The 43,806-nt window shown below is 35.9% G+C and carries 50 protein-coding genes and 4 tRNA genes; 36 read left to right on the forward strand and 18 right to left on the reverse strand.

Annotated elements, in window-relative coordinates; genetic code table 11:
- On the forward strand, positions 1-1,436 hold a 1,436-nt coding region (tes, locus tag WIW89_RS12570), incomplete at its 5' end, for a tetraether lipid synthase Tes (RefSeq protein WP_337721019.1).
- A gap of 36 nt (positions 1,437-1,472) precedes the next feature.
- Here tes and WIW89_RS12575 read toward each other — a convergent pair.
- The 6 genes from WIW89_RS12575 to WIW89_RS12600 all read right to left on the reverse strand — a co-directional run bounded on the left by WIW89_RS12575 (position 1,473) and on the right by WIW89_RS12600 (position 6,026).
- The gene (locus WIW89_RS12575; RefSeq protein ID WP_337721020.1) at positions 1,473-2,135 is read right to left on the reverse strand and encodes a 2,5-diamino-6-(ribosylamino)-4(3H)-pyrimidinone 5'-phosphate reductase; all 663 of its coding nucleotides are present in this window, start codon (positions 2,133-2,135) and stop codon (positions 1,473-1,475) included.
- A 184-nt stretch (positions 2,136-2,319) separates the two neighbouring features.
- The gene (locus WIW89_RS12580; RefSeq protein ID WP_337721021.1) at positions 2,320-2,862 is read right to left on the reverse strand and encodes an MBL fold metallo-hydrolase; all 543 of its coding nucleotides are present in this window, start codon (positions 2,860-2,862) and stop codon (positions 2,320-2,322) included.
- Entirely contained in the window at positions 2,859-3,587 is a 729-nt protein-coding gene (locus WIW89_RS12585; RefSeq protein ID WP_443295080.1) for a phosphoribosyltransferase family protein, read from the reverse strand. The genes WIW89_RS12580 and WIW89_RS12585 overlap by 4 nt, the downstream gene beginning before the upstream one ends.
- Before the next feature lie 66 nt (positions 3,588-3,653).
- Positions 3,654-5,081 (reverse strand): Asp-tRNA(Asn)/Glu-tRNA(Gln) amidotransferase subunit GatB, encoded by a 1,428-nt coding sequence (gene gatB / locus WIW89_RS12590; protein WP_337699542.1) that lies wholly within the window; start codon positions 5,079-5,081, stop codon positions 3,654-3,656.
- 38 nt (positions 5,082-5,119) lie between these two features.
- Positions 5,120-5,770, reverse strand: a complete 651-nt coding sequence (upp, locus tag WIW89_RS12595; protein WP_337721023.1) for a uracil phosphoribosyltransferase — start codon at positions 5,768-5,770, stop codon at positions 5,120-5,122.
- A 4-nt stretch (positions 5,771-5,774) separates the two neighbouring features.
- The gene (locus WIW89_RS12600) at positions 5,775-6,026 is read right to left on the reverse strand and encodes a 30S ribosomal protein S28e (RefSeq protein WP_221287243.1); all 252 of its coding nucleotides are present in this window, start codon (positions 6,024-6,026) and stop codon (positions 5,775-5,777) included.
- Positions 6,027-6,090: 64 nt separating this feature from the next.
- Here WIW89_RS12600 and WIW89_RS12605 point away from each other — a divergent pair, with 64 nt between their 5' ends.
- Both WIW89_RS12605 and ndk read left to right on the forward strand, forming a co-directional pair.
- A complete protein-coding gene (locus WIW89_RS12605) occupies positions 6,091-6,279 on the forward strand; it encodes a 50S ribosomal protein L24e (RefSeq protein ID WP_337699548.1) in 189 nt (62 codons plus the stop codon).
- Positions 6,276-6,701 carry a nucleoside-diphosphate kinase gene (ndk, locus tag WIW89_RS12610; protein WP_337721024.1) on the forward strand — a complete coding sequence of 142 codons (426 nt, stop codon included), beginning with the start codon at positions 6,276-6,278 and terminating at the stop codon, positions 6,699-6,701. The genes WIW89_RS12605 and ndk overlap by 4 nt, the downstream gene beginning before the upstream one ends.
- Here ndk and infB read toward each other — a convergent pair.
- A complete protein-coding gene (gene infB, locus WIW89_RS12615) occupies positions 6,691-8,496 on the reverse strand; it encodes a translation initiation factor IF-2 (protein WP_337721053.1) in 1,806 nt (601 codons plus the stop codon). The two genes, ndk and infB, sit on opposite strands and share 11 nt — an antisense overlap.
- Before the next feature lie 102 nt (positions 8,497-8,598).
- Between infB and WIW89_RS12620 the strand changes: the two genes are divergently transcribed.
- The 8 genes from WIW89_RS12620 (at position 8,599) to WIW89_RS12655 (ending at position 18,616) form a co-directional block, all read left to right on the forward strand.
- Positions 8,599-9,885 carry an NAD(P)-dependent malic enzyme gene (locus tag WIW89_RS12620; RefSeq protein ID WP_337721054.1) on the forward strand — a complete coding sequence of 429 codons (1,287 nt, stop codon included), beginning with the start codon at positions 8,599-8,601 and terminating at the stop codon, positions 9,883-9,885.
- 62 nt (positions 9,886-9,947) lie between these two features.
- Entirely contained in the window at positions 9,948-10,202 is a 255-nt protein-coding gene (locus WIW89_RS12625) for a DNA-directed RNA polymerase subunit H (protein WP_337721025.1), read from the forward strand.
- Between the two features lie 5 nt (positions 10,203-10,207).
- Positions 10,208-13,585, forward strand: coding sequence for a DNA-directed RNA polymerase subunit B (locus WIW89_RS12630; RefSeq protein ID WP_337721026.1), 3,378 nt, complete (start codon positions 10,208-10,210; stop codon positions 13,583-13,585).
- Complete coding sequence (gene rpoA1 / locus WIW89_RS12635; protein WP_337721027.1) at positions 13,578-16,220, forward strand: DNA-directed RNA polymerase subunit A'; 2,643 nt, start codon at positions 13,578-13,580, stop codon at positions 16,218-16,220. Before WIW89_RS12630 ends, rpoA1 begins: the two co-directional genes overlap by 8 nt.
- Positions 16,221-16,226: 6 nt before the next feature.
- The gene (gene rpoA2, locus WIW89_RS12640) at positions 16,227-17,405 is read left to right on the forward strand and encodes a DNA-directed RNA polymerase subunit A'' (protein WP_337721028.1); all 1,179 of its coding nucleotides are present in this window, start codon (positions 16,227-16,229) and stop codon (positions 17,403-17,405) included.
- 5 nt (positions 17,406-17,410) lie between these two features.
- Positions 17,411-17,716: a 50S ribosomal protein L30e gene (locus WIW89_RS12645; protein WP_337699560.1), complete on the forward strand. Its 306-nt coding sequence runs from the start codon at positions 17,411-17,413 to the stop codon at positions 17,714-17,716.
- 13 nt (positions 17,717-17,729) lie between these two features.
- Entirely contained in the window at positions 17,730-18,161 is a 432-nt protein-coding gene (locus WIW89_RS12650) for a NusA-like transcription termination signal-binding factor (protein ID WP_156005046.1), read from the forward strand.
- An 11-nt stretch (positions 18,162-18,172) separates the two neighbouring features.
- Positions 18,173-18,616, forward strand: coding sequence for a 30S ribosomal protein S12 (locus WIW89_RS12655; RefSeq protein ID WP_156005045.1), 444 nt, complete (start codon positions 18,173-18,175; stop codon positions 18,614-18,616).
- Between the two features lie 99 nt (positions 18,617-18,715).
- Here the strand turns inward: WIW89_RS12655 and WIW89_RS12660 are convergent, their stop codons facing one another.
- Positions 18,716-19,210, reverse strand: a complete 495-nt coding sequence (locus WIW89_RS12660; protein WP_156005044.1) for a bifunctional nuclease family protein — start codon at positions 19,208-19,210, stop codon at positions 18,716-18,718.
- A gap of 83 nt (positions 19,211-19,293) precedes the next feature.
- Between WIW89_RS12660 and WIW89_RS12665 the strand changes: the two genes are divergently transcribed.
- From WIW89_RS12665 to WIW89_RS12680, 4 genes are all read left to right on the forward strand, one after another.
- Positions 19,294-19,875 (forward strand): 30S ribosomal protein S7, encoded by a 582-nt coding sequence (locus WIW89_RS12665; protein WP_337721029.1) that lies wholly within the window; start codon positions 19,294-19,296, stop codon positions 19,873-19,875.
- Between the two features lie 57 nt (positions 19,876-19,932).
- Positions 19,933-21,240 (forward strand): translation elongation factor EF-1 subunit alpha, encoded by a 1,308-nt coding sequence (gene tuf / locus WIW89_RS12670; protein WP_337721030.1) that lies wholly within the window; start codon positions 19,933-19,935, stop codon positions 21,238-21,240.
- Between the two features lie 25 nt (positions 21,241-21,265).
- On the forward strand, positions 21,266-21,574 hold the full coding sequence (gene rpsJ, locus WIW89_RS12675; RefSeq protein ID WP_156005041.1) for a 30S ribosomal protein S10: 309 nt from the start codon (positions 21,266-21,268) through the stop codon (positions 21,572-21,574).
- Positions 21,575-21,641: 67 nt separating this feature from the next.
- Positions 21,642-21,725 (forward strand) — tRNA-Ser (locus WIW89_RS12680).
- Positions 21,726-22,021: 296 nt separating this feature from the next.
- On the opposite strand, the gene WIW89_RS12685 is transcribed toward WIW89_RS12680, so the two are convergent.
- Both WIW89_RS12685 and WIW89_RS12690 read right to left on the reverse strand, forming a co-directional pair.
- A tRNA-Val gene (locus WIW89_RS12685) sits at positions 22,022-22,111 on the reverse strand.
- Positions 22,112-22,134: 23 nt separating this feature from the next.
- Positions 22,135-22,362: a hypothetical protein gene (locus WIW89_RS12690; protein ID WP_337721031.1), complete on the reverse strand. Its 228-nt coding sequence runs from the start codon at positions 22,360-22,362 to the stop codon at positions 22,135-22,137.
- Between the two features lie 58 nt (positions 22,363-22,420).
- Here WIW89_RS12690 and WIW89_RS12695 point away from each other — a divergent pair, with 58 nt between their 5' ends.
- Positions 22,421-22,702 (forward strand): hypothetical protein, encoded by a 282-nt coding sequence (locus tag WIW89_RS12695; RefSeq protein ID WP_337721032.1) that lies wholly within the window; start codon positions 22,421-22,423, stop codon positions 22,700-22,702.
- 3 nt (positions 22,703-22,705) lie between these two features.
- Entirely contained in the window at positions 22,706-23,575 is an 870-nt protein-coding gene (locus tag WIW89_RS12700; protein WP_337721033.1) for an NAD(P)/FAD-dependent oxidoreductase, read from the forward strand.
- On the opposite strand, the gene WIW89_RS12705 is transcribed toward WIW89_RS12700, so the two are convergent.
- Both WIW89_RS12705 and WIW89_RS12710 read right to left on the reverse strand, forming a co-directional pair.
- Positions 23,538-24,338, reverse strand: coding sequence for a hypothetical protein (locus tag WIW89_RS12705; RefSeq protein ID WP_337721034.1), 801 nt, complete (start codon positions 24,336-24,338; stop codon positions 23,538-23,540). The genes WIW89_RS12700 and WIW89_RS12705 overlap by 38 nt on opposite strands.
- Positions 24,322-24,630, reverse strand: a complete 309-nt coding sequence (locus tag WIW89_RS12710; protein ID WP_337721035.1) for a hypothetical protein — start codon at positions 24,628-24,630, stop codon at positions 24,322-24,324. The genes WIW89_RS12705 and WIW89_RS12710 overlap by 17 nt, the downstream gene beginning before the upstream one ends.
- A 132-nt stretch (positions 24,631-24,762) precedes the next feature.
- On the opposite strand from WIW89_RS12710, the gene hxlB reads away from it, so the two are divergent.
- Positions 24,763-25,365 (forward strand): 6-phospho-3-hexuloisomerase, encoded by a 603-nt coding sequence (hxlB, locus tag WIW89_RS12715; RefSeq protein ID WP_337699581.1) that lies wholly within the window; start codon positions 24,763-24,765, stop codon positions 25,363-25,365.
- A 54-nt stretch (positions 25,366-25,419) separates the two neighbouring features.
- Positions 25,420-27,207, forward strand: coding sequence for a DNA import protein CedB (gene cedB, locus WIW89_RS12720; protein WP_337721036.1), 1,788 nt, complete (start codon positions 25,420-25,422; stop codon positions 27,205-27,207).
- Between the two features lie 10 nt (positions 27,208-27,217).
- Here cedB and WIW89_RS12725 read toward each other — a convergent pair whose 3' ends face one another.
- On the reverse strand, positions 27,218-27,646 hold the full coding sequence (locus WIW89_RS12725; protein WP_337699585.1) for a hypothetical protein: 429 nt from the start codon (positions 27,644-27,646) through the stop codon (positions 27,218-27,220).
- 55 nt (positions 27,647-27,701) lie between these two features.
- Between WIW89_RS12725 and argC the strand changes: the two genes are divergently transcribed.
- The 12 genes from argC (at position 27,702) to WIW89_RS12785 (ending at position 35,900) form a co-directional block, all read left to right on the forward strand.
- Positions 27,702-28,751: an N-acetyl-gamma-glutamyl-phosphate reductase gene (gene argC / locus WIW89_RS12730; protein WP_337721038.1), complete on the forward strand. Its 1,050-nt coding sequence runs from the start codon at positions 27,702-27,704 to the stop codon at positions 28,749-28,751.
- Position 28,752: 1 nt separating this feature from the next.
- Positions 28,753-29,553, forward strand: coding sequence for a [LysW]-aminoadipate/[LysW]-glutamate kinase (locus WIW89_RS12735; protein ID WP_337721039.1), 801 nt, complete (start codon positions 28,753-28,755; stop codon positions 29,551-29,553).
- Positions 29,553-29,975: an HTH-type transcriptional regulator LysM gene (lysM, locus tag WIW89_RS12740; RefSeq protein WP_337699591.1), complete on the forward strand. Its 423-nt coding sequence runs from the start codon at positions 29,553-29,555 to the stop codon at positions 29,973-29,975. The genes WIW89_RS12735 and lysM overlap by 1 nt, the downstream gene beginning before the upstream one ends.
- 66 nt (positions 29,976-30,041) lie before the next feature.
- Positions 30,042-30,212 carry an alpha-aminoadipate/glutamate carrier protein LysW gene (lysW/argW, locus tag WIW89_RS12745; protein WP_156005030.1) on the forward strand — a complete coding sequence of 57 codons (171 nt, stop codon included), beginning with the start codon at positions 30,042-30,044 and terminating at the stop codon, positions 30,210-30,212.
- Positions 30,209-31,063 (forward strand): lysine biosynthesis protein LysX, encoded by an 855-nt coding sequence (lysX, locus tag WIW89_RS12750; RefSeq protein ID WP_337721040.1) that lies wholly within the window; start codon positions 30,209-30,211, stop codon positions 31,061-31,063. Before lysW/argW ends, lysX begins: the two co-directional genes overlap by 4 nt.
- On the forward strand, positions 31,060-32,223 hold the full coding sequence (gene lysJ / locus WIW89_RS12755; protein ID WP_337721041.1) for a [LysW]-aminoadipate semialdehyde/glutamate semialdehyde transaminase: 1,164 nt from the start codon (positions 31,060-31,062) through the stop codon (positions 32,221-32,223). The genes lysX and lysJ overlap by 4 nt, the downstream gene beginning before the upstream one ends.
- Entirely contained in the window at positions 32,171-33,217 is a 1,047-nt protein-coding gene (locus tag WIW89_RS12760; RefSeq protein WP_337721042.1) for an N-acetyl-lysine deacetylase, read from the forward strand. Before lysJ ends, WIW89_RS12760 begins: the two co-directional genes overlap by 53 nt.
- Positions 33,199-33,987 carry a polyprenyl diphosphate synthase gene (uppS, locus tag WIW89_RS12765; RefSeq protein ID WP_337721043.1) on the forward strand — a complete coding sequence of 263 codons (789 nt, stop codon included), beginning with the start codon at positions 33,199-33,201 and terminating at the stop codon, positions 33,985-33,987. Before WIW89_RS12760 ends, uppS begins: the two co-directional genes overlap by 19 nt.
- Positions 33,988-34,021: 34 nt before the next feature.
- Positions 34,022-34,408, forward strand: a complete 387-nt coding sequence (locus WIW89_RS12770) for a 30S ribosomal protein S8e (protein ID WP_337699602.1) — start codon at positions 34,022-34,024, stop codon at positions 34,406-34,408.
- Positions 34,405-34,686 (forward strand): signal recognition particle subunit SRP19/SEC65 family protein, encoded by a 282-nt coding sequence (locus WIW89_RS12775; RefSeq protein ID WP_337721044.1) that lies wholly within the window; start codon positions 34,405-34,407, stop codon positions 34,684-34,686. The genes WIW89_RS12770 and WIW89_RS12775 overlap by 4 nt, the downstream gene beginning before the upstream one ends.
- Before the next feature lie 122 nt (positions 34,687-34,808).
- Positions 34,809-34,902 (forward strand) — tRNA-Lys (locus tag WIW89_RS12780).
- Between the two features lie 74 nt (positions 34,903-34,976).
- Positions 34,977-35,900: an NAD-dependent epimerase/dehydratase family protein gene (locus tag WIW89_RS12785; protein WP_337721045.1), complete on the forward strand. Its 924-nt coding sequence runs from the start codon at positions 34,977-34,979 to the stop codon at positions 35,898-35,900.
- Positions 35,901-36,120: 220 nt separating this feature from the next.
- On the opposite strand, the gene WIW89_RS12790 is transcribed toward WIW89_RS12785, so the two are convergent.
- From WIW89_RS12790 to WIW89_RS12805, 4 genes are all read right to left on the reverse strand, one after another.
- A tRNA-Lys gene (locus tag WIW89_RS12790) sits at positions 36,121-36,220 on the reverse strand.
- Positions 36,221-36,347: 127 nt separating this feature from the next.
- Positions 36,348-36,842 carry a hypothetical protein gene (locus WIW89_RS12795; protein ID WP_337721046.1) on the reverse strand — a complete coding sequence of 165 codons (495 nt, stop codon included), beginning with the start codon at positions 36,840-36,842 and terminating at the stop codon, positions 36,348-36,350.
- A gap of 12 nt (positions 36,843-36,854) precedes the next feature.
- On the reverse strand, positions 36,855-37,469 hold the full coding sequence (locus WIW89_RS12800) for a hypothetical protein (protein ID WP_337721047.1): 615 nt from the start codon (positions 37,467-37,469) through the stop codon (positions 36,855-36,857).
- Between the two features lie 25 nt (positions 37,470-37,494).
- Positions 37,495-38,499, reverse strand: coding sequence for an acryloyl-coenzyme A reductase (locus WIW89_RS12805; RefSeq protein WP_337721048.1), 1,005 nt, complete (start codon positions 38,497-38,499; stop codon positions 37,495-37,497).
- Between the two features lie 213 nt (positions 38,500-38,712).
- On the opposite strand from WIW89_RS12805, the gene WIW89_RS12810 reads away from it, so the two are divergent.
- Genes WIW89_RS12810 through WIW89_RS12830 form a run of 5 tightly spaced genes read left to right on the forward strand, consistent with a single transcriptional unit; the run spans position 38,713 to position 43,347 of the window.
- Entirely contained in the window at positions 38,713-39,897 is a 1,185-nt protein-coding gene (locus WIW89_RS12810; RefSeq protein WP_337721049.1) for an amidase, read from the forward strand.
- A 49-nt stretch (positions 39,898-39,946) separates the two neighbouring features.
- On the forward strand, positions 39,947-40,564 hold the full coding sequence (gene psmB / locus WIW89_RS12815) for an archaeal proteasome endopeptidase complex subunit beta (protein WP_337721055.1): 618 nt from the start codon (positions 39,947-39,949) through the stop codon (positions 40,562-40,564).
- Positions 40,565-40,594: 30 nt separating this feature from the next.
- Positions 40,595-41,044, forward strand: a complete 450-nt coding sequence (locus WIW89_RS12820) for a YbhB/YbcL family Raf kinase inhibitor-like protein (protein ID WP_337721050.1) — start codon at positions 40,595-40,597, stop codon at positions 41,042-41,044.
- Positions 41,045-41,049: 5 nt separating this feature from the next.
- Complete coding sequence (locus WIW89_RS12825) at positions 41,050-42,027, forward strand: replication factor C small subunit (RefSeq protein ID WP_337721051.1); 978 nt, start codon at positions 41,050-41,052, stop codon at positions 42,025-42,027.
- Entirely contained in the window at positions 42,028-43,347 is a 1,320-nt protein-coding gene (locus tag WIW89_RS12830; RefSeq protein WP_337721052.1) for a replication factor C large subunit, read from the forward strand. It abuts the gene before it with no gap.
- Here the strand turns inward: WIW89_RS12830 and moaC are convergent.
- A complete protein-coding gene (moaC, locus tag WIW89_RS12835) occupies positions 43,319-43,777 on the reverse strand; it encodes a cyclic pyranopterin monophosphate synthase MoaC (RefSeq protein WP_337710492.1) in 459 nt (152 codons plus the stop codon). The genes WIW89_RS12830 and moaC overlap by 29 nt on opposite strands.
- Positions 43,778-43,806: the final 29 nt, after the last annotated feature.

The following is a 43,806-nucleotide window of genomic DNA, read 5'->3' on the forward strand; positions in this document are numbered from 1 at the left end:
ATGAAGGTAAGGGACCTAAGGTTCCATATGTAGATCTTAAATCGCCTTGTCCTTTTAACTGTGGGCTTTGTCCAATGCATCATCAGCACTCAGCTCTTGTAAACATGGTAATTACGAACAGGTGTGATTTATCTTGTTGGTACTGTTTCTTCTTCGCTGAGAAGGCTGGTTACGTATACGAACCCACTAGAGAACAGATAAAGTTCATGGTAGAACAATTGAAAAGGCAAGATATTACTCTCGTCATCCAATTAACCGGTGGAGAACCTACACTACGTGAAGATTTGATTGAAATCGTAAGAATTATGAGAGAGAGCGGTGTAAAACACATACAGCTTAACACTTGGGGCGGAACTTTTGCTAAGATGTACCTCGAAGATCCAGAATACGCAATAAAGTATGCCCGTGAGTTAAGAGAGGCTGGTGTAAACACCATATACATGAGTTTTGATGGTGTAAATAGAAGAACCAATACTAAGAATCACTGGGAAGTCCCATACACTTTAGAGGTTTTCAGAAAAGCCGGAATGACTAGCGTAGTTCTAGTACCTACTGTTATCAGAACCGTAAACGATCAAGATTTAGGGAATATAGTGAAATTCGCAGCATATAACATGGATGTAGTAAGGGCAATTAACTTCCAACCTGTCAGCTTAACCGGAATGATGAAACGCAATATGAGAAATAAGTTCAGAATAACGATTCCTGAGGTTTTAAAGGCAATAGAGGAGCAGACAAATGGAGAGATTACTAGAGATAGTTGGTATCCTATAGGAACTTCTGTTGTATTCTCTAAGCTAGTAGAGGCAATAACTGGAAAAGAGCAATTTGAGATGGCTAATCATCCAAGCTGCGGAGCCGGAACTTACGTATTCGTAGAGTGGAGAAACGGAGAACCTCATTTCATACCGCTTTCTAAGTTTATAGACCTAGAAGGTTTACTGGAGTATCTAAGAGAGAAAACAGACGAGTTAAAAGAAGGAGGAAATAAGGTCTGGATAGGTGTAAAACTATTATATAACTTGAGGAAGTTTATTGATAAGGAGAAAGGACCTAAAGACTTTGACGTTTATGAAATGCTACGTAATATTATCGTCAACCATAATTATGAAGCGTTAGGAGAATGGCACTATAGGACGTTATTCTTAGGGACTATGCACTTCATGGATCTATATAACTATGATGTCGAAAGAGTAATGAGATGCGATATACACTATACTACTCCTGATGGTAGAGTAATACCGTTCTGCACATATAATGTATTAAATGACTTATACAGAGACAAAGTGCTAAAGGAATACCAGATACCTATAGAAGAATGGAAGAAAGTCCATGGAGAAGATAGCATAGGAGATAAAATGAAGTATAGAAGAATAGCGAGTAAGTTAGAAGAAGGAGAAGTATATAAGGCAACCTACAAGCCTTTTATACAATAATTTTTTATTTTAAATTAAAAAAATTATAATGTATTTTTAATTACTAATTTTTCTATATATAATATGGACTTCTTGTCCACATTCACATAGTTTTACATTGACCAATTGTAGCTTGGGTGCGCTAATACCTGTAAAACCTTCTCCTTGAGCGAAAGATATTCCGTTTCCGAAAATTATAGGAGAGATTGTGATTCTAATTTCATCGAAACAATTTTCCTTAATAAAGTTCCAAATTGTAGTTCCGCCGCCCTCTACCATAATTTTTTTAACGTTCTTAGTTATGTAAAGGTCTCTCATAATAGAACAAATTGACATATCATTTATGTATCTAATTTCAACACCTTTTTGAATTAAAGCTTGAATTATCTGTCTCTTTTCAGAACTCTCTTCATTTAGTTTAGATGTGTAAACTGTTGTAGGAGGAGGAGTTGTGAAAATTGTATTATTTACATTAAATCTTAAACTATTTGAAATTATTACTCTAATAGGATTTTTTCCATGTGCATATTTAAGTGTCAGTTTAGGATTATCAATTCTTACTGTTTCAGCTCCCACTAATACTGCATCTACTTCGCTTCTAAGGATATGTTGTCTCCTTTTATCAGATGGGCAACTTAATTGGCTATATCTGTCTTTTGAAGCTAATCTACCATCTATACTCATAGTGCTGAATATTATAATGTAAGGTCTATCTACCATGTTTCATGCTAATTTAACGGTCTGCTTCTTTGGTAATAAGTTAAATGACCAAACTCTTATTTTACAAGTTGCTCTTTGCTTGCATAATAGGCAACAGTCTACACACACATTAATTTTTCTTATACTACAATATCTAACTTGAAGAAATCTTCCACAACTGTCACATTTCTCTTCGAATACCATGTTAAATCACTTTTTCAAAATTGTAAGCATTACATATATAACTAATTTTATTCTTAATGCCGCTGGTTCTACTAGCTCCAGTAAACAGTATAGAATCGAACATTATGAATATTGACCCACTAACTGGGGTATTGCTCTTAATAACGGTAATTTTGTGACGAGGATCTACACCTAAAATCTCGTTCATATATTTCAAGTTTGACTCAGATAATTCGACGGTTACGTTCAAAGGCTCATAATTACTATTTTTATCACCTCCTTTTCTCAGTAGAGAAGCTACTTCTCTACTAGATATAATTAATGCAGAGAATAACCTCGATAGTACACTAGCTCCTCCTGCTACCTCACGTCTATAACTCGTTAATATTATCCATTTCAACTTTTTTGAATTTCTTTCTAAGATCTCATAAATTCCATCTATAATTATAGATGAGTCACTCCCATCACTTGAGTCTATCAGGATAAAACTTTCTCCTATGTCTATTAAATAAACTAGGAAATTTCCTTTTATTGCGTATACGTTATTGACTAGCTTGCTTATCATAGCCTAAAAATAGGGTAGATATTTATAGTGTTAACGTGTTTAATCCATTCTCGGCCAACAGATGCAATAGTTATAGCACCTACGACTTCAGCTCCGCTCTTATTTAGCAATTTATAAGCTGCATAAATAGTAGTTCCAGTTCTTATCACGTCATCGATAAGCAGAATCTTATCTCCTCTATTAATATAATCTTTTCTTAGATATATGGTCGTTACCATTCCCTCTGACTCTTTAAGGTTTTCGTCTATATACTCTAAGTGGATAGAATCCTTGTGTTTTTTCATAACTAGTAATGGTTTAGCTAAAGCCGAAGCTGCAAGTGTTGCAAACGGAATTCCATTTACAGCTATAGTAACTATTTTGTTTACTTCTTTATTTCCAATGTATTTCTGATAATAAATTTCTACCAGCATTTTTAACATGTTAGGATAAAATAGTAGTGAAGAAGTATCTACAAATCCATCTTCATAAAATGAGATTTTGTTGTAAAAGAACTTTAGTAGGAACTCTTCATTCTTAATTTTATCGAGAATTTCCTTTGAATGTATTTCACTAGGTATGGTATTACCATTGACATACCTACATAGTAAACTTTCCTGGATATTAAGTAATTTAGATAACTCCTTGTAGGTATACGCGTTCTTCAGCTCCTTAAGCAAATCAACCACAAGTAGTCTAATTCTCAGTTCCTTGTATTTCGAGTAAGTGGAAATAAATATCACCACCATGTATTCATATTTAGATGAACGCGGTCTTAAGAACTGAATGGTGAAGATAAACCCACGCCGTGATTACTTACTCTCGCCGCTAAGAATTTTTCTTATGAGTTCGTTGGTCAATTGTGGATCGGCTCTTTTACCCGTCTTTTTCATAACTTTCCCTACTAGGTAGTTAATCACTTTAGGATCTTTTCTAGCTTTTTCAGCTGCATCTGGCTCCTCTTTGATTACTTCCCTTATTATCTGGACGAGGAATTCCTCGTCCTTTACTGCCGTAAGTCCCCTTTCTTTAATTATCTGACCTGGCATTTTACCTTCTAAAACTACTTCAGGTAAGATTTCTTTAGCTATCTTTATTGTAATTACACCATCATCGAGAAGTTTAAGTAACTCTACTAGATGTGATGGTGTGGCTTTCGATTGGGACGGCCTCAGGTTCTTATCGTTTAGCCACCTTAGATAGTCGTTAATTAATAAATTAGCGAGTTTCTTGTAGTTAAAGTAGTTCTTAGCCGTCTCCTCAAATAAGTCAGCTAGCACTTTATCCGTTACTAAAACTGTTGCATCATATTCAGTTATTTCGTATTGTTTCACCAACCTTTGTATTCTAATATCTGGTAGTTCAGGGAGACTTTTTCTAATTTCTTCTACTAGTTGTTTGCTTATAGGATAGGGTGGTAAATCTGGGTCAGGAAAGTATCTATAATCTTCTTCTTGTTCTTTAGTTCTAGTTGGTACTGTTACTTTCCTTTGTGCATCCCAATGTCTAGTCTCTCTCTCCACTTTTAGTCCCTGAGCAATTGCGGCTCTTTGCCTAGCTATTTCGTATTTTATTGCTTCTTCAACTTCTTTTGGTGATCCAATATTCTTTACTTCCACTCTTTCTCCTCCCTCAACGGATACATTAGCATCAGCCCTCATAGCCCCTTCTAAGTCACAATTACATACACCTAAATGCTCTAGTATAGATCGTAGTTTTTCTAGAAATTCTCTCGCTTCTCTAGGTTCTGTCATGTCAGGCTCAGTTACTATTTCGAGCAATGCCATACCAGACCTATTGTAATCTAAAAGAGTGTATTTGCTGGTCAACATAGACCCGGTTGGATAAATAATTTTTGCCGGATCCTCTTCTATGTTTATTCTCCTTATCCTTACAGTTTTACCATCTCTCAGTTTTACAAAACCACCTTTACTTATTGCAATACTTCCGGGACCATCATACTGAGAGATCTGATAATTCTTCGCCATATCTGGGTAGAAATAATGTTTTCTTACCATAGATAGCCTATCAGCAACTTCCCCATTAAGTGCCAACGATACCATTATTGCGTATTTTAAGGCATTCTCGTTGATTATTGGTATAGCTCCCGGTAAGCCTAGACAGACAGGGCATACGACAGTATTTGGTTCTTTATCTATGTAGTCCGTTGGACAAGAGCAAAAGAGTTTGGTTTTTAACGCCGTTAAGTGAACGTGAACTTCTAAGCCTATTTTTACCATAGCTAATACGTTATGAAAATCTCCATTTATACTTTATCTTATCCAAACGCTCTGTCTCCAGCATCACCTAAACCTGGTATTATATAACCTCTATTGTCTAATTCTGGATCTATTGAGATAGTAAACAAGTAGATATCTGGGAATTCTGCTAGAAGTTTTCTGACTCCATATTCAGATATAATCACGGAAACTATATAGATTCTTTTTGGACTATAATTTTTAATAATGCTTATTATTTTTTTCATAGTACTTGCAGTAGCTATCATTGGGTCGGCTATTATGACGTTATCTTTAGAAGTTATATTAGGTATCTTTGAATAGAATATTTCAACCTCCATTTCTTCTGGAAATTCTTCCTTGACTTCTTTTTCCTTTCTACTAGCAGCGATTACACCTAGCCTAGCTGTCGGTAAAGCTTTTAAAAGTCCTTCCACAAGCGGCGTAGCTGCCCTTAGAACGTTTATTATTACTATATTCTCTAAATCATAAATTCTAATGCCCCTAGCTTTTGTTCCTAAAGGTGTTTCAACTTCAACTGTTTCGTAATCTAACGTATTTAAAAGCTCATAACCGATAATTCTACCTAATCTAACCATTGTTTTTCTGAAGTTAATTTGATCTGTCGTTTTAGAACGTAGTTGAGTTAAAAAATGAAGAGTAACTGGCTTAGAAAGCAAAAATAAAGGCATAGCTTTACCTCTTACTGCTTAATTTCCTCGCTTCTCTTTCAGTTTCCCTAAGTATGAGGATATCTCCAAGTCTTACTGGTCCTTTAACGTTTCTTGTTAGTATTCTTCCCTTGTCCCTTCCTTCTAGAACTCTTACTCTAACTTGAGTAACTTCCCCTGTAACCCCTGTTCTATCTAAAATCTGTATTACTTCAGCCGGAAAGCCGAATTCTTCTATTATTGGTGATTGAGTTGACTGTTTCGCTTTCTCGCTCACTCTTATTACCCAAAAGATCACAATACCAATTCACTTAAATACTTCACTATGTGTATTATCAATCATGGTTTCAATAAGGCAGTGTAGTTTCTGCGGAAAAGAAATAATGCCTGGTACTGGATTAATGTACGTCAGAAACGACGGTTCAATATTGTGGTTTTGTTCTAACAAGTGCAAAAAATCTATGCTAAAGTTACATAGGGATCCTAAGAAGTTAAAGTGGACCAAGGCTTACATAGGTGGGGCTAAGTGAAACAGAGGACTTTTGTAATGATTAAACCAGACGGTGTAAAGAGAAGACTAGTAGGCGAGATAATTTCCAGATTTGAGAAGAGAGGTTTTAATATAGTAGCAATGAAGATGGTTCATATAGATAGAACTACAGCAGAAAGATTATATGAAGAACATAAGGGGAAGTCTTTCTTTGAAGAATTGATAAATTATATAACATCTGGACCGGTAGTATGCATGGTAGTTGAGGGAGAAGAAGCTGTAACTGTTGTAAGAAAAATGATTGGGAACACTGACCCTAAAGAGGCACCACCAGGTACTATAAGGGGGGATTATGCTTTAACGAAAGCAGAAAATGTAATCCATGCATCGGACAGCGAAGAAAAGGCTAAAAGAGAAATGAGCATATTCTTTGCAGAAAAAGAGATTGTTGCTATAATGTAATACCCAATCCGTATGTTGGATCGGAACTCTTTTTAATATTAATTATCTCTTTTATTACTTCCTTCATATCGTCTGTTATAATATCCTTATATTTAGTTAGCAGAATTTCTAAGTCCTCTTTGGGCACGTCAGTATATAATACGTCTCCCTCTTCAATTTGGCGTCCTACCATAACATTACCTTTTATAGAAACTGCTACTTCCATTCCTTTCGTGGCTTTCTCTACTGTCTTCTTGTTATCTTGGATTTGCTGGATCTCTCCTACTTTTCTACCATCTTTCTTAATTAGAGGAGATTTAGGTTTTATGATCCCTCCTAATACTTCTACTCCGACGATTACAGGGTCACTTCTCCTAAAGACATACCCTGGTAAAATCCTGAACTTTCCAGGCAGAACTAAAGAGTCTAAAGTTTTACGTTTTTCGCTTTCCTTTACATCAATAATATATTTTTCTATATCATCAATTAACTGATAGATAATTTCACCATAAATTAACTTAATTTTAGTAGGTATCTCTATTCCAGGTAGAGGTTTAACTCTAAAGGCAGCAATTAATCCGTATTCTTTTGCTTCTTGGCTCGTTAATTCTGCCTCCGTAATGTCTCTTTTACTAATTGGTCCAATATCTGCTAATCTTATAGGTATCTTCTTCTGCTGGAGCGCCGTAATTATAGCTTCTAAACTACCTAAGCTATCTGCCTTAACTACAACCCCTGCTACGCTTGCATTATAGTACCTTACACTGGATATTTCCTCTTGTATGATTTTCTTGAATTCCTCAATTTTACTTTCATCATCTACTGCGAATAAAGGAGAGCCAGCTAATGCGTTCTCTAAATCAGGAGCATAGATTTTAACGCCAGCCGCAGCGTAGACTTCATCTATAGCAGTTAAGTCAGTTTTAACTACTTTTATATCTTGTAAAGGCTTGGGAACTAAGATAGAACGAACTTTTGTTATTATTGGTCCATTTATACCTCCTAATGCTATTATATCATTCTTTTTGAGTACTCCCTCGTAAATGATTACATCTATAGTATGTCCTAAACCTTGAATTTCTTTAACCTCAAGTATAACACCTTTTGCTGGTCCCTCAGCAAACTTCAGTTTGTTTTTCATGTAGTTTTGAGTAAGCCCAGCAAGTAAAGCTAGAAGTTCAGCTATTCCTTCTCCTGTTTTTCCAGATACTGGGACTATAGCTACAGTCTTTGTGAAATCCTTTATTCTGTCGAATCTTTCCGAACTAAATCCTTGTTCTGCTAGTTGTGAAACTAAGTTGTAAACTAGTCCGTCTAAATAATTTTTTACATCTTCTCTCTGTTTAGAGAAGCTCTCTAAGAACGAATATGTGTTCTGAACTCTCCACCCTGGGATTTTATCTATTTTGTTTGCCGCAACTAAAAACGGAACTTTTCTATTTTTTAATATCTCTATTGATTCAATCGTTTGCTTTTGAAATCCCTCGGTTATGTCTACAACTAATATGGCTATGTCTGCTACGCTCCCTCCTCTTTTTCTTAGATTACTAAAGAGTTCATGTCCTGGTGTATCTATAAATAATAATCCAGGAATTTCTAGTTTTATAGGGAAAATCTTTTTTAGTGGTTCTGCTAGTTTTTCAATTACGCTGGTTGGAACAAAGCTTGCTCCTACTTCCTGCGTCATCTCTCCAGGCTCTTTTTTAACTACGGCTGTACCTCTGATTTTATCTAGTAATGTTGTCTTACCGTGGTCTACGTGGCCAAGTACCACTACTATCGGTTGTCTCAGTTTCTTTTGTAATTGTTGGGTAATTTTTATTCACCTTTAATGGTTTAACCTTCTATTGACTAATTAAAGTAGCGGTAATATAGCTCGAAAAAATTTAATCTTTTTAAAAAGTAGGATAATGGGGCTATTCATTTGAGTGAACTGGATAAGAAAGCTATAGAAATTTCTTCAAAATACAGAGGAAAGATACAAATTCTCCCTAAGGTTCCTATAAAGTCCTTAGATGATTTCTCAGTTTTATATACGCCCGGCGTTGCTGCAGTCTCAAAAGAAATTGCTAAGAATAAGGATCTCTCATTCCAGTATACGTATAGATGGAATTCCATTGCAATTGTAACGGACGGAACGAGAGTATTAGGACTCGGAGATATAGGACCAGAGGCAGCGATGCCAGTAATGGAAGGTAAAGCGCTATTATTCAAGTACTTAGGTGGAGTAGATGCAGTACCTCTGACTGTAGGCACTAAAGACCCAGACAAAATTGTTGAGGTTGTTACCATTTTACAACCGGCTTTCGGAGGGATTAACTTAGAGGATATAGAATCACCAAAATGTTTCTATATACTAGAAAAATTAAGGGAAAAATTAGAGATACCAGTATGGCACGATGATCAGCAAGGGACAGCTGGTGCAACATTAGCTGGTTTAATAATAGCTCTGGAACTTACTGGAAGAGAGACTAAAAATACAAAAGTAATATTATACGGTGCAGGTGCGGCAAACATAGCGACGGCAAGACTCTTATATAAATACGGAATTCCTTATGAAAATATGATAGTAATAGATTCTCGTGGACCCTTGTATAAAGGTAGGGAAGATGAGGATGAAATGAAGTTAGAAAATCCGTGGAAATACGAACTTCTAGAAAAGACAAACAAAGATGGTGTTACGAAACTCGAGGACGCTTTTAAGGGAGCTGACGTTCTAATTGCTGCTTCCAGACCTGACCCTGGCGTAATTAAGCCTGAATGGATAAGACTAATGAGTAAAGATTCAATCGTATTCGCCTTAGCAAATCCCACGCCTGAAATATGGCCTGAGGAGGCCAAAAAGGCTGGAGCTAAAATAGTTGCAACTGGTAGAAGTGACTTGCCTAATCAAGTAAATAACTCGTTAATTTTCCCCGCTGTATTTAGAGGTGCTCTTGACGTAAGGGCTAAGACTATAACTGATGAAATGGTAATTGAAGCTTCAAGAGAATTAGCTTCTTTCGCTAGGCAGAGAGGGACTAATGAGAACTACATAATCCCTAAAATGACCGAATGGGAGGTCTATCCTAAAGTTGCAGCAGCTGTAGGTATGAAAGCAATGCAGCAAGGTGTAGCTAGGTTTAAACTATCTTATGAAGAGTTATATGAGTCAGCAAGAACAATGATAGAACATGCGAGAAAGCTTCTTGCATCACTAACGTAATTTTTTTAAATTGGTAACTTGTATTGTCATATTACACGTAAATTCTAGTGGTGAAAGTTAAAATGCGTTCTTCATCGAAAAAGAAAGTTGATCCCCTTCAGTATAATCTCGTTCCGAAACACGAAGTTCTATCTCTCGAAGAAGCCTATAAGGTTCTAAAAGAGCTTGGAGTAAGACCAGAACAATTACCTTGGATTAGAGCTTCAGATGTCGTTGCAAGGGCTATAGGTGCAAAGCCTGGCGACATAGTTAGAATAACTAGGAAAAGTCCATTCACTGGAGAAAGTGTAAGTTATAGATATGTGATAAGTGGGTGAGCGATTTGTTAACAACAGAACAACGGTGGATGATAACAGAGTCTTTCTTTAAAGTTAGAGGGTTAGTACGACAGCACTTAGATTCGTTCAACGATTTCCTACGTAATAAACTTCAAGAAGTCATAGATGAGCAAGGAGAAATAACTACTGAGATACCTGGGTTAAAGATAAAGCTAGGGAAAATTAGATTCGATAAACCGGGTATAAGAGAGACTGACAGAGGACCTCTAAGAGAAATAACACCTATGGAGGCTAGGTTAAGGAATCTAACTTATTCTGTTCCATTGTACTTGACAATGATCCCAATAGAGAATAATATAGAGGGAGAACCGGTCGAGGTCTACATAGGAGATCTACCCATTATGCTTAAGTCAATTGCAGATCCTACGGCAACATTACCTCCTGAAAAACTTATTGAGATAGGAGAAGATCCAAAAGACCCGGGCGGGTACTTTATCGTAAATGGAACAGAGAAGGTGATTGTAGCTCAGGAAGACTTAGCGACTAATAGAGTTTTAGTTGATTATGGAAAATCTGGTAGTAACATTACACATGTGGCTAAAGTAACCTCTGCAGCTGCTGGATATAGAGTACAGGTGGTAATTGAAAGGCTAAAGGACAGTACGATTCAGGTATCTTTCGCTACAGTACCTGGAAAGATTCCCTTTGTAATTTTAATGAGAGCTCTAGGATTTACTACAGATCGTGATATAGTATATGCTGTGTCATTAGATCCAGAGATTCAAAACGAGTTATTACCTTCATTAGAGCAAGCGAGTTCAATAACTACAGTAGAAGACGCATTAGATTTTATAGGTAACAGAGTCGCTGTAGGTCAAAAGAGAGAAAACAGAATACAAAAGGCTGAGCAGGTAATAGATAAATACTTCTTACCTCACTTAGGAACTTCGCCAGAAGATAGAAAGAAAAAGGGTTACTATTTAGCTAGTGCTGTAAATAAGTTACTCGAACTCTACCTTGGAAGGAGAGAGCCAGACGACAAGGATCATTACGCTAATAAGAGAGTGAGACTTGCTGGAGATCTTTTTACAAGTTTATTCAGGGTTGCATTCAAAGCATTTATGAAAGATTTGGTTTACCAACTTGAAAAATCAAAGGTTAGAGGAAGAAGATTATCTCTGACAGCTCTCGTTAGAGCGGATATTATAACTGAGAGGGTAAGACATGCATTAGCCACTGGAAATTGGGTAGGAGGAAGAACTGGAGTTAGTCAATTGCTAGATAGGACTAACTGGCTCTCTATGTTAAGCCATCTAAGAAGGATAGTTTCATCACTTGCTAGAGGCCAACCTAACTTTGAGGCTAGAGATTTACATGGTACACAATGGGGAAGGATGTGTCCATTTGAAACTCCAGAAGGTCCTAACAGCGGTCTGGTCAAGAATCTTGCTTTATTAGCCCAAATCTCAGTGGGTATAAACGAATCTACCGTAGAGAAATTCGTATACGATCAAGGAGTACTGAAAGTAGAAGATATTATAACAAAAGTTACAGAAGAAGGAGAAGATATAGAGAAATATCTCACGTGGAGTAAAGTTTACATTAACGGGAGACTAGTAGGATATTATCCCGACGGTAAGGAGTTAGCGGAAAAAATACGAGAAGCGAGAAGGAGTAATAAGTTAAGTGATGAAATTAACGTTGCGCATATCGTAACTGAGTATATTAACGAAGTAAGAATAAATTGCGATTCAGGAAGGGTAAGAAGACCTCTAATAGTAGTTAAAGACGGTAAACCTCTGGTGACAGAACAAGATATAGAAAGAGTATCTAAGGGAGAAATAACCTTTGATGATCTAGTAAAGGAAGGGAAAATAGAATTCCTTGACGCTGAAGAAGAAGAAAATGCATATATCGCACTTAATCCTGAAGACCTAACTAAAGAGCATACTCATCTGGAGATATGGCCTCCAGCAATCTTAGGAATAACTGCTTCAATAATACCATACCCTGAACATAACCAATCTCCTAGAAACACTTATCAATCTGCTATGGCTAAGCAAGCCCTAGGACTATACGCAGCAAACTATCAGATAAGAACAGATACTAGGGCTCACTTGCTTCACTATCCGCAAAAGCCTTTAGTGAAAACTAGAATGCTAGATGTGATTGGATATAATGAGAGACCTGCTGGAAATAACGCTATCTTAGCTGTTATGTCATATACTGGATATAACATGGAAGACGCTATAATAATGAACAAGTCGTCAGTTGAAAGAGGAATGTACCGGTCGACGTTCTTCAGATTATATGTTACTGAAGAGGTAAAGTACCCAGGTGGACAAGAAGATAAAGTAATGGTTCCAGAAGCAGGTACTAAGGGATACAAGGGTAAGGACTATTACAGATTATTAGAGGATAACGGTATAGTTCCTCCAGAGGTAGACGTTAAAGGGGGAGATGTGCTTATTGGTAAGGTGAGTCCACCAAGATTCTTACAAGAGTTTAAAGAATTAGCTCCTGAGCAAGCCAAGAGGGATACGTCGATAGTCACAAGGCACGGGGAAATGGGAACAGTTGATCTCGTCTTAGTTACGGAAACAGCAGAGGGTAACAAATTGGTTAAGGTACGTGTAAGAGATTTAAGAATTCCAGAGATCGGAGACAAATTTGCTACAAGGCACGGTCAAAAAGGGGTAATAGGAATGTTGATTAGTCAAGTAGATATGCCTTATACTCCCAAGGGCGTTGTGCCAGATATAATACTTAATCCTCATGCATTACCATCAAGAATGACAATAGGTCAAATCATGGAAGCATTAGCAGGAAAATATGCAGCACTGACGGGCAAGGTTGCTGATGCGACTCCATTCATTGAGACCCCGAAGATAAATGAGATCAAGAAAGGTATATTGGAATCTGGTTTTCTACCAGACGGTACTGAAGTAGTATATGATGGAAGAACTGGGCAAAAAGTAAAGAACAGAGTGTTATTTGGAGTAGTATATTATCAAAAGCTTCATCACATGGTAGCTGATAAAATGCATGCAAGAGCTAGGGGGCCGGTACAGATTCTAACAAGGCAACCTACTGAAGGAAGAGCAAGAGAAGGAGGTCTAAGATTTGGAGAGATGGAGAGGGACTGTCTAATAGGCTTCGGAACAGCTATGCTAATTAAGGATAGACTTTTAGATAATTCAGACAAAGTAACGGTGTATGTATGCGACCAGTGTGGTTATATAGGTTGGTACGATAGGAATAAGAACAAGTATGTTTGTCCTATTCACGGGGATAAAACTACTTTACATCCTGTCACGGTCTCTTACGCCTTTAAACTATTATTACAAGAGTTAATGAGTATGGTTATAGCCCCGAAACTTATATTAGGTGATAAAATAGCTTTAGGTGGTTCAAATGAGTGAAAAAGTTATTAAAGGAATAAAATTCGGTATTCTCTCGCCTAATGAAATTAGGCAGATGTCGGTTACCGCAATTATAACTCCTGAAGTTTATGACGAAGATGGTACGCCTATTGAAGGAGGGGTAATGGATCCTAGACTCGGGGTTATAGAGCCTGGTCAAAAATGCCCAGTATGCGGAAACACACTTTCAGCTTGCCCTGGTCACTTTGGGCATATAGAATTAGTGAAGCCAGTTCTTCATTATGGGTATGTAAAGCACGTTTATGATTTTCTCAGGGCAACATGTAGGCATTGTGGTAGGCTTAAGATAAAAGAAGAAGATTTGGAAAGATATAGGAGAATTTATAATTCAATTAAAGATAGATGGCCTTCAGCAGCTAGAAGGTTAGTAGAGTATGTCAAAAAAGTAGCTATGAAAAACATGGAATGCCCTCATTGTGGAGAGCATCAATTTAAGATCAAGCTTGACAAGCCTTATTATTTTAATGAAGAAAGAAACGGATCCTTAGTGAGATTAACTCCATCGGAAATTAGAGAGCGTTTAGAGAGAATACCAGATTCGGATGTAGAATTAATGGGCTATGACCCTAAAACTGCAAGACCTGAATGGATGATACTTACAGTATTGCCAGTTCCTCCGATTACTATACGTCCCTCAATTACAATAGAAAGTGGTATCAGAGCTGAAGACGACCTTACACATAAGTTAGTTGATATAGTGAGAATAAATGAGAGGTTAAAAGAGAGCTTGGAGGCTGGAGCTCCTCAACTAATAATAGAAGACTTATGGGACTTATTACAATATCATGTATCAACCTATATTGATAATGAAATACCCGGGCTTCCTCCGGCTAAACATAGATCTGGGAGGCCTTTGAGAACTTTAGCTCAGAGGTTAAAAGGTAAGGAAGGAAGATTCAGAGGTAACTTATCTGGTAAAAGAGTAGACTTCTCAGCAAGAACAGTAATTTCGCCTGATCCAAGTATAAGTATTGATGAGGTAGGGGTTCCTCAGACAATAGCTAAGATTTTAACTGTTCCTGAAAGAGTTACTAAATTTAACATTGAAAGAATAAGGCAATATATAATAAATGGACCAGACAAGTGGCCTGGAGCGAATTATGTTATTAGAACCGACGGTAGAAGAATCGATCTAAGGTATGTTAAAGACAGAAAGGAGCTTGCTGCAAGCATAACTCCAGGCTACATAGTAGAGAGACATCTAGTAGACGGTGATACCGTTCTATTTAATAGGCAGCCGTCTCTACATAGGATTTCAATGATGGCTCATAGAGTTAGAGTATTACCCGGTAGAACATTCAGATTAAATGTATTAGTATGTCCACCTTATAACGCTGATTTTGACGGAGATGAGATGAATTTGCATGTGCCTCAGTCCGAAGAAGCAATAGCAGAAGCTAGAGAGATTATGCTGGTTCACAAGAACATCATTACTCCAAGGTATGGAGGACCTATAATGGGAGGAGGTCAAGATTATATAAGCGGTGCTTATTTATTGTCAGTAAAAACTACTTTACTAACTAAAGAGGAAGTAGCCACAATACTAGGTGTTACAGACTTCAATGGCGATCTAGGAGAACCTGCGATTCTGTCACCTAAGCAGTATTATACTGGAAAACAAGTGATAAGCTTATTCCTACCTAAAGACTTTAACTTCCATGGAGTAGCTAATATATCAAAGGGAGTTAGAGCTTGTAAGAATGAGGTATGTCCTCACGATTCATATATTGTAATTAAGAACGGAATTCTACTGGAGGGCGTTTTAGATAAGAAAGCTATAGGTAATCAGCAGCCAGAAAGCGTTCTGCATTGGTTAATTAAAGAATATGGTACAGAATATGGTAAGTGGATAATGGATAACGTCTTCAAGATGTTTATAAGATATATAGAGTTAAGAGGATTTACTATGACCTTGGATGACGTAACAATTCCGCCAGAGGCGTTAAAAGAAATAGATCAGAGTACAGCTGATGCATATAACCAAGTTAACGAATTAATTAAGAAATATAATGAAGGTAAGCTAGAACCAATTCCCGGCAGAACGTTAGAGGAAAGCCTGGAGGATTATATACTAGATACATTAGACAAATTAAGAAAAATATCAGGTGAAATTGCTACTAAGTATCTAGATCCGTTTAATAATGCCTACATTATGGCCATAACTGGAGCTAGGGGTAGCGAGTTAAACATTACACAGATGACTGCCATGTTAGGACAACAGTCGGTTAGAGGAGAAAGATTAAAGAGAGGGTATATGAACAGAACTTTACCTCACTTCAAGCCTGGCGACATTTCGCCAGACTCAAGAGGTTTCGTTCACAACTCATTTACTAGAGGATTAACGCCAATAGAAATGTTCTATCATGCTGCTGGAGGTAGAGAAGGATTAGTAGATACTGCAGTGAAGACTTCGCAAAGCGGATACATGCAAAGAAGACTTATAAACGCACTATCAGACTTAAGAGTTGAATACGACGGAACAGTAAGATCTTTATATGGTGAAGTAATGGAAGTATCTTATGGTGATGATGAAGTCCATCCAATGTATAGTGCTCATGGTAAGTCGGTAGATATAAATAGAATAGTTGAAAGGGTCATAGGTTGGAGGAAGTGATTAATCATGGTTTCCGAACAAATGAAGAACTATATTGATAAAAAATTAGAAGAGGTTAAATCAAAATTACCAGATAAAGTAATCCAAGATCTGAGAGATACTTTATACAAACTCGAAATCGAAGTGAGTCAAGATGAAGTAGATCGTATAATTGAATTAGCTATTAAGGAGTACGAGTCCTCATTAGTCGAACCAGGTGAAGCCGTAGGTGTGGTCGCTGCCCAATCAATAGGTGAGCCTGGGACGCAGATGACGTTGAGAACGTTCCATTATGCAGGTATAAGAGAACTCAACGTTACACTAGGCTTACCAAGATTAATAGAAATAGTGGACGTAAGAAAGACTCCTTCAACTCCAATAATGACAATTTATTTAACAGATGAGTACAAATATGACAAGGAGAAAGCACTAGAAATAGCGAGAAAAATCGAGTATACAAAAGTAGAGAACGTTATAGCGTCAGTTAGTTTAGATATATCTTCTATGTCAATTACTTTACAGCTTGATGAAGATATGTTAAGAGATAAAGGGCTTACTGCAGAAGAAGTAAAGAAGACAATTTACAAACTGAAACTAGGAAAAATTAGAACTGAAGACATCGATGAGAATACGTTCACTATATACTTCGAAGAAATAGATAGTATAACCGGATTATTTAAAATGAGAGAGAAGATTCTGAACTCCAAAATTAAGGGAGTTAAAGGTATAAAAAGAGCCATTGTTCAGAAAAAGGGCGATGAATATGTTATAATAACAGACGGTTCTAATGTTGAGGGGCTAATAGGTATTAAGGGGGTAGACATTTCAAAGTTACAAACTAATAACATTCATGAAATAGCGGAGATATTTGGTATTGAAGCTGCGAGGGAGCTAATAGCTAGAGAAATAAAGAAAGTACTTGATGAACAAGGTTTGGACGTAGATATGAGACATATATTGCTAGTAGCCGATGTAATGACTAGAACGGGTACAGTAAGACAGATAGGTAGGCATGGAGTAACTGGTGAAAAAAGTAGCGTACTAGCTAGGGCTGCATTCGAAGTCACAGTGAAACATTTACTTGACGCTTCAGCCAGGGGTGAAGTCGAAGAATTTAAAGGTGTAGTAGAAAACATTATAATCGGGCAACCGATAAGATTGGGTACTGGAATTGTGGAGTTGTCCATGAAACCTAATGTAAGGTGATATAGATGTCTGAGAGTATAAGTTTTGAAGGGGAACTTAGAACTCTTCTGAGGACTGGAAAAGTTATTCTAGGTACTAAAAGGACTTTAAAAATGCTAAAGCTAGGAAAAGTTAAAGGTATAATAATTGCTAGCACCTTAAGACAAGACTTGAAAGATGATTTAATTCATTATGCTAAACTTGCTGGTATACCTTATTATGAATATAAGGGTAGTGCGTTAGAATTAGGTACTCTTTGTGGTAAGCCGTTTATTGTGTCTGCAATAGGTGTTATTGATGAGGGTGAATCAAAAATTTTTCAAAATAAATGAGGTGAATTAAATAGTGCCTGAGATAAAATTAACATCAGAAGAATTAAGATATATGTCACTTTTTCAAGATATAACTAAAGTTACAGCTAGGGATTGTATTATTGATGAAAAAAATAACAGGATTATATTTCTTATAAACCCAGAAAATATGGGAATAGCTATAGGTAAAAATGGAAGTAATGTAAAGAAGCTAGAGAAACTTCTAGGTAAATCAGTTGAAATAGTAGGTTATAGTGATAATCTAGAGGATTTAATAAAGAACCTTATGGCTCCAGCTAGGGTTAAAACCATAAAGTTAGTAGAGTCGAATTCTAAGAAAACAGTTTATATTACGGTAGAAGCGCAAGATAAAGGTTTAGCAATTGGTAAAAGTGGTAGGAATGTCGAAAGGGCTAAGTTAATATTAAAAAGGTATATGGATATTGATTCAGTTGTTGTAGTATAAAGGTGAAAGATGTGGCAGGAAGTAAGTCTCCTAAAGGGTTATTTGCTGCAAGAAAGCTTAAGTTAAAAAGACTGAAGTTTAGGTGGCACCAGAGGTCTTTCAAGAGAAGAATGCTTAAACTAAAAGAGAAGTACGATCCATTAGAAGGAGCGCCTATGGCGAGAGGTATAGTATTAGAAAAAGTTGGTATAGAATCAAGGCAACCTAATTCTGCTGTTAGAAAAGCTGTTAGAGTGCAGTTAGTTAAAAACGGTAGAATAGTCACGGCATTCGTTCCAGGAGACGGTGGGGTAAACTTCATTGATGAGCACGATGAAGTAGTAATTGCTGGTATCGGTGGAACGCTAGGGAGATCAATGGGTGATCTACCAGGTGTTAGGTACAAAGTCATTATGGTTAATGGAGTCTCTCTGGATGCGTTATATAAAGGAAAGAAACAAAAGCCAGTAAGGTAATAAGTAATAATGAAATTTTTGGCTTACAAAATACAAATTTTAGGCATTATTTTGGTATTATAAAATAAATTTTACAAATCCTAAAAAGAAAGATAAAAATTATTCCACATCTGAACCTCTTTTCTTTTCCTCAGCTTCCTGCTCTTCAACCAACTGTTTCTTTACGAATATTGGTTTGTCGCAAAGCAAAGCCAATAGTACAGCATGGCTTGGTATTAATTTTTTCTCTATTATAACACCGTCGAACTTGAACTCTACTGTAGCAACGTATACTCCACTTTCCTTTATTATATCATCTATGATTACCCTGTTAACAATTTTCTTTAAATTTTCCTTTATATCGGTAGAGAAAGAGATTATATCATATAATATATCATATAGACTCTCTCTATTATCGTTTCCAGTAATTCCTTCATATTCGTTTTTACCTTGAAGTTTATTCACGAGAATTACTATCTCGGGTGGTATATAAAACATCTTAAATTCTCTACTATCTTCTAAATATAACACCATAGTAGGAATTGCGTGAAGAGGATAGAAGAATGCATCAACTCTTTTGACTCTTATTAGATTCTCATCAGTGTCTGCTTGCATTAATAAATAATAGATACACAAACTCTATTAAACCCTTCATAAATAGATTTAAGGAAATAAGAAATAAGTTGAAGGAGACCACTATGGCGTATGAAGTTTCAAATTTGGATATAAAGGTCTTTGGTAAATGGGACACTAAAGTAGAAGTTAGAGACCCGAGTCTAAAGAAGTACATTAACTTAATGCCAGTTTATTTACCGCACACTGGAGGAAGACATGAACATAGAAGGTTCGGTAAGGCTAAGTTACCGATAGTAGAAAGGTTGATAAATAACCTCATGAGGCCGGGTAGAAATAAAGGTAAAAAGATGCTTGCTTATAATATAGTGAATACGACTTTAGATATAATTGCAGTAAAGACAGGGCAAAATCCCATACAAGTCCTTGTAAGAGCGATAGAGAACGCAGCACCGAGAGAAGAAGTAACGCGTATAATGTATGGTGGTATAGTTTACTATGTAGCTGTAGACGTTTCCCCACAAAGAAGAATTGACCTTGCTTTGAGACATATAGTAACTGGAGCTAAAGATGCTTCATTTAACAATCCTAAGCCTATAGAGGAGGCACTTGCGGAGGAAATTATTGCTGCAGCCAATAATGACCCCAAGAGCTTTGCGATTAGGAAAAAAGAGGAAATAGAGAGAATCGCGTTAAGCTCAAGGTAATAGTATAGCTAAATTTTTAATGTTCACCCTGGTATTAATGTGTAAGAGGTAAAGGACATGTCACAAAAGCCCCACCTTAACTTAATCGTTATAGGACACGTAGACCACGGTAAAAGCACACTAATAGGCAGGCTTTTAATGGACAGAGGTTTCATAGATGAGAAAACTGTAAAAGAGGCTGAAGAAGCAGCTAAGAAATTAGGAAAAGAATCAGAAAAGTATGCATTCCTACTAGATAGACTAAAGGAAGAGAGAGAAAGAGGTGTAACAATTAATTTAACTTTTATGAAGTTCGAGACCAGAAAGTATTTCTTCACAGTAATTGATGCTCCAGGTCATAGAGACTTCGTAAAGAACATGATCACTGGTGCTAGCCAAGCTGACGCAGCTATAATTGTGATTTCAGCTAAGAAAGGTGAATTTGAAGCTGGAATGAGTGCTGAAGGTCAGACTAGAGAACACATAATTCTAGCGAAAACAATGGGAATTAACCAAATGATTGTAGCAGTAAACAAGATGGACTTGACTGATCCCCCGTATGACGAAAAGAGATACAAAGAGGTCGTAGACACTGTAACTAAGTTCATGAAGAGCTTTGGATTTGATATGTCTAAGGTAAAATTCGTTCCAGTGGTAGCTCCAGCAGGTGAGAACATAACTCAGAAATCATCTCATATGCCTTGGTATAATGGTCCTACTCTAGAGGAACTATTAGATCAGTTAGAAGTACCTCCTAAACCCGTTGACAAACCTCTCAGGATACCGATTCAAGAGGTATATTCAATTTCTGGTGTAGGTGTAGTGCCGGTAGGTAGAGTAGAAAGTGGTGTACTAAAAGTCGGTGACAAAGTCGTATTCATGCCTGCTGGTAAGGTAGGTGAAGTAAGATCTATCGAAACACATCATACGAAAATTGAAAAAGCTGAGCCTGGTGATAACATAGGATTTAACGTGAGAGGTGTAGAGAAGAAAGACATTAAGAGAGGAGATGTGGTAGGTAGTGTACAGAATCCGCCCACCGTCGCGGAAGAGTTCACTGCACAGATAATCGTAATATGGCATCCTACTGCGGTTAGTGTCGGTTATACACCTGTGGTACATGTTCACACCGCCAGCGTGGCATGTAGGGTAAGTGAGATTGTGTCTAGGATAGACCCGAAGACAGGTAAAGAAGCAGAGAAGAATCCGCAGTTCATAAAGGCAGGAGATGCTGCAATAGTTAAATTTACCCCGATCAAGGATCTATGTGTAGAAAAGTTCAGAGAGTTCCCAGCACTGGGAAGGTTTGCAATGAGAGATATGGGTAAGACAGTAGGAGTAGGAGTAATAACTGAAGTTAAACCTAAAAAGATAGAGATTAAATAAGGTTTTTTATATTTGGTGAATTTTCATGCCCTCAAAGGCGCGGATAAGATTATGGAGTACAAATATTGATAACTTGAATTTCGTAGTGAACCAAATAAAAACGATGGCACAAAAAACTGGAATACAGATTAGAGGTCCGATACCTTTACCTACTACTAGAATGGAAGTTCCTATTATGAGATTACCTCACGGGGAAGGAAAGAAAAAATGGGAACATTGGGAAATGAAAATACATAAAAGGATTATTGATATAACAGCAGATGAAAGAGTAATGAGACAGTTAATGAGAGTAAGAGTTCCTGATGACGTATATATTGAGATTCAACTTATATAAAAAGGGAGAAGATTTCTTATTAACAATTTATTTTATATACGGCTTCTTCATATCATAATAATAGCGTGCCGGGGTGCCCGAGCGGACTAAGGGGCTGGCCTGGAGAGCCAGTGTGGGCAACCACGCGCGGGTTCAAATCCCGCCCCCGGCGTTCTTTCTTAAGGATTTAATTATAATTTTAGGCAATTTCTCTTTCGATACTTATAGGAAACCTACGGTTTTTGACATGTTTATAGATAATAGTGTCTCATTAATCTATGCAGTAGAAACCTGATTATTCATGCGATGGTAAATAATTACTTACTTCGTAAAAGTCAAAACTTTCTTGGTCGTATTTATTAAGTGATACTATTACACTTAAGTATGGAAGTTAACGATCGTGTGTCAAATCTCATCTCGGCTAGTAATATAAAACAGCGGTTATAGTTGGAAGGTTATACTATGAAATGGGCCCGCCGAGATTTGAACTCGGGACCTCCGCCGTTCTCAGCATATACTTGTGAGGGCGGCGTCCTAACCAGGCTAGACTACGGGCCCATTAAAAAATTATGCGTTTTGCTTTATATACCTATCGCGACTGCAAACCCTTCCTTAAAATCTGCTATATCTGGGTCAAGATTTATGGCTATAAGTCTTTCTTCAGTTTTGCTTAAATCCAGTATTCTTATCGAAAACTCTTTGAAAATAGTTTTAAATTCTTCCTTTAACTTCTGAGCTTCTTGGGATGATGTAGTATATGCTACTATTCCTCCGCCTTGGAGTATTGTTGAACCTAAAAATGATTTCACTTGATATTACCCCTTTACAATCCTTATAAGTATAATTAGTTATAATGATAAAAGTGACATGCTTAAGATTGTAGTAAGTAATAATGACGAAATAACGATAAGCAAGGAAATAATAGAGTATTTGAAATCTCATAATATCTTTTTCACATTCGAGTATGACTTACTGAGTGACTATACTGAACTAGAATATAACGGAAGAAAAATCAAGGTACTACCTGGTGACGATATTAATGATCTGATAAGAAAAGTAGTGGATGGAGAGGATAACAGAAATGATCGTAATAGTGAAATTTTCAAGGTTAGATGGGATAGAATTTTATCATCTGGAGCCTTAGTATAGCATGTGAATTTAATCTTAGGAGGAGGAATAGCGGGTCTACTTTTAGCTTCAAGTAAAAAAGACAGTATGGTTATAGAGTCTCAAAATAAGGTTGGAGGAATTTTCTCTTACGAGGATATAGGGGAATTCTCTATTCCTCTTTATCCACCATTAACTGCTCGTAAGTGTGATCTATTTAACCAATTTAGCTACAAGGAGGTTGAGTTAAACGTTATTTCAAGGAAAGAGAATTACTTATTAGAAAAATTAGGTGTTTCAAACCTCCCTGAATGGTTAGTATTTAATGAAAAAATGTATTACATAGATAATTTAAGGTTAATTTTGGATAGTTTATCTAAAACGACTAGGGTCAGACTTTCAACAACATTCACGTATAAGGGAGGTAAGAGGATAATTTTAAGTAACGGTATAGTGATAAAAGCAGATGAAATATATGTTACAGTGCCTTCTTACTTACTTAACATTAAAAAGGGTAGGAGTGTAGGATTCTTAGAGGCAGTATTCTTAATTAACAAAAGTGATAGAACAGAAAACACCGTAATAGTTGATGGAGACAAAGGTGTGGCGTTTTCTCATGTGGTTTTAGCTAGTTGGGTAAATAACTCTTATGATATAGTTTATGTTCTAGTTCCGTTTTCTATGAAGATTCCTTCATGGGATAGAGTTTATGGAGATTTGAAGAGAAAGAACATACTTAAAAAAGGGGATATCATCAGTTTTAGATACAGAGTTATAAAGGATGCAATACTTGAGCATGATCATGATAACAAATTGAAGGAAGAAACTGAAGAAGGAATACATTTCTGTGGAAGATTAGGTAAATGGCGTAATTTCACTATCTGTGAAACAATAAACGATATCCTTCACTGCTAAACCATTCTACAAACTTTCCAGAAACTTCGACTGCCTTGGATACTGGGGTTCCGTTTAGTCTTAGTATGAAGTAACTTGCTAATAGTATGTCTCCAGTCCCCACTTTATACTCTCCAATTCTCGATGGCCTATAATTTACCGTTAAGCCTTTAGAATGTAGAATAAATCCATCTTCGTCATAAGATATTAATATCTCGTTAAATCCCATATCGTATAATTTATGCAAATCCATTTTCGAACCGCCTATTTCCTGATAATTAGCGTGGAATATTGCTAAGTTTTTAGATTTTGTAAATATTGACGATATGTCGTGCTGGATTATTTTAACTTCTTTATTAGGTTCGCACAGTCTCACAAATCCTTGAATATCTATTGCTACTGGCTTAGTGATTTTAGGTAAGGTATTGAGTTCTTTACATACTGGATTTATAATGATTCCATCTATATCTCTACAATTTATTAGACTAATATCTAAATTTTTCTCATTTTTCTTTCTCAGAATTAATTTTCTAGTTCCATCTTGGTTATATATGAGTTCAAATGTTGGAATTGAATTCACATATTCTAATCTATATTTTGATAGGAAGGAGGGTAAAGTTTGCTTATACTTTTTTTCTATCATGGAGTATATTATAGGTTGTCCTCCTAACATGTATATAGCGAATCCTGAATAGAGAGGAGGTCCTCCTAACCGCTCTCCTTTATTGGTTAGAAGATCTATTGTAAAGCTCCCTACAATCGCTATTTTAGTCTTGATTTTCATCTTCTTCCTCTTCCTCTTCTACTCTTACTTTTTCTTCTTCCTCTTCCTCTTCTACTCTTCTTGTCTTCTTACTCCATAACGATTCTTTATGAGCTTCTAAATGATTCTTTAAGTCATCTACTGTAAAGAAGTATGCACCATAATCTGGTATTCCCCCTTTTTTACATATCGGTGTGCATATAGGACAAGCATACAGTTGACTTATTTCGTCGAAGCATACATCAATAGTTTTATTTTCTGTCGAGAGCTGGATTATTTTCCATTTAGGAATCCATCTGGTTGTAGATGACATGTATAATTAGTTTTAACATTTACAAATAAATAATATCTGTCATTTGACGGAAGTAATGTTTTAAAGTGATTGTGCATATAATCTACTTGGAGAAATAATTTGTCCTCATCCTCATCTCTTCTTCAAGCCCCCATGAGTATAAAAACAATGTTTGATATAGCTGAATTTATAATCCGCTCCGCTCAAATGATAAAACACGAACAAGTAGAAAAAATGGTAGATGTGTTAGTTGATATGTATCATAATAAGAAGAATGGAAAAATTTTGGTTATGGGAGCTGGTAGAAGTGGTCTAGTAGGCAGGGCTTTTGCTATGAGGCTTCTTCATCTCGGTTATAACGCGTATGTTTTGGGCGATACGATAGTCCCTGCTATCGGGGAAAAGGATATAGCTATAGCAATTTCTGGTTCGGGTAGAACTAAACTTATTCTAACCGCTGCAGAGGCAGCAAAAGAAGCTAAGGCAATTCTGATCACTATTACAAGCTACGCTGACAGTCCCATAGCTAAAATTTCAGATATTGTAGTAGAGGTTCCAGGGAGGACTAAATACTCTGTTAATGAGGATTATTTTGCGAGGCAAATTCTTGGAATTACGGAGCCTTTAGCACCATTAGGAACACTTTTCGAAGATACTACTCAAGTATTCTTAGATGGGATAGTTGCAGAATTAATGGTAAGGTTAGGTAAAAAAGAGGAAGACCTAAGGCAGATTCACGCAAATATCGAACTATAACTATAATATATACTTTCGTTTTAGTCTCGCCACCCTTTTATTATTATTATATTCATGGAAAGTAAGCAGTTTTTAGTGATATCAATTCTTCTAGTATTACTAGGTATAATCTCTAGGAATTTTATATTTTTAATTTTAGCAGCAGTTTCTGTAATTCTGGTAAGACCTAATTTCCTAAAGATTGATATATTAGCTCGTAAAGTTAAAGGTTTTATATTATTTAATAGAAAAATTGTAGAAAATGAATATAGAATAATTGACGGAATATTAGAAAGTAAAGGTGAATATAAAGCGTTTGTGATTGTTGACGATATACCGTTTGACTATAGGGATCTATCAAATGAGGGACTTAGAGCTAAAGTAGTATCTTTTCATAAAGTTCTGGACGTAGTAGATAACGTAGACATAATTTTTAGGAAAAAAAGCATAAATAAGAATAAATTTTTAGAATCTTTATTTAGGCGAGCACAAAATTTACGAGTAATAACAGAAGCAGATCCTTCTAATGAAAAGGCAAAAAACGAGTTACTTATGGTTCAAGAAATGATAAAGAAGATAAGTGAAGGAGAACCACCTTTTCAGTATATTATATATTTTGTGGTAACTTCTCCATCTAGGGAACAAGCATTAGCATCAGCAACTCTTCTCAGAAAGGGATTAGAAAGTATAGGTATAAAAGCAAGGCTGGCTATAACTTCCGAGGTTGAGGACTTTATTACCAATGGTTACATTAGAAGGAAGGAAAAGGTAGGATTTCCTACTCAAATTCCCTACTTCACAGTCTTCTCCATACCGAAATCTCCGACTTATCAGATAATCTCAGATGGTGTCTATTTGGGGAAAGAGATAGGAACTGCTAGATCAGTATTCTGGAACTTGGAAAAAACTATGAATCCTCACGTGTTAGTTATAGGGCCCAGTGGTGCCGGTAAGACTGAATTCTTAATCTCAACTGGTGTTAAAATCAATACATGGTATCATATTCCAGTGGTTTTCTTTGATGTAAAAAATGATATAAAGCTGAGGCTAAGAAGGAAAGGAATAAAACCAGTTATATTAAATCCATTAATTTATAGTATAAATCTCCTGAAGATTTATGAAAATATTAATCAAGGAATATACGTCTCTCAGTTAGAAAATATAATTAGTAATTCATTTAGAATGGACAAGTATTCCTCATCAATACTATATAAGGTGATTACGGAAGCTTTCAGTAGATTTCAAGAACCAACATGGAATAGTGTCATCGAGCTGATAAATCAACTGGACGTGACAGAGGAAGTCAAGATTTACCTATTAAAGATCGTGAATAAAATAAAGTCAGTAGACATCGAAAGTTCAGATGAGTCTTTAGTGGACAAGATTGAAGAGGGTGTTTACGTTATTGATTTGTCACTAATAAAGTCTGAAGAACTAAAAAGATTCGTAATATATTCTATACTAGTTAAGATTATTAACAAGTATAATATAGCTGATGATAAATTGAAAATCTCACTAGTAATAGATGAAGCATGGACTATATTAAGGTCTGAGAGTGAGGACTATTCACTGGTCGCTGATATCATAAAGAGGGGTAGAGGTTATGGTATAGTCCTAATGATGGCTACACAAAATCTTTACGACTTAGGTGAATTATCAGATATTTTTTTAGAAAACAGCGGATTACTAGTCTTTATGAATAACGGCGATAAGAAATTTTGGTCTGAAGTGAAGAGATTCGCTAATCTTAGTGAGGAAGAGATTTACAGAGAGTTAAGCTTCTTAGGAAGAGGAGAGGGTGTAATAAGATTTATAGGAGATCCGAGACCGTTAGTAGTAAAGCTTGATACTTTCGCTAGCTGACTTTACTTATTTAGAGACTTATCCTCTCTAATATTGATTGTAATCCAGCCTTTATCTTGTTATACGTTAGTTCATCCTTAACATTATTAATAATGATTTCCCTTAATTCGTCCTTATCTAAGGATACTTCGTATTCAATTTTACTTCTATTTTTTTCAATTTCTAACATTCTATTTATTACGTTAGAATACGTTTTCTTCATTATTATCTTTCCTCTAAAGAGAATCCTCATTAATGGTGGGGTATAATATATTTCTGCTATTATTTCTCCCCTACTGTTTTTTATAACGTCAGCCGTCCCTTTGTTTCCCTTTATTATACTCTTATACCCTTCAGCTTCCAGAATACTATATAAATACTCATAATATTCTAATTCCTTTTTTAATTCAGCGATTTTAGCCTCAAGAAATTTCTTAAGCTCGTCAGTGTTAGTACTCACGATTTCTTTTTGGTAATCGAAATATTTATAATTCATCCTACTCTTTCAGTAGTAGATGAGAAGAGTAGCAGTTATTGGCGGGTCTGGATACACAGGTGGGGAATTATTAAGACTTCTCGCAGTTCATCCTAAAGTAGAAGTAACATATGTAACGTCTAGGGAATATGCAGGAAAGCCCATATCACTAGTTCATCCTAATCTGAGAGGATTTTATTCTATGAACTTTTCACACTTTTCTTGGGATAGGATAAGTGATAAGGCTGACACAGTTTTTCTTGCTCTCCCTCATAAGGTATCCTTGGAATATGTTCCTAAACTACTAGAGATAGGCCTGCAAGTAGTGGATTTAAGTGCAGATTTTAGATTAAAAGATCCAGAAAAATACAAACTATGGTATGGATATGAACACCCTTATCCAGATCTCCTTAAAAAATCAGTTTACGGAATTCCAGAACTTCATTACGAGGAATTGAGAGGTGCAAAGCTAATAGCTTCTCCGGGTTGTAATGCAACTGCAACTATCTTAGCCGCTGCGCCTTTAGTATCTTCTGGGTTATTAGATGTATACAAGTTAGTTAGTGACGTAAAGGTATCTAGTAGTGAAGGAGGGGCAAAACCTACAGAAGGAAGTCATCATCCTGAAAGGCAAAATGCAATAAGACCGTATGATGCCGATGGACATAGACATGCAGCTGAAGCCGAGCAAGAGTTGAGCACTTTGGCAAAGAGAGAAGTTAAAGTTAGTTTAATTCCTCATGCAGTTAGTAGTGTAAGAGGGGCACTTGCATCTGTTCATGGATGGTTATCTACATCAGTGCCAGAACTCGAGTTTTGGAAGAAAGTGGTAGATTTTTACAAGAACAGAAAGTTTATCAGAATTATTAGAGGTAATATACATCCTTACCCAGATACAAAATATGTTATTGGTAGTAATTATGCAGATGTAGGTTTTGCAATAGAAGAAAGGATTAATAGGATTACGATGTTCTCTGCTATTGATAATTTAATGAAAGGAGCTGCTGGACAAGCAGTCCAATCCTTTAATATATCTCAAGGTTTTGATGAAACAGAGGGACTTAAACTGCCTCCTCTGAGGCCTGCGTAAAATGATTGTGGTAAAAGCAGGAGGCAGAGTAATTAAAAATAACTTTGATGGACTAATAGAAAGTATAATAAGTTACGTTACGTCTAAAAAGGACTCAAAGTTAATTTTTGTTCATGGAGGCGGAGATCAGGTTACTGAGCTTTCTAAGAAGTTGGGTATAGAACCTAAATTTGTGACTTCACCTGAGGGAATAAGAAGTAGATATACTACTAAAGAGGAATTAGAAGTGTTTATAATGGTAATGAGCCTTATTTCTAGACAAGTAGTTTCAAAAGTTTCTTCTTATATTCCTTCGATAGGAATTACTGGTGCTGACGGTAGGTCAGTAATAGCAGAGAGAAAGAAGAAAATTATAATTCTTGATGAGAGAGGTAGAAAAAGGATAATAGAAGGTGGGTACACTGGTAAAATCAAAGAAGTAAATACAGTAGTAATTAATTCCCTATTCAGTACGTTTAATTTGATAGTTTTCTCTCCGTTAGCATATGACCCTCAAGAAAACACTCTTTTAAATGTAGACGGAGATCAAATGGCATTTGGTTTAGCTAGCTCTCTAAAAGCTGACAGCTTAGTAGTCTTAACCGATGTAGATGGAGTATTAGTTAATAATAGCGTGATTTCACATTTAACAATTACTGAAGCTAAAGAGTTAGCAATGAAGATTGGACCAGGAATGAATAGAAAACTTCTAATGAGTGCCGAAGCTGTAGAAAAAGGTGTTAAAAAAGTTATAATTTCTAATGGATTAGTGAATGATGCAATAAATAATGCACTCAACGGTAAGGGCACGGTGATCGAGTGATGGTAGAAATAGACCAGAATGACATAAAAATCCTAGAAATATTGAGGAAAAATTCAAGGACATCTTATACAAGTATAGCTAGAGAACTGAAAATAAGTGAAGCAGCAGCTAGGAAGAGAATAGAGAGACTAATTAAGGCTGGAATTATAAAGAGGTTTACGATAGATTATGAGCTAGAGAACGAGATTAGGGCTATAGTTATGGTAAAGACAGCACCTCAAATTCCAACTCCAGAAATATCTAAAAAGATCGTTAAAATCTCTGGAGTAGAAACCGTTTATGAAACTACCGGAGACTATGATATTCTTGCACTAGTAAGAGGAAACAATATCTCAGCAATAAATAAGACTATAGATGAGATAAGAAGTTTACAAGGAGTTTTAAGTACGACTAGCACAATTGTATTACGTGTTTGGTTTTAATTTAAAACCGGTTATTATCATAAAAACTTATCAACTTCTAACTCATATGGAATAGCTTGATCACAAATGGTAACCGCAAAATGTCCCATATGCGGTAATCCAGTTGAAATACCAGATGATGCATTGCCTGGAGAAATAATAGAGCATGAGTGCGGTGCACAATTAGAGGTATTTAACGATAACGGTAGGCTATCAGTAAGACTAGCTGAGCAAGTAGGAGAGGATTGGGGAGAGTGATTTTAGGAGTATCATATGATCTATTGAGATGGGAAGAGAAAAACTTAATAGAGGAAGCAAAGAAAATAGGGCATAATATAATCCCTCTTTTTACTAAGGATTTCTATTCTTTCTTTGGTGTTTCATCTAGTTTAAATCTTGATACAGACGTTATAATTCAGAGAAACACTAGTCATTCTAGAGCTTTACTTACATCCTTAATCTTTGAGGGATATAATTACAAAGTAATTAACGATTCAACTACATTAATAAGGTGCGAGAACAAGCTCTACACACTAGCCTTGCTAAATAAACATGGTATAAACGTTCCAAGGACCTTTGTAAGTTTTTCTAGAGAAAAAACACTTGAACTAGCTGATAAACTCGGATACCCTGTCGTAGTTAAGCCGATAGAGGGAAGCTGGGGTAGAATGATTGCTAAAGCAAATGATAAAGATATTCTTATGAGTTTATTAGAATATCAAGAATATACGACTTCACAATACCGTTACGCATACTTCGTTCAAGAATTTGTCAATAAACCTAATAGGGATATCAGAATCTTCGTAATAGGAGATGAAGCTCCCGTAGGAATATATAGGATAAACGAGAAAAATTGGAAGACAAACACAGCCTTGGGAGCAAGAGCTGAACCTCTAAAAATCGATGACGAATTACAAGATTTAGCACTAAAGGTAAAGGAAGTGATAGGTGGGTTTTTCCTCGGCATAGATATTTTTGAAGATAAAGAAAGAGGATATATCGTCAACGAGGTAAACGGAGTTCCAGAATATAAAAATACGGTTCGTGTAAATAACTTCAATGTATCACAATATCTAATTAAGAAAATATCGGAATGGGTTAGAAAATGAAATTAATACAATTATATGGAGATAGAGGATTAAAAATAGTTAAAGGAGAAGGTCAATACGTTTGGGATGAGTATGGTAGAAGATATATAGATATGCATACTGGAATAGGAGTTGCATTTCTTGGACATAGAAACAAAACTGTGATTCATTATTTAAAAAGGCAAATGGATGAGATAATCACCTTATCTAATTCTTTTTCAACACCAATTAGAGACGAGATGCTTGATGCTTTAGATAAAGTGAAACCCAGTACTATGGATAACGTTATACTACTTAACAGTGGTACAGAAGCTGTCGAAACCGCATTAAAGACTGCAAGAAAGATAACTGGAAGGAAAAAGATAGTTGCGTTTAAGAACGCCTTTCACGGAAGGACATCAGGTGCTCTTTCTGTTACTTGGAACAAGAGGTATAGAGAACCTTTTGAACCATTAGTTTCACCAGTAGAGTTTCTAAATTTTAACGATATTAACGACTTGTCAAAAATAGATAACAATACGGCTGCAGTTATAGTAGAGCCTGTCCAAGGAGAGAGCGGGGTTATTCCTGCAAAGGAAGAATTCATGAAAGCCTTAAGAGAAACCACTGAAAAGGTCGGAGCTTTATTAATTGTAGATGAAGTACAAGCTGGTTTTGGTAGAACAGGGAAAATATGGGCTTATCAACATTACGGCATAACACCAGATCTCGTTACAGCAGGTAAGGCAATTGGTGGTGGATTTCCAGTTAGCGCGTTATTTCTACCAGATTGGATTGCTAATAAGCTAGAGGAAGGTGATCACGGAAGTACTTACGGAGGAAATCCTATGGCAATGGCTGCCGTAACTGCTGCAAGTAAAGTATTACATGAAGAGAAAGTTCATGAACAAGCGTATCACAAAGGAGAGCTGTTTATGAAAATCCTAAGAGACAAGTTGGGGGATTTAAAGTCAGTTAGAGAGATTAGGGGGAAAGGACTTATGATCGGTATAGACACAAGGTTTCCACCATCCATCACTTTAAAAGTAGCACAAGAGAGTGGAGTATTAGTATTAAAAGCAGGAGCTACAGTAATAAGATTATTACCACCTTATGTGATTACTCAAGAGGATATGGAGGAAGCTGCAAATGCAATTAGGCAGGGATTACTTAAAACAGAAAGCCAAAGAGTATCTCCTTGAATTATTAAGTTCATATACCCCTTCTGGGGAAGAGGAAAAGGCTCTTCCCTTCTTTGAGAAGGTTTCACAAGAGCTAAATTTAAATTTAAAGTTTACTCCTTCTAAATCTTATTACTTAGGTAGTGAGAGTTCAAAGATTTTATTGGTGTCTCATATAGATACAGTCCCTGGCTTTATTGAACCTAAAGAGGAAAATCAAGTAATATACGGTAGGGGGGCAATAGACGATAAGGGTCCTTTGGTGGCGATGTTGTTAGCTACTTATATATTAAACGAAAAAGGATATAATGTAAGCTTCGCCGCATTGTCTGACGAAGAGAATAAAAGTAAAGGGGCTAGAGAACTAGTTAACAGTGGTAAAAAATACGATTATATTATAGTGGGTGAGCCATCTAACACTACTGGAATTGTTGTGGAATACAGAGGAGTTTTGCATGTAGATATAAGGTGTAAGGGGGTATCAGAACACTCTTCCTCTGCTAGCTCTAACCTAATAGTAGACATGGCAAATAGACTATTACAAGTAACTAAGTTCCCTAAATCTTACGATGCTCCTTCTATTATACCAACTATATTTACGGCAGGTGAATATATTAATAAAAGTCCATCTAGTGGACTGATTCATTTCGACATTAGGTATTCAGTAAAATCCTCAAAGCAGGAGATTATACTTAATCTTAAAGATGTATATAAAGACTGCGAGGTCGCAGTAGTAGAAGACGTTCCCCCTGTAAAAGTCGATATTAATTCAGATTTAGTCAAAGTGATTATGAGAGGGCTAATAAAACAAGGGCTTAAGCCTTCATTAGTGAGGAAATACGGTACCAGTGACATGAACATCTTGTATAAAATTTCGAATCAGATTGTTGATTACGGTCCGGGTGACTCAAGACTTGAGCACACTGATCAAGAGCGTATATCTTTGGAAGAAATATTTATATCAATAAATACTTATGTATCAGCGATAGAAGAATTATGCTCAAAGAAAGATTGAAAAATTTTCTACTTTTACCAATTTATAAAATATATGAATATGTATTATGGAAAGAGATAAAAAACGGCCCCTTTCCAAACCACGTCGGTATAATACCAGATGGAAACAGAAGATGGGCGAGAACAAACAGTCTTTCAATTAATGATGCATATGAAAATGGTTACAAAAAACTTAGGGAAGTACTTATATGGTTATTAGATATGGGTGTTAAAAATATCACAGTTTTCGCTTTATCTACAGAAAACTGTGACAAGCGAAGTAATCTTGAACTTTCTATTATATTTAAATATATAAAAGCTGGACTAGAAGAATTACTTGAAGGAGATATTATATATAAGTATGAAGTAAAAGTAAGAGCTATAGGAAAATTAGAGAAAACACCAGAAGAAATTAAAGATTTAATAAACGAACTAAGAAAAAGAACGGAAACATATAATAAACGGAAGCTAACCTTGGCAATATGTTATGGTGGTCGACAAGAGATCTTAGATGCAGTAAAAAAGATCTTAGAAGACAATAAGCTTGGAAAAATAAACTCAGAACATATAAACGAAGAGACCTTTAAGAATTATTTATATGACAGTGAGTTAGATGATATTGATTTAGTTATACGATCCTCAGGTGAGATTAGGATAAGTAATTTCTTATTATGGCATATTGCTTACTCTGAACTATTTTTCGTTGAAGCTTATTGGCCTGACTTTAGGAAGATTGATCTATGGAGGGCAATTAGATCGTATCAAAGAAGGAAGAGGAATTTCGGAGCTTAAACTTTATATTTGACATATTTTAATAAAACAACACATGGGATATTTCCAAGGCAATGATCTTCGAAAGATAACTGGCGGACTAAAGCATAAGCATAGAGACAAGAGGAAATTTGAACTAGGTTCACCTCCAACAGAAACTAAGTTAAGCGATAAGGATGTAAGAGTAAAAGAAAGGGTGATGGGAGGAAACATTAAAGTCAGGTTAGCATATGCGTCTTATGTCAATATACTTGATCCTCAGACTAAAAAAGTCAAGAAAGCGAAGATCTTAAACGTGATAGAAACCCCTGCTAATAGAGAGTATGCTAGAAGAGGGATAATTGTAAAGGGTAGCATAATACAGACAGAGCTCGGGAAGGCTAAAGTGACTTCCAGACCTGGACAAGACGGAGTTATAAATGCGGTGTTAATTAAAGAATGAGTTTAAGAGATTATGAAGGCAATAAAGTAGCAATATGGTTGGCTTATTTTCAAGCTCCAAGCAGAACAAAAGGTAGAAAAATAAGAAAACTATCTACTAAAAAGATAGATCTTAATACGATCTATGAGATAACCAAAAGGTTAGAATTAGAACCGGAAATTTTTCAAGATAAGATCCATCCCGCATCAGGTATAGTTGGCTTGATTATGGTAAAGAAAAAACACGGAAAATACAAACTAATTAAACTAATAGTTGATGAAATCAATAAATTGAAATAAATATTTGAAAAAATGTAAAACAATTTTGAACATTGTTTTAAGTGTCAAAATATTTCTCGTAGAATTTTACATCAGTAGTTCAAGTAAATCTTTTATACTTTCTTTTATGTTTGTTTTTTGCTGGGCCCGTAGCTCAGCCAGGTAGAGCGGCGGGCTTTTAACCGTGGGTCGCGGGAAGCGACCCGTAGGTCCCGGGTTCAAATCCCGGCGGGCCCGCGCTATTTATTTTCAAAGATAATCAAGTAAGATTAATTTATATAAATGCACTAAATCTTAGATTAGCTAATAAAATGAGTTATGTAATTACCGGTGGAGCAGGATATATAGGCAGTCATTTGGTAGATGCGTTAACGAAATTATATAACGACATCGTAGTAATTGATGACTTTTCCAATGGTAATTATGTGAATAAGAAGGCTAAGTACCTTAAAATCGACTTAAGAGATAGTTCAACTTCTAGTTTAAAAATACCAGCTGGAAGCATACTTTACCATTTGGCTGCAAATCCAGATGTTAGGACGTCTATGATTAATTCCTACGAGCATTTTAGTAGAGATGTAATTGCAACATTTAACGTGCTCGAAATGGCAAGGCGTAATGATATCAGTTTATTAGTATTTGCCTCTTCATCCACAGTTTATGGAGAGACAGACAAAATACCTACACCTGAAAATGCGGAACTAAAGCCTATTTCTAATTACGGTGTATTCAAACTTTTAGGAGAGCATTTGCTTGAATATTATTCTAGAGTCTACGGAATAAAAGGTATATCTATTAGATTGGCGAATGTAACGGGGGGTAGGGTGTCTCATGGTGTTATAAAGGATTTTGTAGAAAAATTAAGAAAAAATCCATACAAATTAGAAATATTAGGGAATGGTAAGCAGAGGAAAAGTTACATATATATAACTGATGTAATAGACGCATTTCTAACTCTGGAAAAAAAGTTTAATGGTCTATATGATGCATTTAATGTAGGTAATGAAGATTGGATAACTGTGGACGAAATTGCGAAAATAGTAGAAGAGGAGATGAATCTGACTCCAGTACACGAATATGTAGATAAAGGAGAGGGTAGAGGCTGGGTTGGTGATGTCAGATTTATGCTACTTGACATTAGTAAGATAAAGCAGTTAGGATGGAAGCCTAATTATTCATCAGCTCAAGCAGTTAGATTAGCAGTAAGGGATCTGATCTATGGATATAAGTTATAAACTTAAAATAAAGATGCTAGGCCTGTTTCTATTTGTATTTTCTCTATCCATTATATTCTTATCATTTTTGGTTATTTTTCTAGGGTTTAAAATAAACTTAGGCGGGTTTAATATTTCACCTATTTTTATAAAAATCATAAATTTTGGGATAATTCTAGTCATATTCGGCTACTTGGCGTACGTGGGCTTCATAATATTTTTAAGTAGAAAATAAATAGCGCGGGCCCGCCGGGATTTGAACCCGGGACCTACGGGTATCTCCCTCTACCTGGCTCTTTTCGTTAAGAGCCCGCCGCTCCACCTGGCTGAGCTACGGGCCCAGCAAAAAACAAACATAAAAGAAAGTATAAAAAGTAAACGCTATTACAGTACCCTTTTCTAACATAATTTTCTCCAATCTAAGATAATATGTTCGAATAACTAAAAGTATCTATTAAAGCCATTCTCTCATTTGTTCTTTCTATGTCCTTTAATTGCCTCCAATACGGATTCCACAGCTTTATTTTCATCGGTACCTAAAAATTCCGCATAGATTACACCATCTATCATCACTACGAATCCGCTACCTAGTAACGTACTTACATATCCATAGCAATCCTCACAGTAACCTCTAAGTATCTTTTTGACTCCTAAATCTAGCCATAGATATATAACTCCTGATCTTTCCTTGCTTTTAGTATTACCACTAAAAAGATATATTCTTCTTGATAACTCGTACATTGCTAGCTTAAGCAAATCTTCGGGGTTCAATCTCTTTTCTCTAAGTGTTTTAGGTAGCAAATATTCACTTTCGGCTTCCATCTTAGCTTCTTTAATTAGAATTCTTAAATTATGGATTTCTTCTTTTAATGAATTCATACACTCCTTTGCGTCTTCCTCGGCTTCCTTTGAATCTCCTACCCATAACATCACTATAGCCTTATTTAGATTTTTACAATTCATATTCTCTCACTCTTACTGGGGTGTAATGAATATGAAAGATTCTTTTAGAGTTTCTTTATCTCTAGTTAACAATGATATTAGGCCATAATTATCTGGATATCTGACCAATTCTAAGTTGAGTATACTTTTCCAAATTTTATCTACTACATAATAAGACCTAGGGCTCATAGCTGCTCTAATATTTATAAATAATAGTCCACTCTCCGTCTCTAGTTCTTTAGCTAATTTCAATTCTTTTTCAAGATCTATAAGGGCATCCGCTATCGTCCCTAAATATTTCACAGTTCTAAAAGGCAATATATTTTCGATCTTTACGTCATATAGTGTATGTAGAGTAGCAAATGTGATAGTCTCACTTAGTGCTATGGATATATCGCCAGACAAGTACTTGTAACCTTTAAGCCCATAAAGGTAAGAATAAGAATTCTCGAGTACGTTATCTACTAATTTACTTGTGAATATAGAATAGATAAAAAGTATTTTTTCATCTATGTCTAAAATAATCGTATCCGAATTGCGGACTACTTCATAAATATATTCTGAAATCTGTTTAGTCTGATCGATCTCCTCTTTTTCATGTGGGATTAAGCTAGACGGTACTTTAATTGATGAAAATTTTATCTCCACATTGTAGATTATACTATAATACCATTTATGGTTTTACTAGTACTTTACCGATTTTGTTTTTATCTTTTATCATCTGATATCCTTTATCGATCTCCTCTAACGAGACAGTACCTGCTATAACTGGCTTAATCTTATCTTCAGCGGCTAATTTCAGAGTTTGCTCCGCATCGTATTTAGTTGCAGATGCATGTCCTACTATTTTTATATCCTTTAGAATTACGTAGCCTAATCTTAGATTATAGGATTGTGTTGGATCTACGTTTCCTATTTGGACTATTCTACCACCCATCCAAAGTGACTTCAAGCTTTCATCAAAAGTTGGAGTTCCTACTGTATCTATTACTAACGTTACATCGCCTATTTTTTTGGCTTCATCTGCAAATTTTGTTCCTACAATTATATAGTCTGCATACTGCTTAATTATCTTCGCTTTTTCCTCAGATGTTGTAACACCGATTACCTTAGCCCCTAGAGCCTTAGCCACCTGGATTGCATGAATGCCTACTCCGCCGCTAGCCCCAGTTACTAATACATATTCTCCATTCCTTATGCCACCAGCCCTTCTGATTCCCCTATATATCATTCCAGTAACACAAGGTACTAGCACAGCGTTTTCGTCACTAACGTTTTTAGGTACTTTTACTAGACTCGTTACTTTTATTTTAGCCTTTTCTGCGAAAAATCCGTCTAGTTCCTCTGAGTATCCTAACCTATGGTGGCAATAAGCCTCCTCTCCTATTCTACAATACTCGCATGTACCATCAGGAGCATATAGAAGAGAAATTACTTTCTCACCAACTTCGAATCCCTTTACATTTTCTCCTTTTTCTTCTATGGTTCCTACCACTTCATGCCCTAGAATTACTGGGTATTTCATTCTCGGGTAGAATCCTTGAAGTTGAAGTAGATCTCTATAACATAATGCAGCTCTATCGACTCTTATTACTACTTCGTCTTTGTCGGGCTTAGGATCTGGTACCTCTTGTAACTTGTAACCTTGTTTTGGACCTGGAACAACAATAGCCTTCATGATAAGTTTAAATTGTACAAACAATATAAATATTTAGCTACTACATGTAGATTAATTTATTAATTGTAATGAAATAAAAATTAATGAGTGGATAATAAACAATAAATTTTCAACATAAAATTTTAAAATATCACAGCGGAAATTATTAAGTGTATATTATGAAGAATAATAGCGAGATCGAACTCCCAGAACCGTTATTTTGCGTGACCAAAGATGAGTTTAGAAAGCTTAAATTCAAAGTACAATATCTTTATTACACTGCAAAGGGTCAAGGGTAAGGAGAGAGGTAAACTAAGCGGGCTTAAATTTGCAATAAAAGATATAATAAATGTTCAAGGATTACCTACTACTGCAGGTTCAAGGTTTTTTAAACATATACCTACAAAAAACGCCTCAATAACACAGAAAATTTTAGATGAAGGAGGAGAAATAGTAGGGAAGTCAAACACACATGAATTTGCTATGGGAGCAACTAACACATCATCGGTCATTGGCCCTGCTAAAAACCCTATAGATCCTGAAAGAATTTCAGGAGGATCTAGTGGTGGTTCTGCGGTAGCCGTAGCATTAGGTTTAGCTGACGTAGGCGTAGGAACAGATACGGGTGGGTCTATTAGAATTCCGGCATCCCTTTGTGGTGTTATAGGGTATAAGCCTACAACTGGCTTAATTCCGACTGACGGGGTTATTCCCTTTAGTTGGACTTTTGATACTATAGGTTTTCTAGTTAGAGATATGAAAGTTCTCTATAAGGTCTTAGATTCAGTAGTTGAGGATAAACTACCTTTTACATATCAAGCCAGGAGAAAGCCCAAATTGGGTATGTTTCTATTTGGAGAAGATCAAGCATCTAAGACTCTTCTAAAATTTATAAATAAATTATCAAGTTATTATGACATAGTCGATATTGATAGTCAAATCGTTAGAAAATATTCTCCTTATGTGAGGAAAGTGATAGCTCTCTCAGAAGCTTATTCTTATCACAAGAACTGGTTTAATCAGAATAAGAATAGATACTTTGACGATGTCAAAAAATTACTGGAGATGGGGAGCGTAATCCCCGGATATGAGTATGTTGATGCTATGAGAATAAGAAGGATTATAATAGAAGAATATATTAAAATGTTTAACAAGGTTGACGTTTTGATCTCGCCTACCACGAAAGCTTCTGCACCTAAGATATCGGACGTAGTAGGACGAGAACTAGAATATAGGGATATTTTGGTTAGTAATACGGAAATCTTTAACGTTGTGGGAGCTCCATCAATATCTATACCAGTTGAAAGAATTAATGGATTACCTATAGGTTTAATGATTAGCGGTTTACCTTATGAAGACGGCGTAGTGCTTGATATCGCTGAACGTATTTTAGGCATTGTTGGATTTATTAGTAACTGATAGGTGAATAAAATTAGGGTTTTGTGAAATGAGTAGATTGCCTCAGAATATCGATATTCATAACAAAATCTTGAAAGGAACTACAACAGTAGGTATAAAGACTAAAGATGGAGTTGTCCTAGCTGCAGATAGAAGGGCTAGCGCAGGTTTTTATGTTGCACATAAGTACGTTAGGAAGGTCTTATATATATCTGACAATATTGGAATTACAACAGCTGGAAGTGTAGCTGACTTACAATATATTTACAATATATTGAAAAATCTGTACCATTACAACAAAATAACAAACGTTAGGCCTATTACTGTTAAGGCTTTAGCTACATACTTAGCTACCTTACTATCAACGTCTAAGTATTTTCCGTACTTAGTTCAAATACTTATAGGAGGGGTTGACGACAAGCCTAGGCTATATAACCTTGACTATCTAGGCGATTTCACAGAAGAAGATTATACGGCTACGGGATCTGGCTCCGTGGAGGCCATTGGTGTTATAGAAGATAGTTATAGGCAAGATCTTACTTTAGATGAAGCAGCTGAACTGGCTAAAAGGGCTATATTCTCATCGTTAAAAAGAGATCCTTATACCGGTACTGGTGTAATTGTTACAAAGATAACTAAGCAAGGGCATCAGGAGCAAGAATTTTACTTAAACAAGAAGCAGAGTTAGTGTTTTATTTTTGCACTCGTAATTCTCTATATGAACGTCAAAAGTAGTTCATTTAAAAATGAAGATATGATTCCTCAAGAATATACTTGTGACGGCTCTGATATTTCTCCTGATCTAGAATGGGATAATGTAACTAGTGCAAAAAGTTATGCTATAATAGTGGAAGATCCAGATGCCCCAGGGGGAACTTTTATACATTGGGTGATTTATAATATTAAGGATAATAAATTACCTAAGAACATACCAAAAGTGACAAAGTTTTCTTCCATGATCCAAGGGGTAAATGATTTTGGTCGTGTTGGATATGGAGGTCCTTGTCCGCCAAGGACACATCCTCCACATAGATATTATTTCAACGTTTACGCTTTAGATGTGGAGCTACCCGAGAAGCACGGAGTTACTGCTGATGAATTAAAAAGTATAATGGAAGGACACATAATTGATAAAGGGGTTATAATGGGCAAGTATAAAAGAAGGTGAAATAAATGCAAGAGGAAGAAGTACTTTGGGCTGAAAAATATAGACCTAGAACATTAGATGACATAGTAAATCAAAAAGATATAATAGAGAGATTAAAGAAATTTGTAAAAGAAAAAAACATGCCACACTTATTATTCTCCGGCCCACCTGGGACTGGAAAAACCACAGCTGCGTTAGCTCTTGTTCATGATCTATATGGTGATAATTATAGGCAATACTTCTTAGAACTTAACGCAAGTGATGAAAGAGGTATTGACGTTATAAGAAATAAGGTAAAGGAATTCGCTAGAACTATTGTAGCTGGGGAAATTCCATTTAAGGTTGTCTTACTTGATGAGGCGGATAATATGACTGCAGACGCACAACAAGCGCTAAGAAGAACAATGGAGTTATATACAGAAACTACTAGGTTTATACTAGCATGTAACTATCTGAGCAAAATAATTGAACCGATACAGTCACGGACAGCTTTATTTAGATTTTATCCATTGAAAAGAGAGGACGTAGTAAGCAGGCTAATGTACATAGCGAAGAACGAGAAAGTAGATGTTGAACAGAAGGCTTTAGAAACTATCTATGATATTACTCTTGGTGATATGAGAAAATCTATCAATATTCTTCAAGCTGCTTCCGCTTACGGAAAAGTAACTGTAGAAGCTGTGTATAAAGTTTTGGGATTAGCACAACCTAAGGAAGTTAGGGAAATGTTAAATTTAGCTCTACAAGGAAAGTTCATGCAAGCCAGAGAGAAACTAAGGAACTTGTTAGTTAATTATGGGCTATCTGGAGAGGACATTATTAAGCAGATTCACAGAGAGCTGACTGGTAATGAAATAAACATACCTGACGAGTTAAAGGTAGTTCTAGTAGATTATGCTGGTGAGGTAGAATTTAGAATTATAGAGGGAGCAGACGATGAAATTCAATTGAATGCGTTTCTTGCTAAATTGGCGTTATATGCTCAGAAGTACGGTGGTTCATAATTGCCCTTACAGTGGTTTTTAAAATATAGACCTAAATCTATACAAGATATAGAGAATCAGGAAGATGCAAAGAAGGAAATTAAGGAATGGATCGAAAGTTGGTTAAACAGTAAAAACCCTACTTCGAAAGCGATCTTACTTTATGGGCCTCCAGGTGTAGGTAAAACGACAATAGCGGAGGCCTTAGCTAGAGATTACAAACTCGAATTAATAGAAATGAATGCAAGTGATACAAGAAACATCATGCAAATAAGGAGTATAGCCGAACAAGCAGCCACTACTGGTTCTTTATTCGGTGTAAGAGGTAAGCTTATACTTTTGGATGAAGCTGACGGAATTAATTCTAGAGAAGATGCTGGCGCAATAGACGCGATTTTAGAGTTAATTCAAAAGACAAAATATCCTATAATTCTAACTGCTAATGATCCGTGGGATCCGTCACTAAGGCCTCTTAGGAACGCTGTAAAGATGATTGAGCTGAAGAGACTTACTAAGTATCCCATGAGGAGGATTTTAAAAAAGATTTGTGACGCGGAAAAAATTCAATGTAGTGATGATGCATTAGACTACATCGTAGAACAAAGTGAAGGAGATACAAGATACGCAATAAATATGTTACAAGGAGTAGCTGAAGGTTACGGTAAAGTAACAGCCGAAACTGTAAAAGAATTAGTAAGGAAGAAGGATAGAGAACTTGATCCCTTTGAAGCACTTAGAGATATATTTTGGGCTAAATATTATTGGCAAGCTAAGAACGCCGCCACTAGTACTCAAATTGACTATGAGCTCCTCATGAGATGGTTAGATGAAAACATTCCTTTACAGTATGAGGCTTTAGAAGACATATGGAGAGCTTATGACGCTCTTAGTAGAGCGTCTATATTTTTAAGTAGAGCTAAGAAAGGTGAATGGGATCTTTTATCTTATGTCTTTGATTTGATGGGCCCTGGAGTAGCTTTCGCATCTTTAGAAAAGAAGAAACCTACTTATAAGGCTAAATGGGTTAAGTATCAGTTTCCACAATATATCCAGTTATTAGCTAAAAGCAAGGAAAACAGGGAGTATCTAGATAACCTACTTAGAAAGATATCAAATCATTTACATAATTCTTCAACAAAAACATTAGAAGGAATCTTACCTTATTTAGTTCAATATTATAAGAAGTATAAGGATAAAATAGATAAAGAACTCGAACTTATAGAGGGAGAAAAGAAGATTATCCTGACTTTATCGGGCGAAAAACCTAGTGAAGAAAGCGAGGCTTCAGGATCAAAAGCGGGTAAAACAAGAACTAGGAGGTATTATCGTCGTAGATCTTAGTCTTTCTGATAACCCTGATATGAGATATTTGAGTTTCTGGATATTGGCCTTGAGAATCTTTTTCATATTTCTTGACCATATCCCATATTGTTAATAATGCTACCGAGGTAGCTGTAAGAGCTTCCATTTCTACCCCAGTCTTATAATTGGCTTTTACGGTTGTAATTACTCTTAGTCCTTCGTCTTCAATCTTTATGTCAATATCTACAAATTCTAGCGGGATAGGATGACACATGGGGATTAATTCAGGAGTCTTCTTGGCAGCTAGAAAGCCGGCAACTTTAGCGGTATTGATTACGTCTCCCTTTTCCACTTTACTATCTCTTATTAGAGAAAGAGTCTCCTTCTTAAGTTTTATAAAACCCTCTGCTATAGCTTCCCTTAAGATTACGTCTTTCTTAGAAATGTCTACTATTTTTGCTTCTGTCATATATTTTCCAATTCCTCAAACAAGTTTTT

The organism is Stygiolobus sp. CP850M (assembly GCF_037389425.1).
Classification (GTDB): Archaea; Thermoproteota; Thermoprotei_A; order Sulfolobales; family Sulfolobaceae; genus Stygiolobus.

Excerpts from the sequence above, each read along its gene's own strand:
- WIW89_RS12575 (WP_337721020.1), bottom strand. The coding sequence starts at position 2,135 with ATGGTAGATAGACCTTACATTATAATATTCAGCACTATGAGTATAGAT.
- WIW89_RS12580 (WP_337721021.1), bottom strand. The coding sequence starts at position 2,862 with ATGATAAGCAAGCTAGTCAATAACGTATACGCAATAAAAGGAAATTTC.
- gatB (WP_337699542.1), bottom strand. The coding sequence starts at position 5,081 with ATGGTAAAAATAGGCTTAGAAGTTCACGTTCACTTAACGGCGTTAAAA.
- upp (WP_337721023.1), bottom strand. The coding sequence starts at position 5,770 with ATGCCTTTATTTTTGCTTTCTAAGCCAGTTACTCTTCATTTTTTAACT.
- WIW89_RS12605 (WP_337699548.1), top strand. The coding sequence starts at position 6,091 with ATGGTTTCAATAAGGCAGTGTAGTTTCTGCGGAAAAGAAATAATGCCT.
- WIW89_RS12625 (WP_337721025.1), top strand. The coding sequence starts at position 9,948 with ATGCGTTCTTCATCGAAAAAGAAAGTTGATCCCCTTCAGTATAATCTC.
- rpoA1 (WP_337721027.1), top strand. The coding sequence starts at position 13,578 with ATGAGTGAAAAAGTTATTAAAGGAATAAAATTCGGTATTCTCTCGCCT.
- rpoA2 (WP_337721028.1), top strand. The coding sequence starts at position 16,227 with ATGGTTTCCGAACAAATGAAGAACTATATTGATAAAAAATTAGAAGAG.
- WIW89_RS12645 (WP_337699560.1), top strand. The coding sequence starts at position 17,411 with ATGTCTGAGAGTATAAGTTTTGAAGGGGAACTTAGAACTCTTCTGAGG.
- WIW89_RS12660 (WP_156005044.1), bottom strand. The coding sequence starts at position 19,210 with ATGCAAGCAGACACTGATGAGAATCTAATAAGAGTCAAAAGAGTTGAT.
- WIW89_RS12665 (WP_337721029.1), top strand. The coding sequence starts at position 19,294 with ATGGCGTATGAAGTTTCAAATTTGGATATAAAGGTCTTTGGTAAATGG.
- tuf (WP_337721030.1), top strand. The coding sequence starts at position 19,933 with ATGTCACAAAAGCCCCACCTTAACTTAATCGTTATAGGACACGTAGAC.
- rpsJ (WP_156005041.1), top strand. The coding sequence starts at position 21,266 with ATGCCCTCAAAGGCGCGGATAAGATTATGGAGTACAAATATTGATAAC.
- WIW89_RS12695 (WP_337721032.1), top strand. The coding sequence starts at position 22,421 with ATGCTTAAGATTGTAGTAAGTAATAATGACGAAATAACGATAAGCAAG.
- WIW89_RS12705 (WP_337721034.1), bottom strand. The coding sequence starts at position 24,338 with ATGAAAATCAAGACTAAAATAGCGATTGTAGGGAGCTTTACAATAGAT.
- WIW89_RS12710 (WP_337721035.1), bottom strand. The coding sequence starts at position 24,630 with ATGTCATCTACAACCAGATGGATTCCTAAATGGAAAATAATCCAGCTC.
- hxlB (WP_337699581.1), top strand. The coding sequence starts at position 24,763 with ATGAGTATAAAAACAATGTTTGATATAGCTGAATTTATAATCCGCTCC.
- cedB (WP_337721036.1), top strand. The coding sequence starts at position 25,420 with ATGGAAAGTAAGCAGTTTTTAGTGATATCAATTCTTCTAGTATTACTA.
- argC (WP_337721038.1), top strand. The coding sequence starts at position 27,702 with ATGAGAAGAGTAGCAGTTATTGGCGGGTCTGGATACACAGGTGGGGAA.
- WIW89_RS12735 (WP_337721039.1), top strand. The coding sequence starts at position 28,753 with ATGATTGTGGTAAAAGCAGGAGGCAGAGTAATTAAAAATAACTTTGAT.
- lysM (WP_337699591.1), top strand. The coding sequence starts at position 29,553 with ATGGTAGAAATAGACCAGAATGACATAAAAATCCTAGAAATATTGAGG.
- lysW/argW (WP_156005030.1), top strand. The coding sequence starts at position 30,042 with ATGGTAACCGCAAAATGTCCCATATGCGGTAATCCAGTTGAAATACCA.
- lysJ (WP_337721041.1), top strand. The coding sequence starts at position 31,060 with ATGAAATTAATACAATTATATGGAGATAGAGGATTAAAAATAGTTAAA.
- WIW89_RS12760 (WP_337721042.1), top strand. The coding sequence starts at position 32,171 with ATGCAATTAGGCAGGGATTACTTAAAACAGAAAGCCAAAGAGTATCTC.
- uppS (WP_337721043.1), top strand. The coding sequence starts at position 33,199 with ATGCTCAAAGAAAGATTGAAAAATTTTCTACTTTTACCAATTTATAAA.
- WIW89_RS12770 (WP_337699602.1), top strand. The coding sequence starts at position 34,022 with ATGGGATATTTCCAAGGCAATGATCTTCGAAAGATAACTGGCGGACTA.
- WIW89_RS12775 (WP_337721044.1), top strand. The coding sequence starts at position 34,405 with ATGAGTTTAAGAGATTATGAAGGCAATAAAGTAGCAATATGGTTGGCT.
- WIW89_RS12785 (WP_337721045.1), top strand. The coding sequence starts at position 34,977 with ATGAGTTATGTAATTACCGGTGGAGCAGGATATATAGGCAGTCATTTG.
- WIW89_RS12795 (WP_337721046.1), bottom strand. The coding sequence starts at position 36,842 with ATGAATTGTAAAAATCTAAATAAGGCTATAGTGATGTTATGGGTAGGA.
- WIW89_RS12805 (WP_337721048.1), bottom strand. The coding sequence starts at position 38,499 with ATGAAGGCTATTGTTGTTCCAGGTCCAAAACAAGGTTACAAGTTACAA.
- WIW89_RS12810 (WP_337721049.1), top strand. The coding sequence starts at position 38,713 with ATGAGTTTAGAAAGCTTAAATTCAAAGTACAATATCTTTATTACACTG.
- WIW89_RS12820 (WP_337721050.1), top strand. The coding sequence starts at position 40,595 with ATGAACGTCAAAAGTAGTTCATTTAAAAATGAAGATATGATTCCTCAA.
- WIW89_RS12825 (WP_337721051.1), top strand. The coding sequence starts at position 41,050 with ATGCAAGAGGAAGAAGTACTTTGGGCTGAAAAATATAGACCTAGAACA.
- moaC (WP_337710492.1), bottom strand. The coding sequence starts at position 43,777 with ATGACAGAAGCAAAAATAGTAGACATTTCTAAGAAAGACGTAATCTTA.